The following is a 56,083-nucleotide window of genomic DNA, read 5'->3' as shown; positions in this document are numbered from 1 at the left end:
GAATCTGGGCCGACACCCAGAGCGTCAGGACGACCGGGGCAAGGAAGGTCATGCGGGAGGCGTGGGCGGGGGGGCGCCGTGCCGGCAACGGCGCCCGTCCCGTCCTACCGGCCCGGGCGCGGGAAGTCGAGGGTGATGAGGCCGCCTTCCTGGCGTGTCTCATAACGAACCCCCTGCTTCAGCTGGATGACGACGCGCACGGTCTGGCCCGACCCGGCGAAGGCCTCCACCCGCGACACGGCCGACGGGAAGAAGTGCGTGTCCAGGGGCAGCGTGTTGTTGGACTCCACCACGCGCGTGTTCTCCAGCTCCAGCACCACCTGGTTGCCGGAGCCGCCCACCGTGTAGCGCACGGGCTCGTTGGTGCGCACGAAGACGCGCGAGCTGTCCGGCTGCTGCTGGAAGCCAATCAGCGTCATCGTCTTGCGGCGCGACGACACCGAGCCCCCGCCGCTCTCGCGCGGCTCGGAGGCGGCGCTGCCCTGGCTGGGACGGGCGCGCGACTCACGGGCCGCCACGGCCTGCTCGCGGCGCTCCCGGGCCTCCTCCGCCCGCTGGCGCTTCTTCTCGGCGGTGGCCAGGTGGGCCGCCTGCTGCTCCTCGCGGCGGGCCTGCGCGGCGGCGCGGCGCTCCTCTTCCTTCTGGCGGCGCTCGTCGGCTGCGGCCTGCGCGGCGGCCTTCTTCTGCTCCGCGGCCGTCTTCGCGGCGGCCTGGCGCTCCTCGGCGGCGGCCTGGGCGGCGGCCCGCTTCTCGTCGGCGGCGGCCTGCGCGGCGGCCTTCTTCTGCTCCGCGGCCGTCTTCGCCTCCTCCTCGCGCTGGCGCTTCTGGTCGGCGGCGGCCTGGGCGCTGGCGCGGCGCTCGTCCTCGGCGCGCTTCGCGGCGGCCTGGGCCTCCTCCTCCTGGCGCTTGCGCTCCGCGACGGCGGCCTCCTCGGACTTGCGGCGCTCCTCGTCCTGGCGCTGCGCGGCGACCCGGGCCTCTTCCTGACGCTTGAGCTGCGCGTCCGAGTCCGCCTTGGCGCGGGCGGCGGCCTCGGCGGCGGCCTTCTCCTGGGCCTCGCGCTCCGCCCGGGCGGCGTCGGCGGCGGCCTTCGCGGCCTTCTCCTGCGCCTCACGGTCCGACGCGGCGGCGCGGGCCGCGTCCTGGGCGCTGGCTCCGGCGGGCGTGTTGGCCGCGACGGCCGTGCCCTGCGCCGGCGTCCCCTGAGCTTCCGCGGGCGTGTTGGCCGCGACGGCCGTGCCGCCCCCGCCGCCCAGGACCTTCACCACCAGCGTGTTGCCGGAGGACTGGATGTCCGTCTCCACCTCGCGCTCGTAGCCGATGAGGATGCGCGCGATGGACGCGGACTCCGTGCCGTACGTGGCGGTGCGGATGCCGGTGACGGTGCCGTTGCCCACCGGCTGCTCCTCCGCCACGCCCTGGAAGACGGCGCCGGACACGTCGATGACGAGCCGGGGCGGATCCGTCATGGTGAAGCTGTTGAAGTCCGGCTTCTTGCTGCCGGTGATCTCCACCGTCCCGCCGCTCACGGAGATGGCCGTGATGGTGTTGAGGTCCGCCGGCTGCTGCGCCAGCGCCACCAGCGGCACGAGCCACAATCCGAGCAGCGACACCGCGAAGCCCTTCATCGACCACTCCCGTGACATGCGTCAGAAGACAGACGCGCGCGAAATTATCACGCGCCCGGGAGGCACCAACTTTTCAGGCTGACCGGAACGTCCGCGCTTCAACGCAAGCGCGGCATGGACGGCGAGCGCGTGCGGTGCGTGCGCGTGTACTCGATGAGGTTCTTGATGTCGTAGCAGATCTGCCGGATGTCGTGCCCCATCGTCAGCTCGACGTGGCTGTTGCCCTTCACCGGCCGCCACAGCAGGTACTCGCTCTTCGCGGCACGGTACACGCTGCGAGTGGACTCCACGGACGCCAGCGGATCCATGTCCCCGAAGATGATGGCCATGGGGATCTCAATCTTGCCGAAGCCACGCTTGAAGTCGTAGTCCGTGCGGTAGCAGACCATCTCGCCCCGGCGGATCCACCGGGCGAACTGTTCAATCACCTTGCGCGGCTCGCGCTCGCCGCCCTCGCGCAGCAGCCAGCGGATGTCGTCGCGGCTGACGCGCTCCGTGTTGATGAGCCGGTTCAGCTTGCGCGTGAAGCGCTGATACAGCGCGGACTCGTCCGCCTGCGCCAGCTGCCGCTCCACCCACTTGAGCACCACGTCCACCGGCACCGCGTTGAACACCAGCGGCTTCGCGTCCTCCGGCGCCAGGCGCTTCTGGAGCGAGGGGCTGAAGGCGCCCGCCCCCTTCGCCAGGAGCGAGCGGCCCAGCGACGCCGCGCGGCGGTTGAGGTTCATCCCGCCCAGCGTCAGGTCCACCGCGCTGGCGACCAGCGGCGAGCCGTGCGCCAGCGCGCGCAGGAGCATGAAGCCGCGCCCCAGGTCCGCGGGCGACCCGATGGTGATGAGCCCCTCGAAGTCGTCGTGGATGCCGGCGTAGCCGTAGCCCAGCATGCCGCCCATGGAGTGGCCGCAGTAGAAGATGCGCTCGCGCCGGGTGATGCGCTTGACGCCGGAGACGGCCGCCGGCAGGTCGTAGAGGAAGTAGCTGTCCAGGTCCCAGCCGTAGTCCAGGTCCTGCGGCAGCGGGCGCTTGAAGCGCTCCGCGCGCTCCCTCTGGAAGGCGATGGAGCTCTTGCCGTGCCCGCGCAGCTCCAGGATGTGGATGTCCACGCCGAAGAAGAGCAGGTTCTTCACGAACTGGCCGCTCGTCCACGTGTGCCGGTTCTGGGAGAAGCCGTGCACCAGCAGCAGCGGCTCACCGAACAGCGGCTGCGCGAACGCCTGTTTCACCGGCCGGTAGCGCGTGATGACGAGCGACCAGCCGTCCGCCGTCTCCACCACGTAGTTCGTCTTGGAGTACAGCGCCCGGAAATCGACCTCGTCGACGGTGGGCATCGGAGGTCCCGGAAGCGCTGATCTCCAGTCCGGCAGGCGCATGTCGCAAAGTTACTGCTGCTGCTGCGTTGCGCCAAGGCTTCGGTCGACCATTCGCTTCACGGCGCCTACCAGGAACAGTGAACCTGTCGCCAGAACGACGCCGTCCGGACGACCCACTGCATCGTCCTTCGCTCCGGCAAGGGCCTCCGCCAGGGAGGCGTGCGAGACCACCCGTGAACACAAATCCCGTGCTTCAGCGATGTATCGCTCCGGAGCAAGCGAGCGCGGCGTGTCCAGCGGCGTGAGGTGCACGGAGGCCGCCAGCGGAAACAGGGCCTGCATCATCGGCCCCCGGTCCTTGTCCGCCACCACACCGAACACCAGGTGCAGCGGCCTGCCCGCGTAGAGGGCGCGCAGGGCCTCCAGCAACACCGCCACACCCGCCGGGTTGTGGGCGCCGTCCACCACCACCGTTGGCCCCTGGGACACTTCCTCCAGCCGCCCGGGCCAGCGCGCGGTGGCCAGGCCTTCGCGCGCGGCCTCCGGCGTCACCACCACGCCCCGGGCCCGGAGGGCCTCCAGGCAGGCCAGGGCCACGGCCGCGTTCTGGCGCTGATACGGACCGCGCAGCGCGAGCGTGAGTCCGTCGAGCGACCAGCTCGCGCCCCGGTACGACAGCGTGTCATTGGACCCGGGGACGATGCCGAAGTCGCGGCCCTCCACCTGGACGGGCACGCCCAGTTCCTCCGCGCGGCGCAGCAGCGACTCCAGCGCCTCCGGCTCCTGCTTCGACAGCACCACCGGGACGCCGGCCTTGAAGATGCCGGCCTTCTCCCGGGCGATCTCCCGGAGCGTGTGGCCCAGGTACTCCATGTGGTCGAAGGACACGGGCGTGACGCACGTGACGACCGGGCTCGCGGCGCTGGTGGCGTCCAGCCGGCCGCCCAGCCCCGTCTCCAGCACGGCCACGTCCACGCGCTCGCGGGAGAAGTGCCAGAGCGCGACCACGGTGCCGAACTCGAAGTACGTCATCGGATCCGACAGCGCGGAGGGGTAGCGCTCCAGCACCTCCAGGATGCGCTGCCCGAAGACGTCGTCCGGGATGTCCGAGCCGTTCAGGCGGATCCGCTCGTTGACGCGCACCAGGTGCGGGGACGTGTAGAGCCCCACGCGGTGGCCGGCGGCCTCCAGCGCGCGCGCCACGAAGGCGCAGGTGCTGCCCTTGCCGTTGGTCCCGGCGACGTGCAGCGCCGGGTAGTCGCGCTCCGGATGGCCGAGCGCGACGAGCGCGTCCTTCACGCGCTCCAGCCCCAGCTTGATGCCGGAGGGGTTGAGCGCCTGGAAGAAGCGCAGGGCTTCTTCCGGAGTGCGAGGGGCGTCCATGGGTGGAGGCCCGCCGCCCTACCCCAGCATGCCCAGGAGCTGGCCCAGCTTCCCGCGCAGCTCCTTGCGGTGGACGATGGCGTCGATCATCCCGTGGTCCAGCAGGAACTCCGAGCGCTGGAAGCCCTCCGGCAGCTTCTGGCGGATGGTCTGTTCAATCACGCGCGGGCCGGCGAAGCCGATGAGGGCCTTGGGCTCCGCGAGGATGATGTCGCCCAGCCAGGAGAAGGACGCGGCCACGCCGCCCGTCGTGGGGTTGAGCATCACGGAGATGTACGGCTTGCCGCTGGTGCGGAAGCGGGCAATGGCCGCGGACGTCTTCGCCATCTGCATGAGGGAGAAGATGCCCTCCTGCATGCGCGCGCCGCCGGACGCGGAGAACACCACCGCGGGGCACTTGAGCTCGAAGGCGCGCTCGAACACGCGCGTCACCTTCTCACCCACCACGGAGCCCATGGAGCCGCCCATGAACTCGAACACGAAGCTGCCGATGGAGACGGGGTGTCCCTCGATGCGGCCCACGCCGGAGATGAACGCGTCGTTCTCCTCCAGGTTCTTGCGCGTGGACTTCAGGCGGTCCTTGTACTTCTTGGAGTCGGTGAAGCCGAGCGGGTCCTGGGGCTCCAGCTCCTTGTCGAACTCCTCGAAGGAGTCCGGATCCAGCGTGGCGGCCAGGCGCGCGCGAGCCGTCCAGGCGTGGTGGTGCTCGCAGTGCATGCACACCATCCAGTTCTTCTCGAGCTCCTGGCGGTAGATGATCTCGTCGCACTGCTCGCACTTGGCCCAGAGGCCCTGCATGCGGGAGGGCTGGGGCTCGGCGACGGGCTCAGGGTCAACGGCGATGCGGGGCTTCTTGGAGAACCAGGCCATGGGGCCCGGGGGTTAATCCGGCCGCCGCGAGCCGTCAATACCTCCGTACGGCGCGCCGCGGCACACCCGGCGCTAGAACTGGAACGTCTCTCCCAGCTCCAGGACGTTCACCGGCAGCGGGGCCAGCTCCTTCTTGAGCTGGGTCACGAACGCGGGCTTCAGGTGGTAGAGCATCACCTGGGCGCCGTTGCGGTCGAACTTGCGCAGCTCCGAGCCCACGGTGGCGGGCGTGAGGTGGCCGGAGATGTCCGCCAGGGCCTGCAGGCTGTTGGGGAAGCTGGCTTCCAGGAGCAGCGCCTTGAGGTTCTTCGTGGCGTTGAGCGCCTTCCACAGCTTGTCCGTGGGGCCGGTGTCGCCGCTCATCGCGAGCGACGACTTGCCGTCGCTGATGATGAAGGCGCACGACTCCACGGGGTGGCTCACCGGGACGCTCTTCACGGTGTAGGGGCCCACCTGGAAGGTGCTGCCGGCGCGGAAGGTCTTGATGGCCAGGACGGGCTTGTGGCGCGTGGGGATGCGCGTGAAGTCCGGCCACAGCGAGTTGTTGAACATGTTCTCGCGCAGCGCCTTGGCGCACTCGCGGGAGGCATGGATGGTGACGGGCCTGTCGCGCCGGCCGATGACGAGGTCGGCGAGCAGCGGCAGGTCCTTCACGTGGTCGAAGTGGCTGTGGCCGACGAGCACGTCGTCCACCTTGCACAGCTGCTCCAGCGAGAGCGTCCCGGTGAGTGCGCCCGCGTCGAGCGCGAGCACGTCATCCACGAGGAAGCAGGTGCTCCTGCACGTGGGAAGCTCGCCGCCGTGGCACCCGAGGACTTGCAGCTTCACGCTAGAGGTCTCCGAACTTCCACTTCATCTCAAGGTAGTTGAGGAAGTCATGCAGCCGGGCCGTGTCATACACGGTGACCCTGTCACCGCTGCGCTCGATGAGGCCCGCGCGCTCCAGGCGCTCCAGCATGCTGCGCACGGCGGGCTCGCCCACGCCGATCTGCCGGGGCATGTCCCGCACGGCGAAGTCCACCTCCACGCCCTCCTCCAGGGGCCGGCCGCGCGTCTGGCAGGCCTGGAGGATCTGGTGCACGACGCGGCTCGCCGGGTCGCCGTGGAGCAGGTTTTCAATCTGGGCGTCCGCCTCGGAGAGGCGCTCGGCCAGCTTCTTGATCATCCGCACGGCGATCTCCGCGTTGCCGCGGATCATCGCCTCGAAGGTCTTCGGGTCGATGACGAGCAGCTTCGCGTCGTCATGCACCACGGCGGAGGCGTTCCGGGGCTTGTTGGAGATGATGGCCATCTCGCCGAAGAACTCGCCCGGGCCCAGCACGGCGAGCACCTTCTCCACGTCGCGCACGCGCTTGGAGATGGCGATCTTCCCGGACTGGATGACGAACATCTCCTTGCCGATCTCTCCCTCGCGGAAGAGCTCGGTGCCCTTGGGGAACTCCTTGCCAAAACGTTGAAAGAGGGTTTCCTCGGCGCCCATCTGGCCCGCGAGTCAATCAGCCCCCACCCCACCGGTCAAATATCCCAGACCGATATCGTGCGGGCACCCGAGGGCGGCGTGCCGCCGCAAACCCGACAGGTCCTCTCCGTGGCCCGAGACAGGGGCCCCCGGGAGGGGTACAAGGCCGGCCCGTGGGAACGACCTACAAGCAGTCCGGAGTAGACATCGAGGCCGGCGACGCGTTCGTCGAGAAGATCAAGCCCCATGCCGCGCGCACCACGCGCCCCGAGGTGTTGGCCGGGGTGGGCGGGTTCGGCGGCCTGTTCGCACTGCCGCCCGGCAAGTACCAGGCGCCGGTGCTGGTGGCGGGCACCGACGGCGTGGGCACCAAGCTGAAGGTGGCCTTCCTGGCGGGGCGCCACGACACGGTGGGCATCGACCTGGTGGCCATGTCGGTGAACGACATCCTCACCTGTGGCGCGGAGCCGCTCTTCTTCCTGGACTACTTCGCCACGGGGAAGCTGGAGGTGGACGCCGCGGCGGAGGTGGTCAAGGGCATTGCCCTGGGCTGCGAGCAGGCGGGGTGCGCGCTGCTGGGCGGGGAGACGGCGGAGATGCCGGGCTTCTACGCGCGGGGCGAGTACGACGTCGCGGGCTTCTGCGTGGGGGTGGTGGAGCGCTCCGCCATCATCGACGGCAAGACGGTGAAGCCGGGTGACGCGCTCATCGGCCTCACGTCGTCCGGCCTGCACAGCAACGGCTACTCGCTGGCGCGCAAGGTACTGCTGGACGACGCGAAGCTGCCGCTGGACATGACGCCGCCGGGGCTGGACCGGCCGCTGGGTGACGCGCTGCTGGAGCCCACGCGCATCTACGTCAAGGACGCGCTCGCGCTGTGCCAGGCCGTGAAGGTGAAGGGCATGGCGCACATCACCGGCAGCGGCATCCCGGGCAACCTGCCCCGCTGCCTGCCGGACGGGACGCGCGCGGTGCTGACCGAGTCCTCGTGGAAGAAGCCGGCCATCTTCGACCTCATCGCGAAGACGGGCGGCGTGGCGCGCGACGAGATGTTCAGCACGTTCAACATGGGCCTGGGCCTCATCGTCGTGGTGGCGAAGGAGGACGTGGCGAAGGCGCTGGAGGTGCTGCGCGCCCGGGGTGTGGAGGCGTCCGAGGTGGGCCGGGTGGAAGCGGGCCAGGGCGAGGCCACGGCGGTCATCGATCCATGAGCGTGAAGCGGGCGCGGCTGGGGGTGCTCGTCAGCGGCGGCGGGAGCAACCTGCAGGCGCTGCTCGACGCGGCCGGGCAGGCGGACTACCCGGCCGAGGTGGCGTGCGTGCTGTCCAACGTGCCCACGGCGTTCGCGCTGGAGCGCGCCCGGAAGGCGGGCGTGCGCGCGGAGGTGGTGGACCACAAGGGCTTCGGGTCGAAGGCGGACTTCGAGGCGGCGGTGCTCGGCGTGCTGGCGGACGCGGGCGTGGAGTGGGTGTGCCTGGCGGGCTTCATGCGGCTGGTGAGCGCGGACTTCCTCAAGCGCTTCCCGGGACGCGTGCTGAACATCCACCCTTCCCTGCTGCCGTCGTTCCCGGGCCTGCATGCGCAGCGGCAGGCGCTGGAGCGCGGCGTGAAGGTGGCCGGCTGCACGGTGCACTACGTGGACGCGGGCACGGACACGGGCCCCATCATCGCGCAGGCCGCGGTGCCCGTGCTGCCGGACGATGACGAGGCGAGCCTGAGCGCGCGCATCCTCGCGGAGGAGCACCGGCTGTATCCGCTGGCCGTGCGGCTGGCGGTGACGGGCGCGGTGACGCTGGACGGGACGCGCACGAAGGTGGCTGCGCGGGTGACGGGCGACGGCATGGCGCTTCGCAGCCCGGGTGCGCCGAAGTGACGGAAGCGCGGGACCCGGATCAGGCTCGTGACGCCCGGAGAGAGGCCCTGCGCGAGGCCCCCACGGTGATGGTCAGCGCGTGCCTGCTGGGTGAGGCGTGCCGCTACGACGGACGCTCGCAGCGGTCGGAGCGCGTGCTCGCGGCGCTGGAGGGCAAGGCGGTCATCCCCATCTGCCCGGAGGCCGCCGCGGGCCTGGGCATTCCGCGGCCTCCCGTGGACCTTGCCGGTGGAACGGGCGTGGACGTCTGGGCCGGTCGTGCGCGGGCCCTCACGCGGGAGACGCGCGAGGACCGCACCGCCGCGTTCCAGGATGGCGCCCGTCAGGCTCTCGAAGCCGCGCGCCGGTTCGACGTCACGGTGGCGCTCTTGAAGGAAAAGAGCCCTTCGTGCGGCAGCCAGCGCGTCTACGAGTCCGGCGTGCTGCGCCCCGGCGAAGGCATCACCACCGCGCTGCTTCGCGCGGACGGGCGTACCGTCGTGAGCGACGAGGACCTGTAGCCACCTCGAGACGCGAAGCACGGATCAGCGCGAAGCGGGCAGCTCCAGCTCGTTCCCTGGCCGGGGCGCGAAGCAGGCCTCCACCTCCGCGTCCGTCACCTCCGCGAGCGTGGCCGGGTTCCAGCGCGGCTTCTGATCCTTGTCCACCAGCACCGCGCGGATCCCCTCCTGGAAGTCCGGCCGCGCGGTCAGCGCCTGGCTCAACCGGTACTCCATGCGCGCCGTCGCGTCATAGTCCTGGCCGCGCCCGATGCGCAGCTGCCGCAGCGTCACGCGGAGGCTCGTGGGCGACATGCGCAGCAGCGTCGCGCGGGTCTCCTCCGCCCACGGCGTGCCCTCGCGCTCCAGCGCCGCGAGGATGTCCTCCACGCGGTTCCCCTGGAAGGACCGCTGGATGACGTCCGCCTTCGTCGCGAGCCCCGAAGGCCCCGGCTCCTGATGGAAGCCCTGGAGCACGCGCGCCGCCACCTCACGCCCCGGCCCGCTCCAGTCCGCGGCCACCAGCGCGGCCAGCACGTCCTCCAGCCGCGAGGACTCCACCCGGTGCGTCGCGTACCCCAGCCACAGCGCATCCGCCGCGTCACACCTCACGCCAGTGAGTCCCAGGTACGTCCCCGTCTCGCCCGGGAAGCGCGGCAGGAACCAGCCACCTCCCACGTCCGGGAAGATGCCGATGGCCGTCTCCGGCATCGCGAGCATCAGCCTCTCCGTCACCACCCGGAAGGCCCCGTGCACGGACAGGCCCAGCCCACCGCCCATGCAGATGCCGTCCACCAGCGCGATGAACGGTTTCGGGAAGTGGTGGATGCGGTGGTTGAGCGCGTACTCCGCCAGGAAGAAATCGCGCGACAGCGACGCGCCGGTGTCCGGCCGTGCGACCGAACCAGCCACCGCGCGCACGTCCCCTCCCGCGCAGAACGCCTTGCCGCCCGCGCCGCGGATCACCACCGCCTTCACGGACGGATCCGCCGCCCACGCGTCCAACTGGGGGTGCAGCGCCCGGCACATCTCCAGCGAGAGCGCGTTGAGCGCCTTCGGTCGGTTGAGGGTGACCAGACCCACCGCGCCCCGCGTCTCCAGCAGCACGTCCTCGCTCATGCCGTGGGGGATATCAGCCCGGAAGGGGCTCGCACGCGAGATTCGGGGGTGACATGGCGGCCAGAATCGGTATTGGGAAGAACATGACTTCCGCTGCCGCCCCCCTGCTCGCCGCCGTCTTCGACATGGATGGCACGCTCGTCGACAACATGGACTTCCACAACCGCGCCTGGGTGTCGCTCGCCCGGAAGCTGGGGCTGGAGGGACTGACGGCGGAACGCTTCCAGAACGAGTTCGCGGGCAAGAAGAACGAGGAGATCCTCCCGCAGCTGCTGGGCCGCAACCTCTCCGTCGCGGAGCTGGACGCGCTCGCGGACGAGAAGGAGTCCCACTACCGCGCCATCTACCGGCCCTACCTGGCGCTGCACCGGGGCGCGGAGGGCTTCCTGCACCGCCTGCGCGACGCGCGTCTGCCCCTGGCCGTGGCCACCGCCGCGCCGCAGGGCAACCGCGAGCTGGTGCTGGACGGGCTCTCCTTGCGGCCCCTCTTCACCAGCATCGTCGGCGCTGAACAGGTGACGCGGGGCAAGCCCGCGCCGGACATCTTCCTCGCGGCCGCGAAGGCGCTGAACGTGCCCCCCGAGTCGTGCCTGGCCTTCGAGGACGCCATCAACGGCGTGCTGTCCGCGCGCGCCGCCGGCATGGTCACCGTGGGCATCACCACCACCACGACCGCGGAGGCGCTGAAGAAGGCGGGGGCCCACTACACCGCCCCGGACTTCGACACGCTGCCCCCGGAGCTGCTCGCGCGCCTGTTCAGCTCCAGGGCCTAGAGGGGCCGGGCCGCCCCACCCCGGGGCCGCCTCCCTGGAAGCCGGGGCGCCAAAAGGGCGCCAGACGCGATGACGTTGTGTAGTGTTCGGCGGCCATGTCGACGTCCGCCGCCAAACTCAAGCTCCCCTCGGGCCCGTCCCGGCACGTGTATGACGTCATCGTGCTGGGCAGCCAGGTCGGAGGCGCGCTCGCCGCCGCGCTCCTGGCGAAGCGCAACCACCGCGTGTTGCTGGTGGAGCACGACGGCATGGGGCCCGGCTACGAGCACGACGGCTTCATCCTGCCCTACGCACCCTTCGTCGCGCCGCCCCTCAAGGCGATGCCCGCGGTGGAGGAGGCCCTCAACGAGCTGGGCCTGTCCACCGCCATCGGCCGCGCGCTGCGCCCCCACGCCCCGGAGCTCCAGCTGGTGCTGCCCCGCAACCGGGTGGACCTGCCCGGCGACGCCGCCCGCCGCCGCGCGGAGCTGACGCGCGAGTTCGGCGAGGCCGGCGAGGGCATCCAGGGCGCGCTCACCGGCAGCGCCGCGCAGCACGAGGCCACCGACGCCTTCTTCAAGGAAGGCCCCCAGCTGCCGCCCGACGGCTTCTTCGAGGGCTGGAAGCTCAAGGGGCAGATCAAGGAGCACCCGGCCCTGGAGGCCTCGCCCAGGCTCGCGGGAGATGATCCGGCGCTGTCGCTGGTGCGCGGCCTGCTGCCCTTCCTGGTCCACCTGGAGAAGCCCTCCGCGCCCCTGGCGCACACGCGGGCCCTGTCCCAGGTGCTCACCGCACCGTCCACCTATCCCGGCGGCATGGACGCCCTGCGCGACGTGCTCACCCGGCGGCTGACGGAGCTGGGCGGCGACGTGCTGGGCCGCGACAACCCGGCGGGCTTCATCGTGGAGGAGCTGGCCTTCGACGGCAGCAAGTTCTCCGGCGTGAAGCTGGTGCGCTCGGACACGCTCTACCGCGCGTCGTGCTTGGTGACGGCCACGGACTCCGGGGCGCTGCGCCGGCTGGTGACGGACAAGAAGCACAACCGCGGCCTGCTGGAGCACCTGGATCAGTCCAACATCAAGTCGCTGCTCTTCAGCGTGAACTGGGTGGTGCCGGAGGCGGCGCTCCCGCGCGGCATGGGCGAGCTGGTGCTGGTGGACACGCAGGACCCGGAGCTGGGCCCGCTGCTCGTGCAGCAGCACCCCGCGCGCACCGGAGGCAAGGACGTGGAGGGCGTGCGCGTGGTGTGCGCGGGCGCCTTCGTCCCGGCCACCGCGCGCGAGGAGGGCGAGGAGGCCCTCCGGGCGCTGGCCGCGCGCATCGACGAGCACCTGGACCGGCTGATGCCCTTCACGAAGCAGCACCGCGCGCTGCGCTCGGTCCCCTACCTGGACGCCGGGGGGGTGCGCGGCAGCCGGCTCATGCCCCACCCGCTCTACAGCTTCGAAACGGAAGCCTTCCTGGGCGTCACGGGGTTGAAGCAGCGCACGCCCGCGAAGAACGTGATCCTGGCGGGTCGCGAGGTGTTGCCCGGCCTGGGCCTCGAAGGCGAGCTGCTCGCGGGCATGCGGGCCGCGAAGCTGGTGCAGGAGATGTTGAAGAAGAAGGATCCGCTCAAGGGATAGGCCCTCGGGTCGGATCCGGCTGGATTTCCGGCCTGTTTCTGGTAGGGTCCGCCGCTCTTTTATGGGCTGCTGTCGAACGCCCCAGTTTTCAAGGAGTTAGCAGTCATGGCGTGGAAGTGCGACCTCTGTGGGAAGCGTCCGCTGGTGGGTAACAACGTCAGCCACGCGAACAACAAGACCAAGAAGCGGACCCTGCCGAACCTGCAGAAGGTCCGGGCGAACGTCAGCGGCAGCATCGAGCGCGTGCTGGCCTGCACCCGCTGCATCAAGGCCGGCAAGGTGACCAAGGCCGCCTGAAGTCCGGGAGCCTTCCGGTGGGCATGACGCGCGCTCGAAAGTCCGCGCTTCCGCCCACCGAACGGCTCCATCCCCGCGCGGATGACCTGGACCTCCTCTCTGTCGAGGCGGTCGTCCGACGGTTGCATCAAGAAGACCTGATCGCGCTGCGCGCGGTCCGTGAGGCCTTGCCGTCCATCACGGCGGCGGCCCGGGCCGTGGCGGAAGCGCTACGCGCTGGCGGCCGGCTGCTCTACGTGGGCGCGGGCACCAGCGGTCGGCTCGGCGTGCTCGACGCGAGCGAGTGTCCCCCCACCTTCGGTGTCCCGGCGACGCGGGTCCAGGCGGCCATCGCGGGCGGCCGCAGGGCCCTGACGCACGCCGTGGAGGGCGCCGAGGACGACGTCGGCGCGGGGGCCCGGGCGGTGCGGGCCTTCCGGGCGACGGCGCGCGACGTCGTGTGTGGCATCTCCGCGTCCGCCTCCACGCCGTATGTCCGGGGCGCGCTGGACGCGGCCCGCGAGCGTGGAGCGCGCACGGTGCTGGTGTGCTGCAACCCGCCCGGGCCGGCCATGCGCGCGGACACGGTGGTGCTGGCGCGCACGGGCCCGGAGGTCGTGGCGGGCTCCACGCGGCTGAAGGCGGGCACGGCGACGAAGCTCGTGCTCAACGCCATCACCACCGCGGCGTTCGTGTCGCTGGGCCACGTGTACCGGGGACGCATGGTGGACGTGCGCCCGACGAACGTGAAGCTGCGGGCCCGCGCGGTGCGCATGGTGGCGGAGCTCACGGACCTGCCCCCGGCGCGCGCGGAGGCGCTGCTGGAGGCCGCGGGGGACAACGTGAAGCTGGCGCTGGCCATGCACTTCACCGGGCTTCCCGCGGCCCAGGCCCGGCGCCGGTTGAAGGACACGGGCCTGCGAGGGCTCGAACGTCCGAAAGCCAGACGGACGTCTTCCTGACGACGACGTTTCCGGACACACACGGCTTGCCCTCCAGGCCGGGGCCCGGCGGGCGTGGGTGCCGGGCTTTAGACTTGGAGCATGCGCCCCGCCACGCCACCCTCCCCCTCCCTGCCGCCCCGGCTGTGCGTGGGCGTGCTGTCCGGCACCAGCGTGGACGCGGCGGACGCGGCGCTGTGCCGCGTGGAGGGCACGGGCGCGGACGTGACGCTCCAGTTGCTCGCGCACGTCTCCCATCCCTTCTCTCCGGACCTCGTCTCGCGGGTCCTGGGCCCGCAGGACGCCCGGAGCCTCTGCGCGCTCAACTTCGAGCTCGGGGAGCGCTTCGCGGAGGCAGTCCTCGCCGTCATCGCGCGAGCGGGCGTGAAGCCCGGGGACATCCACGCCGTCGGCTCGCACGGCCAGACGATGGCGCACCTGCCCCCAGACCTGTCGCCCATCGCGTCCACGCTCCAGATTGGCGAAGCGGACGTCATCGCCGAGCGCACCGGCCTGCCCGTCGTCAGCGACTTCCGCACGCGCGACATGGCCGTGGGCGGACAGGGTGCCCCGCTGGTGCCCTACCTGGACTGGGCCGTCTTCCGGAACCGCGAGCGGCCGGACGCCACGCGCGCGTTCCTCAACCTGGGCGGCATCGCCAACGTGAGCGTCGTGGGCGAGCACCTGGACGACACGCTCGCGTTCGACACCGGGCCCGCGAACATGGTGCTGGATGGCCTGGCGCGCCGGGTGACGCAGGGCCAGCTCGGGTGTGACCGGGACGGCAGCCTGTCCTCCCGGGGCCAGGTGATTCCGGCGCTCCTGGAGGAGCTGCTCGCGCATCCGTTCCTCGCCCGTCCCCCTCCGCGCAGCGCGGGCCGCGAGGGCTTTGGCGAGCCGCTGGTGGACCGCCTCTGGAAGGCGGCCCCGGAGCGGCCCCATGACCTGATGGCCACCGCGCGCGCCTTCACCGTGGAGGCCACCGCGCGCGCCTTCGAGACCTGGGTGCACCCCCGTTTTCCCCGGCTGGAGGCGGTGTACGTCTCCGGCGGCGGGACGCGGAACCCGGTGCTCATGGCGGACCTGCGGGCGCGGCTGGCCCCGGTGCCACTGGAGCGGCTGGACGTGCTGGGCTTCCCCGAGGAAGCGAAGGAGGCGGCCCTCTTCGCCCTGCTCGCGGCCGAGCACCGGGCCGGGACGCCCGCGAATGTTCGCCCCGCAACTGGCGCCGGGCGCCGAGTCGTTCTAGGTAAGCTGACACCGTGAGCAGCGTGAACCTGATGGCCCGCGAAGTGGCCGCGAAGATCGTCTTCTACGGCCCCGGCCTGTCGGGGAAGACGACGACCCTGCGAAAGGTCTACGAGACCGTTCGCCCGGCCCACCGCGGCGAGATGATGTCCATCGCCACCGAAGGCGACCGGACGCTCTTCTTCGACTTCCTGCCCGTGAAGGTGGAGCGCGTGGGCGACTGCTCCGTGCGCCTGGCCCTCTACACCGTGCCCGGACAGGTCTTCTACAACGCCACCCGCAAGCTGGTGCTCCAGGGCGCGGACGGCGTGGTGTTCGTGGCGGACTCGCAGGCGGAGGCGATGGACGCCAACCGCGAGTCCCTGGCCAACCTGGAGGAGAACCTCCTGGAGAACGGCATCCGGCTGGAGAACTTCCCGCTGGTGATGCAGTGGAACAAGCGGGACCTGGACAACGTCCTCTCCGTGGAGGAGCTGCGCCGGGAGCTCAACCCGCGCGGCGTCCCCGACTTCGAGTCCGCCGCCACCAACGGCCGCGGCGTGATGGACACGCTCAAGACCATCACCCGGCTGGTCATCAAGGACCTGCGCGCCAAGCGCATCGTCCCGCCGCCCCGCCCCGCGCCGCCCGCGCCCGGCACCGCCCCCGCGGGCCTGGAGGCGCAGCTCGCGCAGCACCTGCACCACCGCCAGCCGCCGGTCGCGCCGCAGTCCGTCGCGCCCAAGGCGGGCCCCACCGCCGCCATCGCCGCCACGCCCGTGCCCCGCACGCTGACGGCGCCCGCCCCGCCCCGCGTGGAGCCCGCCGCCGTGCCCGTCGTCGCCGCGAACACGGGCAGCAAGGTGCTGGGGCCCACGAGCGCGCTTGCGCCCGGGGACCTCTTCGACCACGCCCGCGCCGCGGAGGCCGCCTTCATCGCCGGGGACTACACCACCTGCGTCACCGCCTGCACCGACGCCGTCCGGCGCGCCATGGCGTTCGCGGGGGAAGGCTCCCTGGCCCAGCAGGCTTTCCTGCTCCACGTGGACGGCTCGGACCTGCTGCGGCTGCAGGGCCTGTCCACGCTGCCGCAGCTGCGCGTGGATGACGCGGCCTTCGCGCTCTACGTGCTCATGCAGGTCTTCGTGCGGCTCAACGCCGTGGGCCTGCCGACCGCCGGCTGACGGAACGGCCCGGGCACGGCGTGAAGCCGTGCCCACCGGCTCCAGGTCAGCGCGGGAGCGAGAGTTCCAGCAGCCCCATGCGGTGCAGCTTCGCCAGCGTCTTGAGCGTCTCCAGCTCGCGCGCGGGGCTGGCCAGCACCAGCGTGGACACGTCCCACGTCCCGCTGATCAGCCCGGCGATCTGCCGCTCCTCCGGCTTGAGCATCACCATCGTCTGCGGGGACTGGATGAGCCTCGGCACCACCAGCGGCGGCAGGTCCGCGTAGAGCGCGGCCACGTGCTCGCGCTGCACCAGGCGCGCGAACTCGCGCACGCGCCGGTCCGCGGGGTCGCTGGCCAGCAGCGAACCGCACACGATGCCGGCCGCGTCGTACTGGCCCTCGCGCATCAGCACCGCGCCCTTCTCCAGCATCTCCGCCACCGGATCCGCTTCCACCTGCGGCGCGCCGTCCACCTCCACCAGCTTCGCGCGCAAGAGCTCGTGCACCCGGCGCGTCACCGACGAGCGCGACACGCCCATGGACAGCCGCAGCCGCCCCAGGTTCTGCGGCGTCGTCGTCAGCGCCAGGATGATCCGGTGCATCAGCGGCTGGCTGGGGCTGGGCGGCGCCAGCGCCTTCACGCTCAGCGCGTCGATGGGCAGCGCCTTGTCCACGTCCCCCTGCTCGTCCACCCAGCGCAGGGATTCAAAGAGCAGCTCGCGGATGCTCATGTCGGACGGCACCCAGTCCTCACCGGTGCGGTCCGCGTCCTCCGTCCAGTGGAACGTGCCCTGCCCCGCGATGGTCAGGTCCGTCATCGCCGCGAACAGCTCCTCGCGGCCCAAATCCCGCACCCATCTCGCCTGCACGCCGTGCGCGTCGAAGGCCGCGTCCACGTCCGGCGTGCGCGCCAGCTCGTCGAACGCCGCCAGCACGCGCGTGCCCGTGGCCAGCTTCGGCAGCGATAGCAGGCGGGCCACGCGGCCGCGCAGGCCTTCGCTCGCGGTGGCGCCCACCTGGCCGGACAGGAGGAACAACTTGCGCTCGCCCGCCTCCCACGACAGCTGCAACGTCCCCGTCTTGCGGGAGCTGTCCAGCCATTGAAGGAACTCGGGGAGCGGGTAGCTGAAGAGGTCGCCGTGGATGGCCATGCGTGTCGGATTCGAGGATACAGTCCCGGGCCGTGCGCGTCGCGGTCCTGTTCATCGATGGGGTGGGCATCGGACGGAAGGACCCGGCCGTGAACCCGCTCGCGGACCGCGACCACCTCCTGGCGTGGTTCCAGGACGCCCCCACCCCCGTCCTGCCCCACGGCGGCGTGGGCCTCGCGGTGGACCCCACCTTCGGCGTGCCCGGCCGGCCCCAGTCCGCCTCCAACCAGACCGCCATCCTCACCGGGGACCCCGCGCCCGTCCTCGTGGGGGGCCATGTCCTGGGCTACCCCAACACCGCCCTGAAGGACCTGCTCGCGGAGCGCTCCATCGTGCGGCGCCTCAAGGCCGCGGGCCGCACGGCCACGTTCGCCAACGCGTACCCCGCGCCATACCTGGACGCGCTCGGCGTCCCCCGGCGCCCGTCCACGTCCCCGCCGGAGTTCACCCTGTCCGAGCGCGCCGCGCGCAAGGTGCGCCCCTCCGCCGCGAAGCTCGCCTTCGCCGCGGGCCAGGAGCCGCTGCGCACGCTGGACGACGCGCGGGCGGATGACGGCCTCACCCACGACATCACCGGCGCCAACGCGCGCGCGCACGGACTGGACGTGCCCCACCGCACGCCGGGCGAAGCCGCGGCCCTCTTCTGGCGTATCGCGGGCGGGGCGGACTTCACCTTCTTCGAGCACTACCTCGCCGACGAGGCCGGCCACGCGCAGGACTTCACGGCCGCCCGCCTGGCGCTCGACACCTTCGACGCCTTCCTGCGCGCCGTCGCCGCCACGCGCCCACACGACGCGCGCGTGTTGGTGTGCAGTGACCACGGCAACGTGGAGGACCTGTCGGTTCGAGGACACACCGTGCACGCCGTGCCCATGCTCTACTTCGGCCCCACCGCACCGGAGGTAGCGTCCTTCTCCACCGTCGCGGACGTGGGCCGCGCCGTGGTCCGCTGGCTCGGCGCCGACTGAAGGGACGTGGGATGCGGGTGGGCGGTACCGGACGATGGAGCCTGCTGCTCGCCCTGCTCGCGACGACGGTCCTCCTTTCCGCCTGCGCCTCCGCGCCCCACAAGGCCGTCAACCCCGCCGCCACGCTGGACCTGCCCGGCGGTGAGTTCCGCTTCGCGCACGCCGCGAAGGACACGCAGGCCGCGGACATGGTCCGCATCGCGGTGAAGCACGCGGGCCCCCGCCTGGCGCGCTGGGGCACCTTCCACGAGCCCGTCACCCTGGTCATCCACCCCAACCACGCCGCCCTGGAGCGCGCCGCCAACCGGTCCGGCTACGACTTCCTGCGCGCCTGGGCCCGCTACGAGCAGGTGGAGGTCCAGAGCCCCCGCACGTGGACGAACGCCGGCGCCACGCAGAAGCAGGTGGACGAGCTGCTGCTCCACGAGCTCACCCACAGCCTCATGTGGCAGGCGTCCGCCACCGTGTCCGACTGGACGAAGAAGGGCATCCCCCTGTGGTTCAGTGAGGGCATGGCCTCGTACACCGCCGCCCAGGGCTACCGCGTCCCCAGCCTGGAGGACCTGGCCCGCTTCCTCCACCAGTACCCCCGGGAGGATCCGCTCGCGCGCGCCGAGTCCCTCTACGAGACCCAGAACGCCACCGTGTACGGCGCCGCCCACCACGCCTTCACCTTCCTCATGGAGCGCTACGGCGAGGCGCGCGTCCGGGGCGTCCTCACCGCCATGCGCCAGGGCCTGGACTTCCCCGGCGGCTTCCAGGCGTCCATCGGCCTGCCCGTGGACGCCTTCCTGCGCGACTTCCGCCGCTACGTGTTCCTGCGCGGCTTCAAGGGGGGCCGGTTGACCCCATCCCCGGCCCGTCCTCGCCCCGAAGGGCGCGGAATTCCTCGGAATCCATCGGTTCCGACGTCGTCCACCCCACATTCGCCCACGTCCGCGCCACCGGAGACAACTCCGGGGGCCCCAAGCCCGACAAGTTGAGCAAGCCCGCTATGCGTGGGCCGCCGGAGGTCTCCCCCGTGACCGATTCGAAAATCAACCGCCCGAAACTCACCTCGTCCCCCACCACGGGCTCCTCCTCCGTAGACGCCGCGAAGCTGGCCGAGCAGCAGAAGGCCGCCGCCGCGAAGGCCGCCGCCGCGAAGCGCAACCAGTCCGGCTTCGAGTCCACCCCGGCCACGGGCGCTCGGGCTCCGGTGGCCGGCACCGGCAACCTGGCCCGGTCCGCCAACGCGAGCGCGCTCCTGGGCGCCGCGCCCACCTCCGCCGTGAAGAACAGCGCGACGGTGGCCAACCCGACGACGCGGACCATCACGTTCACGTACGACGCGGGCCCGCACGCGAACCTCACGAACCCGAAGCTCAAGGGCAGTTGGGACGCGACAGGCCGCTTCGACGCGCAGTGGTCCTCCGGCGGCATCCCCATGAAGCCGCTGGGCAACGGCAAGTACGAGGCCACGGTGAAGGTGGCGGACGACGGCCTGGCCCGCAACTGGGAGTGGGGCGTCAGCGTGGACGGCCCGTCCGGCAAGGACCAGTGGGCGGTGATGGGCGAGGGCAACCTCAAGCTGGACCTGTCCAAGCCCACCGCGTCGTACTCGCCCACGACGTACCACTCCATGGGCGCGCAGAAGTCCGGCCAGGACGTGAACTTCAAGTTCTGGGCGCCGGATGCGCGCGCCGTGCAGGTGAAGGTGACGGACAAGCAGGGCCGCGAGCAGCGCATCCCCATGGCGCGCGACGAGGGCGGCAACTGGACCGCGCAGGCCAAGGGCGCGTGGAACCAGATGGAGGGCAAGGCCTACGTCTACGAGGTGGTGGACTCCACGGGCGCCGTGAGCGACCGGCCGGACCCCTACGCGCGCCGGATGATGGGCGAGCAGCGCGGCCTGGACCGGCTCTACCTGGACCCCACGCGCGGCAAGGAGGTGGACCGCTACTTCACCGGCGCCACCGGCCTGATGCGCTTCGACATCGACGACGCCGAGGACGCGGACAGCGCGTACCTGGTCCTCAAGGACGGCGACGGCAACCCGCTCAACAAGGCACAGCTCCAGGAGCGCCTGGGTAGGTTCGACGACACGCTCATCGACAAGCTGCGCGGCGGCAAGTCCAACGACTTCTGGTCGCGAAACGTCACCGACGACGGCCGCATCAAGATGACGAACCACGGCGGCGCGTGGACCACGCTCGTCAACGACCCGGACAAGCTCGCGGGCCTGCGCTACGAGTTCCAGGTGTTCGACAAGGACGCGCAGGGCAAGCTGCACCTGCGCGACGACGTGAACAACGACGGCAAGCTCTCCGACACGGAGCGGCTGGCGTCCTCGGAGAACGACCCCTGGAGCGACGTCATCACCCAGGGCAGCGGCGTGTCCTTCCGCGGCTCCATCCTCACCGACCCCACGGCGTTCCAGTTCAAGAACGACCACGTCCCGCGTGAGAAGGACCCGTCGAAGTGGGTGGTGTACCAGCTGCACGCGGGCAGCTTCCTGGGTCAGGCGGGCAACGCGAACCGCTCCACCATGGAGGACCTGATCAAGAAACTGGATTACTTCAAGGAGCTGGGCGTCACCACGCTGGAGCTCCTGCCCACCAACGAGGTGGAGGGCGCGCGCAACTGGGGCTACCTGGGCGTGAACAGCCTGGCCGCGGAGAGCTCGCTCGGCTTCGAGGACGAGACGGGCAAGTGGGTGGAGGGCGACGAGGCCCTCAAGCGCTTCATCGACGCGGCCCACGGCAAGGGCCTCAACGTGGTGTCGGACGTCGTCTACAACCACGTCTTCGGCGACCACAACGGCCTGTGGAACGTGGGCGGCCCCAGCAACCCCTACTTCAACTGGTCCAAGGAGCCCGGCAAGTTCGAGCAGCGCGACACGCCGTGGGGCGCCGTGCCCGCGTACAACACGCCGCAGGTGAAGCAGCTCTTCGTGGACCACGCCGTGCAGCAGATCGCCGAGCTGAAGTTCGACGGCCTGCGCTTCGACTTCACGGAGCCCATCAAGGGCACGGGCGGCAAGGACGGCTGGGACATGCTCCGGGAGATCAACCGCCAGGTGCACTTCATCAACCCGGACGTGTGGACCGTGGCGGAGCAGTTCGACTACGAGCCGGACATCTCGCGCCCGGCGAAGTCCGACGGCACGGGCGGCGGCTTCGACGCCCAGTGGTACACGGAGTTCCAGCACCGGCTGGTGCGTGACAACAGCAAGCCGGGCCTCATCCAGGCCGCCTCGCGCGGGATGAAGACGGACGTGGACGCGTTCGTGAACCTGATGACGAACCCGCGCGGCCTGGACGGCTGGAAGCACGCGCTGTCCATCATCTCCAACCACGACGAGGTGGGGAACGCCGAGCGCACCCTGGACACCGCGGAGGGCGCCGACCCCACCGACTTCCCGGGCGACTGGTCGCGCGGCGCCGCCCGCTTCGCCGCCGGCATCGGCATGGCCGGCCCCGGCATCCCCATGTTCTTCCAGGGTGACGAGTTCGGCGCGCAGAACTCCTTCAAGTGGGGCAACCCCTCCACCTGGGACAGCGACTGGAGCTGGCAGGACGTGGGCAAGGACGTGGACTTCGGCAAGGTGACGTTCAACGACACCACCAAGGCCACCTACGAGCGCCTCTTCAACCTCTCCCCGGACGCGCGCGCGAAGGACAGCGCGTACAAGGCTTTCTCCGCGGACGACAAGAAGCTGTTCGCGGAAGTGGCCGCCCTGCCTCCTTCCGAGCGCAAGGACGCGATGCTGGACGTCACCCGCCGGCAGTCCTTCGCCTTCTACAAGGACGCCATCGGCCTGCGGAACAGCAGCAACGCCTTCAGCGCGGCCGCGGAGGTCAAGCGCGTCTACACCCACAACGACGACAGCGTGATGGCCTTCACGCGCAAGTCGGGCAACGAGGAGTTCCTCGTGGTGGGCAGCCTCAACAAGAAGAACCTGGAGGGCTACGCGCTGCCGCTGCCTCCCGGGCAGTGGAAGGAAGTGCTGAACAGCGACGCCGCGGTGTACGGCGGCGGCAACTTCGGCAACTACGGCGCCACGCTCAACGGCGGGAACACCCCGGTGAACATCCCCGCCGCCGGCTACGTGGTGCTGAAGAAGGTCGGCTAGCGCTTCGCGTCCGCACCGGCCGCCTGCTTCGACGAGGCGGCCGGGCTGGGCAACAGCGGCGGCCGGTCCTTGCCCTCCATGGTGCGCTGCAGCTCCAGCTCCTGGAGCAGCACCGCGGGCGCCACGGTGGACACGGGCACGTTGCCGCTCTCCGCGCCGCAGAAGCCGTTGAACACGCCCAGCCGCTGCCCCGTGGCGAGGATGCGGTTCACCGACGACAGCGGCGTGCCCACGATTTCGACGCCGCGCACCAGCGTCTCCTCTCCGGTCTTCACGTCCACGCGGTACACCATGCGCGGCACGCCCTTGAAGGCCTGGTAGCCGTAGCTGGACGTGTTGGTGTTGCCGCCGGTGATGTCTCGGATGATGAGGCCGTACGGCTTGCCCTGCCGCTTCGCCTCCGCGATCAGCAGCTTCTTCAGCTCCGCGTCGCTCACCTGCTTCGAGCTGTCCACGAGGAGGTTCGCCATGCGCGCCACTGGCTGGAGCGTGCCCTGCCCGCGCCCGTGGCCGTTGGACTTGGGGAAGCCCTCCACCGGGTGGCGGCTCATCAGGTAGCCCTTGAGCACGCCCTTCTCCACCAGGCTCACCGTCTGCGCCTTCACGCCCTCCTCGTCGTAGAGGTAGTAGCCGTTGAGCGGTTCGCCGTTCACCTCGCGGCGGGACGGATCATCCCGCAGCGACAGGAAGGCCGGGAGGATCTGCTTGCCCTCCTGTCCCTTGAAGGTCTTGCCGTCGGTGTCGCCGTCCTGCCGGTCCGCCTCCAACCGGTGGCCCAGCGTCTCGTGGAAGAGCACGCCCGCGGCCTCCGGCGCCAGGATGGCCGGTCCCGCGTACGGCGTGATGGCCGGCGCCTGCCGCAGCGCGAGCAGCTCGTCGATGACCTTCTGCGCGGCCGCGTGCACTCGCGCCTCGTCGGGCATCCCGGCTTCCGTCGGCAGGTAGAAGCTGCGCGAGTTGTCCAGCAGCTGCCCGTCCGGCGCGCGCGTCACCGCGGAGACGTGGAGCGCGTACAGCGTCTCCTCGGTGATGAGGCGCGTGCCCTCCGAGGACACGAACAGCCGCGTGGACTTGTCCGCGGTGATGCGCACCTCCGAGTCGAACAGCTCCGGGTGCGCGTTGAAGCGCGCGGACACCTCGCGCGCCAGCTTGCGCCACTTCTCGCGGTCGAACGGGAACGCCACCGGCGGCTGCACGTAGCTGGCCGGCGTCTCCTTGGAGAAGGACGCGGGACGCTTGGGGTCCTCCACCGTGTAGACGTCCTCGCCCTTCTTCTTCAGGTACTGGAAGAGCGCGGCCTTGTACTTCTCGTCCGTGACGAGCCACAGCGCCGTGCGCAGCGCGAGCGGCGAGTCGTCCAGCGGCCCGTCCTTGCGCGAGGTGAAGCTGGAGCCCTTGCTGGTGCTGAAGCCGAAGTCCAACGAGTCCGCCACGGAGCTGTCGTACTCGTAGCTGCCCACGCGCACGTCCACGCCCAGCTTGCGCTCGCGGTAGTCGTCGTCCTGGAAGAGCGCTCCGTAGCGCGCGATGATCAGCCGCGACTCGTAGTCCTTCACGCCATAGCTCAGGAAGTACGGCGCCTCATGGCCGTTCACCTTGAGCTGTTGTTGGTTGCGCTGGAGCTCCGCGCCCATCGCGTCCAGGAGCTGGGCGCGAGGGTCGGACGCGGGCGCCGCGCCCATCAGGAGGGACGCGGCCACGAACAGCGGGAACAGGGGACGGGATGGGCCAGGCACGGCCGCGCACTGTAGCGAAAAACAGGCGAGGGCCCTCCCCTCACGCGCCTTGGCGTGAAGCGAGGACCCTCCTGCCCGCATGCTCCTGGAGCGGGGTTACGCCTTGATGATCTTCTCGCGGCCCTGGGTGACGGCCTTGGTCGCGTTGCGCGTGTCGACGACGATGTTCGAGCGCTGGACCAGCTCGTTGTAGTCGATGTGCGAGTGGTCGGTGAGGATCATCACCGCGTCGTACTGGTTCAGCGTCTCAGGGTCGAGCGGGACGGACTTCATCTCCATGTTGAAGCCGTGGCCCTTGTGCAGCTCCTTCACGAACGGGTCGTGGTAGCTGATGTCCGCGCCCTTCTCCTTCAGGAGCGTCATCACGCGCAGCGACGGGGACTCGCGGTGGTCGTCGATGTCCTTCTTGTACGCCGCGCCGATGCAGAGGACCTTGGCGCCGTTGAGCACCTTCTTGTTCTGGTTGAGCGCCTCCATCGTGCGCTGCACCACGTAGTAGGGCATCTGCCAGTTCACCTCACCGGCCAGCTCGATGAACTTGGTGTGGAACTCGAACTCGCGGGCCTTCCACGTCAGGTAGAACGGGTCGATGGGGATGCAGTGCCCGCCCAGGCCGGGGCCCGGGTAGAACGGCTGGAAGCCGAAGGGCTTGGTGCTGGCGGCCTGGATGACCTCCCAGACGTCCACGTTCATGCGGTCGCAGAGCATCTTCATCTCGTTGACCATGGCGATGTTCACGCAGCGGTAGATGTTCTCCAGCAGCTTGGCGAGCTCCGCCACGCGGGTGGAGGACACCGGCACCACTTCCTTCAGGGCGCTGCCGTAGAGGGCCGTGGCGACCTCGAGGCACGCGGGCGAGTAGCCGCCGACGACCTTCGGAATCGTCTTGGTGTTGAAGCCCTTGTTGCCCGGGTCCTCGCGCTCGGGGCTGAAGGCCAGGAAGAAGTCCACGCCCGCCTTGAGGCCGTTCTTCTCCAGCAGGGGCTTGAGGACCTCTTCGGTCGTGCCCGGGTAGGTGGTGGACTCCAGGATGAAGAGCTGGCCGGGGCGCACGTACGGGGCCAGGGCCTCGCCCGTCGCGACGATGAAGCTCATGTCCGGCTCACGCGACGCGGTCAGCGGCGTGGGCACGCAGATGACCACGCAGTCGAGCTCACGGGCCTTCGCGAAGTCGTTGGTCGCCTTGAGCTTGCCAGCGTTGGTGAGCTCCGCCAGCGGCGCGCTGGGGATGTGCTTGATGTAGCTCTCACCCTTGGCGATCTTGTCGATCTTGCGCTGGTCGACGTCCAGCCCCGTGACCGGGAAGCCCGCTTCCGCGAAGGCCATGCCCAGCGGAAGACCGACGTACCCGAGACCCACCACGCCCACCTTCGCTTCCCGATTCTGAATCCGACCCAGCAACGGGTTGCCAACCATCACGCGCATTGTCGTTACTCCCCAGCAGTTGACGTGCGGCCTCGCCGGCTCACACGTCCCGACCCACACCAATCACCTGAAGACGAACACCCACCCCAACCAAGCCGGAGGCGTCAGCTGCCTCCGGAACTCCACCGACACCGCCGGCACCACGCGCCCGTAACCCGGCGAGTAGTTCGACGGCACGAGCTGGGTCTCCAACCCCCGCCCGAAGAGCACCCAACCCTCGGGTGCATCCGCCGGTCCAATCTCAAGAGCCCGCGCATCGAAGGCCTCCGGCCCCTCCTGCACGCGCCCTGCCCGCGCCAGCACTTCCGCCGCGGGCTTGCACCACCGCGCCTGCCCATCGGGCAGATGCAAACGTCCGACCACCTCATGACGGCCCGTTCCGACGAGCCGGTCCCCCACCGCCAGCGCACGCACGTGCCGGTCGAGGAAGAAGGTCCTCTCAATCCCTACCGGGGCCGGCAGGTGGCGGTAGCCGTCGTGGCGCACCACCAGCCGGTCATGCTTCGCGCCGGGCTGGAAGGCCACGACGCGAGCCCGGGCATCCTCCGGCAGCGCGAAGAGCCGCGCCGGATCCATCGGGGCCTGCTCGGCCCCATCCACCTGAAGCGTGTTGTGCGCCGCGGTGCTCCGCATCGCGTTGCGCAGCGCCGGATCCCGCGTGTACGAACCCGTGCCGGGGTCGACGATGACGGGACGGCCGTTGAGGTGAAGCTCGAAGGAAAGCTTGTCGTTGTGGCTATGTCCTCCGACGCCCCGCTGCCCCTGTTTTCCGGCCGAGACGGTGAGCACGACACCCTCACCGCGCAAGATGTGGAAGCCACCTTCCGCAAAGCTTACAGACGTGGGCGCGGCAGCCGCGGGCAGCGCGTTGAAACGCACGAGGCCCGCGTCGCCCAGGAGCCACGCCGCCTCGTCCGGAAACACGCCGCCGCCCAGCCCCGCGTCGTTGAACAGCGCAGCCCCCAGCCCCGCGAGGTAGCCATGATCGCCGTCCTCCCGGTCCTGGAACGGGAACACACGGCCGCTGTCGTTGTCGCCAATCTGCGGCGCCAGGCCATTCTCGGAAGACCAGGCGCGGGCCGCGACGAACATCAATCGCAGACGCGCTTCGTACGCGGGCCCCAGTGACACGCCCGCGCCGCGAGCGATGACATAGGCCAGCGTGAACAGCTCCACCGACAGGCGGTGGTAGGGAATGGAGCCCTCGAACGACGTGCCCTCGGGGTGGACCTGCGCCTCCATCTCCGTGCGCAGGCCGTTGGCCGCGAGCGCCACCTGGCGCGGCGCACCGGGCAGCTCCGGGAACAGCAGGCCCGTCACCGCGAGCCCCACGTAGTTGGAGACCAGGTGGTTGTTGGGCACCGCGCTGGTGTCCTCCAGATGGGCCTCCACCCACGCGCAGTGCTCCGCGAGCGCGCCCAGCACGGGCACCAGGAACTCCGGACGGCGCACCTCGGGCCGGTCCGCGAACATCGCCAGCGCCTGCGCCAGGTTCGCCGCGCGCAGGGCAATCTCCATGGAGCACGTCCAGTGGACGCCCATGCCCACGGGGTTGGCCTGCAGGAAGTCCAGCGTCTGCGCGACGAAGGCCGTGGCGAAGCGCGAGCGCTCCGCTTCGGTGTCCGCCACCCACGCGCCCTGGGCCAGGGTCACGAGGCTGTCCAGCCGGCCCATCACCCACGGGTACTTCGGATCCATGCCGGTCACGTGCAGCGGCATGCGCTCTACGGGATCCACCGGATAGTGCCGGCCGCTCACCGGCTCCAGGGACCAGTCCACCGGCTTGCCCTCACCGAAGGACACCGGCGTGCCGAAGACGTCCCACTCCTGACGGAGCGCCCGCGCGGCGCGCTCCAGCGTGCGCGCCTTCGCGCCCGGAAGCTTCTCGATGGCGGCGCGAGCGGACTCGCGCTGCGACAGCTCGCACCAGGCCCGCGAGGTGCGGTGATCCAAGGCCAGCGTGATCAGGTCTTCGGCGCGCGTGGCACCGAAGGACTCCAGCAGCTGCGCTTCGTCCACCTGCTCGCGGCGGCTGTAGAGCGCCTTGCGAGCGACGCCCTGGACCCGGCGGACCGCGCTCTTCGCGAGCGCCCCAGGCGCCATCCGAGCCATCGTCGCGTAGTAATCGAGAGTACCCATCCGCCCCTTCCCGCCCTGCCTGACGTGGGAAGCTGATAGCAAGCGGCTGGCCAAAACCTTTTCCCAGTGAGAGCAGGGGTTTGGCGCGAGGCACCTGCCCGTACGGCGGTAAAAATGTCCGCTCGTGCCGATCACCGTGGGTAAAGGATTGCTGCCTGACGTGGAAAGGAAGTGCTCCACGTTGGAGCCGTTGCGCCTCCATGGAGGCATGGCCATTCCTTGGCGCGTGCGGGCTGGGGCTTGGATGGGGCGGCGCATCGAGGACGACCTCGATGCCAGGATGGAAACGACGCTGACGGCGGTGGCCGAGCAGGCGCTGCGCGGAGGAACGCGCGCGGGCCTGGAGGCTCTGTTGAAGGCGTCCTTGCGGCTGACCGGTGCGACCGGCGCGGCCCTCTATGAAGGACGCGTGTGCGTGATGAAGGTGGGGACCGTCCCCGCCCGTCGCGCGGCTGAATCGAAGCGGCCCTCCGTGTTGGAGCTGTGGCCCGCGCCCATGACGACGTCGCAGCGCAGCGTGGTGAAGCGCTTCAGCGCGTTCGCCCCGGCGCTGCTCGCCGCTCACGCGCGCGAGGTGGCCCAGGGCGCGCGGCAGGCCCGGTTGCTGGAAGCGAAGCAGCGCCTGGAGCGCACCGTGGCGGCGCAGGACAAGCGGCGCTCGCGAGCTGCGCACGACCTGCGGACGCCGCTCATGGTCATCAAGGGCTACGTGGACATGATGATCAAGGGCACCGGCGGACCGCTGGGCCCGCAGGCGCAGCGCTACCTGGAGCGGATCGCCAAGGTCGCCGCGGACCAGAAGGACCTCATCGACCGGCGCCTGGCGCCACCCGTGCCGGGCGTGGACGACCTGCGCCCCGTGCTGGAGCGGGCCTTCGCGCCCGTGAAGGGACGGGGACGGGCCGCCCCCACGCTGACGCTGCCCGGGGAGCGCACCGTGCCGGTGCGGGGTGCCCGCGAGGACTGGGAGTTGCTGGCGCGCACCCTGGCCCGGGGCACCACGGGCGCCGTGGCCGTGGACGTCCACCTGGGCCCGGCCTTGGAGGCCTCCCAGTGGCTCCTGCGCGTCCAGGCGTGCCCTGGCGCGGCCCTGACGGCCCGAAGCGAGGCCGTGCTCCGGCAGCTCGCGGGACGCCTGGGAGGCACGCTGCGCGTGGCCATGGAGCCCCGCCTGGACATCACCCTGGTGCTGCCGGGGGATGACGCCTTTCCCGTACCCGCCCACCGTTAGGGGTATGAGAAAGCAGGAGACGTCGGACTGACGCGCGAAAGGTAGGCGCAGGTCGCAACTCGCCTACCCAACGATGCGATAAAAGGGAAAGCGGTTTTCCTTCCCTCCCCTGAAGGTCTCCCCCATGAAGCTCAACCGAAGCTCGAGCGTGCGCTCCACGAAGTCCGAGTCGGCGCTGCCTGGCACGCCGCCGCGCCGCAACTCCGTGGATTCGAAGCCCAACACGACGTCGTCCGCGACGCCGACGAAGCCGACCCGGTCGAACTCGGCGCCGCCGACGGCCCAGCGGCCTCCCAGCGACGTGTCCACCGGCAGCCCGTCGCGCACCCGCCCGCGCAATCCGGAAGGCGCGGCGAGCGTGAACAACGCGCAGGCGAGCGGCGCGAAGAAGCCCACGACGAACAGCGAGATCCGCAACTGGTACAAGCAGCAGATCGCCGGCATCCCCGCGAACGACGCGAAGCTCAAGGCGCAGGGCGCATCGCTGGAGGACCGCGCGAAGGCGGCCCACGAAATCCGTCACAAGGCCCGCGTGGACGCGCGCCAGTTCATGGGCACGTTTGAATCCGCGATGCTCAAGGCGCGCGACTTCTTCAAGTACGGCCGGCTGGACGGCCCCTCGTTCGACCAGCTCGTCGGTGAGGCCAAGAAGAGTGGCTTGAGCGAGGCGCAGGCGTACGACAAGATCATCAACAGCTCGCAGCGCACCAACCAGGCCGTGGACAACATCTACGCCAAGCCGCAGGCAAAGCTATGACCGCTGATCAACTGATGAAGCAGAAGCTGGAATGGGTGAAGACGTCGGACCCGCTCCACCCGCTGCGCACCAAGGCGGAGGGCAAGGAGCTGCGCCTGCGCATCGGCGACTTCCCGGAAGAGTCCATGTACACGCTGCTCGTGGACGACCAGGAGGTCACCGAGTTCGACGACTGGCCCAAGGCGTGGGTCCGCCCGCGCTAAGCGCGCGCCGCGGCCGGAACGAAAAGACGCCCTGTCCCTCGCACCAGGCGAAGGACGGGGCGTCGTCGTTTCAAGCCGCCCTGCCCTGCCTCATGCGGAGCCGGGCAGCAGCTGGCGCACGAGCTCCAGGAGCTTGCCGCGCTCCACCTCGCGCTTGACCAGGTAGCCGTCCGCGCCCGCCTCCAGGCCGGCCGCGCGGTCCTCGTTGCTGTCCAGCGACGTGACCAGGATGATGGGCGTGCGCCGGAACATGGGGTGGCCCTTGATTCTGCGCGCCAGGCCCACGCCGTCCAGCCGGGGCATCTGCCAGTCGCTGACCACCAGGTGGCAGTGCACGCGCTCCAGCACCTGCCACGCCTCCTCGCCGTCCGACGCCGTCACCACCGGGTAGCCGGCGATCTCCAGCAGGGACTTCATCGCGAAGCGCGTGGTGAGCGAGTCGTCGCACACCAGGATGCGCGGCATCTTGGATTCGCCCACGGCGGCGCGCGTGTCCGGCTTGGCCGCGCGCAAGAGCTCCGGCGCGTTGAGCACCGGCACCACGCGGCCGTCGTCCAGCACCGCCGCGCCCGCCAGGTGCGTCACCTCCCGCAGGTGCTTGCCCAGGGAGCGGACCACCAGCTCCTGCTGCCCCACCACCTCGTCGATGGCGTACAGCACGCGCTCTTCACCGAGCGACAGCAGCACCGCGGTCTGCCGCCGGCCGGACTCCAGCGCGAGCGGCATGCGCGGCAGGCCGATGGCCTCCGAGAGCGACAGGAACGTGAGCTGCTCGCCGTCCAGCCGCGCCACCACGCGCCCCGCCACCGTGCCCACGTCGTCCGCGTCCAGACGCAGCACGCGCTTCACGGTGTCGGAGGGAATCGCGGTGACGGTGGTGCCGGTGCGCACCAGCAGGCCCAGCGCCGCGGCCAGCGTCAGCGGCAGGTCCACGATGAAGCGCGTGCCCTTGCCCGGCGTGTACTCCACGTCCGCGCTGCCCTGCAGCCGCTGCGCGGTGGCCAGCACCACGTCCAGCCCGACGCCACGCCCCGACGTGGACGTGACCTCGTCCCGCGTGGAGAAGCCCGGCTGGAAGATGAGCCGCGCGGCCTGCGCGTCCGTCAGCTTGTCCGCCGCCTCCTGGTTCATCAGGCCCCGGCGCACCGCCGTCGCGCGCACGCGCACGGGGTCCAGGCCCCCGCCGTCGTCCTCCACGATGACGCCGATGCGCGTGCCCCGCGCCTCCACCCGCACCGACAGCCGGCCCGTCTCCGGCTTGCCCGCCGCCTTGCGCACCGCGGGCATCTCCAGCCCGTGGTCGATGGCGTTGCGCACCAGGTGCACCAGCGGATCCTTCAGCGCGTCCACGATGCGCCGGTCCAGCCGCACGTCGGTGCCGCCCAGCTCCAGCGCCACCTCCTTGCCCAGCCGGGACGCCGTCTCGCGCACCGTGCGCCGCAGGGGCTCCAGCACCTGCGAGGCCGGCACCATGCGCAGGTCGCGCAGGTCGTCGCGGATGACCTGCGCCACCAGCGACTGCTGCTCGCCGTCGCGGTGCGCCTCCTTCGCGTGCTCCAAGAGGCGCTTCTGCATCGTGCGCATCAGACCCACGCCCGTGCGCAGCGGCTCCAGCGCGGGTCCGCCGCCGGACATGGCCAACTGCGACGCGGCGCGCTCCAGGTGCAGCAGCACTTCGTGCGCCTGGTCCGTCAGCGAGCGGAAGCCCTCCGTGCGCCGGCCCTGCTGGGAACGCCCCGACACCAGGTGCTCCACCTGGAGCGCCAGCGAGTCCAGCGTCTTCACCGACACGCGCACCGCGCGGTCCACCGAACCGTTGCGCCCCTCCGGCGCCGAGGCCGTGGCGCGCGCCGCGGGCTTCGCGGCGGGGGCAGGAGCCGGCTTCGCGGGCTCGGGTTCCCGCACCGCCCCGGCGTCCTCCACCACGCCCAGCGCCATGCGCAGGTCCACCAGCGCGCCCGCCACCTCCGACGCCGCCTGTCCCGCCGCGTCCCCGCCCTCCTCCATGCGCGTGAAGCCCAGCGCCGCGGCCTCCGCCAGCGCCGCCACCTGGTCCGCCTGGACGGCCTCCGCGCTGTGGCGCAGGGCGTGCGCCTGGTCCACCGCCGCGCGCACCGCGCCCGCCCGGTCCTCCACCTTGGGGGACACCAGCTTGCTCAGCGCCGACTCCAGCGCGACCAGCGCCTTCAGCCCGTCCTCGCCCAGCGGGCCCGCGCCCGCGGCGTCGTCGGCGGAAGGAGCCGCCGGCGCCTCGTGGCCCAGGGCCCGGAGCAGCGAGGCCACGCCGTCCACCACGGGTTGCTCCCCCGCGTCGCCCCGGTTGAGGGCGTTCTCGATGGCGGACAGGCCCCGCAGCATCGCCTCCACGGAGCCCCGGGAGATGGGCTGATCCACGTCCACGTGGGACAGCCCGTCCTCGATGGCGTGGACGATGCGTTCAATGTCGTCCAGCCCCAGGCTGGCCGCGGAGCCCTTGAGGCTGTGCACCACGCGCTTGAGGGACGGCAGCAGGTCCGGCTCGCGCGCGGAGGCCGGCTGCTCCAGCCCCAGCACCTTCGACCCGATGGCCTGAATCTGCTCGCGCGTCTCCGCGGCGAACACCGGCCAGATGCTGCGCAGCAACTGCGGATCCATGAAACCCAGTCCCCTCTAGCCGCGCCGAGCGGCCGCCGGGTTGCCCAGCTGTGTGAGGTCCAGCACCGTGAGCCGGTCCGGCGTCAGGAACAGGAACGGGCCCGGCGGCGGCTGGGACAGCTCCGCGCGCGGCAACTCCAGCCGTCCGTCCACGACCTCCGCCGCCAACCCGAACGCTTCGTCCTCCACTTCCACCACCACGACCTTGCTCAGGTCGGACATGCCGCCGCCCTCCAGCCCCAGGAGCTGCCGCAGGTCCAGCACCGGCACGATGCGCGAGCGCGACAGCAGCGCCCCCAGCACGTGGCGCGGCGCCCCGGGCAGCGAGCACATCCCGCGCGACTCCAGCACGTGGTCCACGAAGTCGATCTTCACCGCGTAGCGCTCGCCGCCCACCTGGAAGGCGAGCACCGTGACGACCTCCTGGCGCACTTCATGGCGAGAGTTCGCCAGCGCCACCGCGCGCTGGTGCAGCACCTCGCGCCGCTTGTGGGCGCTCACCACCGTGGCGCCTTCAAGCAGCATCTGGGCCGCGTCGAGCGAGGCCTTCAGCTCGTCGAAGTCGATGGGCAGCAGCTTGCGGTCTTCGGTAGCCATGGGCGGATCAGTACTTCGTGGCCGGCAGCTTGAGGATGTCCCGCACCTTGGAGCGCAGGTCGTCCACGGACACCGGCTTGTTGAGGAAGGCGCTCGCGCCGACGAGCTTGCCCTTCTGCCGGCTGGCGTCGTCCTTCAGCGACGTGAGCAGCATGAACGGCGTGTCGTGCAGCTTCGAGTCCGCCCGGATGGCCGCGCACAGCGCGAAGCCGTCCATCTCCGGCATCTGCACGTCGGAGATGATGAGGTCCGGCTTCTGCTCGCGCGCCCGCTTGAGTCCCACCGCGCCGTTGGGCGCGTCCATGAAGTCCAGCCCCCACCCCATCAGGTAGACCTGCAGGAGGTTGGTGATGGTCTTCGTGTCCTCCACGATGAGCACCTTCGCCGCCTTGCGTGCCCCACCCGTCACGTTGCTGTTCATAGCTGGTACCTGCCTACAAGTTCAGAGAAGCGCTTCGACAAGATGGAGAGGTTGCCGGCCACCTGTTCAATCCGCCGGGTTCCCTCCACCGAATCACTCATGGCGGACGTCAATTCGCCCATCGCCGTGGCGATCTGCTCCACGCCGATGGTCTGCTGCCGCGTGTTGCCCGCGATCTGCCGGGCCGCCCCGGACGACTCGCGGATGACCTCCGACAGCCCCAGGATGGTGGAGCCCGCGCCGCGCGCAAGCTCCATCGCAGCCTGGGCGCGCCGGCTGCCCTCGTCCGTCGTGGTGACGGCCACGCGAGTGCCCTTCTGCACCTCACCCAGCAGCACGCGCACCTGGTCGGCCGCCATGCGGGACTGCTCCGCCAGCGTGCGCATCTCCGTGGCCACCACCGCGAAGCCCCGCCCGTGCTCGCCCGCCTTCGCCGCCTCGATGGAGGCGTTGAGGGCCAGCAGGTTGGACTGCTCGGCCACGTCCTTCACCTGTCCGATGATGTCGCTGATCTGCAGCGTGCGCTCGTTCAGGTCGGTGATGGCCAGGGCAATGGCCTTCACCTGCTCACCCAGCTTCTCCATGCCCTCCACGCTCTCCGTGACGACCTTCTGGCCCTGGGCGCTGAGCGATTCCGACTTCTGCGTCTGCGCGATGACCGCGTCCGCGTAGGAGGTCGCCTGCTTGGAGGTCTGGGCGATCTCCGCCACCGTGGTGCTGGTCTCGTTGATGGCGGACGCCTGCTGGTGCGCCATCGCGGACTGCTGCGTGGACGTGGCCAGCACGCCCGCGGCCTCGTGCTCCAGGTCCGTGGCCGCGCCGCGCAGGTCGTGCAGCAGGTGCACCAGCGCGTCCGCCATGGTGGCGAAGCTGCGCGCCAGCTCGCCAATCTCGTCCGTGCCGGTGGTGTCGATCTGCTGGCGCAGGTCGCCCGCCGCGATGCCCACCGCCGCGCGGGCCAGCCGCTCCAGCGGGACGATGAAGAGGCTGGCCATGCCGGCCGCCGCCAAGAGGCCCAGCACCAGCACCAGCAGGCCCAGGCCCGCGGTGCGCCAGGTGCTGGAGGACAGCGACTCCGCCAGCGCCTCGCGGTCCAGCGCGAGTTGCACGGTGCCCACGCGCTTGAGCGAGCCGCCCGGCACCCCGAAGACGATGGGCGCCGTCGTCTCCACCACGGGCAGCGTGCCCACGGTCAGCAGGCGGTCCACCACCCCGTCGCCGTCGGCGGGCTCCACGGCGGCGGCGGTCGCGAAGTGCTCGTGCGCGGAGCGCGCCAGCACCTTGCCGCTCGGGTCGCGGATCACGATGTACGCGAGGTCGGCCACGCTCTTGAGGGCCGCGTCGGTGCCCTCCTGGAGCATGGCCGCGTCCCCCGCCGCCGCGGACGGGGCCACCGCGAACGCCATGCCGATGCCCACCGCGCGCGCGCGCTTGGTGAGCTCGTCCAGCAGGCTGTCGCTCATCTGCATCCAGAACGCGAAGGTCAGGATGCCGACCAGCACGATGCCGAAGATGCCCGTGCCCCCGAGGATCTTCGTCCGCAGGCTGAGCCTGGTCGAATCCGCCCCTTCAGGCGACGCCATCTTCAAACCTTTCGCTTCCACGTTGTCCCCACCTCACGTGTACCGGCGCGCCCCAAGGGGTCAGCGCGCGCCCTGCCAGCCCATCTGCGAAGGACGGGGAGCCAGCGCCTGCCGCAAGCCTCCCGCCGTCATCGTCGTCTCCACGCCTCGCAGCGGGTGCTCGTCATCCAATCCATCCAGCGCGCGCAGCGCGTTCTGCCTCGCCCGCTCCGCGTCCTCACGCCGGTCCAGGCGGCTGTAGAGCGCCACCAGCGTCGCATGTCCCAGCGCCAGCTGCGGCTCCAGGTACAGCGCCTTGCGCACCGCCTCCACCGCCGCGTACAGGTCGTTGCGCGACTCGGCCACCATCGCCAGCAGCAGGTACGCCTCCGGGGACAGCGCCCGGGCCGCCTCGCGCGCCAGCGCCTCCGCTTCCTCGAAGTGGCCCGCGTGCGCCGCCTCCAGGGCCCGCGTCAGCAGGCCCGCGTCCTGGGCCGCGCGCGCGGCGGGCGTCTCCGGGGCCGGAGCCCGGGGCGTCTCCGGAGCCGGGGCCGGAGCCGGCCGGGACGTCCGAGGCACGTAGGCCGGCATGGGCCCGGGCGTGGGACGCAGGGGCTCCAGGCGCAGGCTGCCCGGCACCGGTGTGGGGCTGGGGCGGCGGGGCTCCAGGCGCAGGCTGCCCGGCACCGGCGTCTCACGGCGGAGCGTGGCGGCCAGGGCCCCCGGCGCGTCCTGGCGTGAAGACGCGGCCGCGGTCTCACCGGCGAGCCACGGATCCAGCGGCAGGCGCAGGACGGGCGTGCCGTCCACGTCCAGCGTCTCCAGCCCCATCCCGTTGGTGAGCGGCACCTCCGCGGGCGACACGAAGAGCAGCCCGCCCGGCGCGAGCGCGCCCACCAGCCGGCTCAGCACCGCGCGCACCAGCTCCGGCGTGAAGTAGATGAGGACGTTGCGGCAGAAGATGGCGTGGAAGCCCATGGACGGCACCGCGTCCGTGGCCAGGTTGTGGCGGCGGAAGTCCACCGAGCGCACGACCTCCTGCGCGACGGTGTGCTGCGCGTCCTGTCCCGACGCGCCGGGGTGCGTCACCAGGAAGCGCTTCTCCAGCTCCGGCTCGATGCGCCGCAGCGACCAGGGGCTGTACACGCCGGCCTTCGCGCGCTGCAGGGCGCGGCCGGACACGTCCGTCGCCAGCACGCGGAAGCGCCCGCCGTTGCCCAGGCCCGCGGCCATCAGCGCCATGGCGATGCTGTAGGGCTCCTCGCCGCTCGCGCAGCCCGCGCTCCAGACGTGGAACGGGCCGCCCTGGTGCGCCTTCGCCCGCGACGCCAGCGCGCGCAGGTGTTCCGGGTGGCGGAAGAAGTACGTCTCGCCGATGACGGCGTGCTCGATGAAGGCCTCCACCGCCGTCGGCTCGCGCATCAGCAGCTGACGCAGGAAGGCCACTCCGGACAGGTTGCGCGACAGCGCGGCGCGGGCCAGCGCGGGCTCCAGCGAGCGACGCAGGCTGCTCGCGAGCGTCAGGCCGCAGGCGCCCTGGAGCACCTCCTCGACCTTCGCGAGCGTTGCGTCGTCGAGAAGCCCGTCGCTCACAGGCCCTCCGTGCCGTTCAGCAGCGCGCTCGTGCGGAGCAGCGGACGCAGCCCCTCCGGCGTGCGGCACAGCCCGGCCATCAGCCCGGTGCCATCCCAGGGCATCTTCTCCTCGCCGCCCGGCGTGCCATCCACCAGCACCGGCGTCTCCACCAGGTCCTTCACGCGGTCCACCAGCAGCGCCACCATGCGGCCCGCGTCCACCACCACCAGCAGCGAGTCCAGATCCGGCGTGCGCTTCACGCCCAAGAGGCGCGCCACGTCCACCACCACCGCCGGGCTGCCCCGGTAGACGAAGGAACCGGACACGTGCACCGGCGCGCCGGGCAGCGGATCCAACGCCACCAGCCGCACCACCTCCTGCACCTGCTTCGCGGGCACGAGCGCGGTCGTGTTGCCTGCCTCCACGGTCAGGTAGAGACCGGGCAGGCGGACCTCGCCCTGCAGCGAGACGAGCTCCTGGCGCAACTGGTTCTGCTCCGCCTCCAGCGCGCTCAGGCGCTGTTGCACGGAGACCCGGCGCACCTGGGGGGGAACGGGGACTCTGGGGGTTTCAGCCATCGAAGAACTCCGCCCGCCGCATGGCAGGCAGGGAGAAAAACCGTAATCCGGGAGCGAGGTCCAAAGCAATGCGGGCTTACCCGAAGGTCGCGACTCACATCCCCCCCTGCGACCGGGGTCGCTGTTGCCCCGACGTGGTGGATTCCGGACCCCCTTGGGGTGCGCCACACCGGCGAGTTGTGCTTGGATGAGGGTGCGCTGCTTTTGCCGGAGAAACCATGCTTCACGCAGCTTCTAGGGGACACGAATGATCAAGAGCGATTCCCCGAGCCCAGAGGCCCCGGGAACGGATCCGCTCATCGGCCGGACGTTGAACGGCCGCTTCAGCATTCTGGAACCCCTGGGCGTCGGTGGAATGGGCAAGGTGTACCGTGCCCTGCAGTCAGGGCTGGAGCGCGTCGTCGCGCTCAAGGTGCTCAACCCCAACTTCCCGAGCAGCCGCGACCCGGGCTTCCAGAAGCGCTTCCTGCGGGAGGCGTCGCTGACGTCGAAGCTGCGGCACCCGAACACCGTCACCGTCATCGACTACGGGCAGACGGACGACGGCATCTACTACATCGCCATGGAGTACCTGGAGGGGCGCACGCTCCAGCAGGTGCTGGGTCAGGCGGGCCCGCTGCCCTGGGCACGCGCGGTGTCCGTGGCGCAGCAGGTGTGCCGCTCTCTGCGTGAAGCGCACGCGCTGGGCATCGTCCACCGCGACCTGAAGCCCGCGAACATCATGATCCTCAATGAGGCGGATCAGGACCTGGTGAAGGTCCTGGACTTCGGCCTCGTGAAGTCCGTGGCGCCGCAGACGGAGGGGCCGGTCAGCCCCGAGATCACCCAGAACGGCACGTTCCTGGGCTCGCCGCAGTACATGGCGCCGGAGCAGGCGCGCAACGTGGCGGACGCCCGCAGCGACGTGTACTCGCTGGGCATCATGCTGTTCCAGATGCTGATGGGCCGGCCGCCCTTCATCGCGCGCGACCACATCGAGCTCATCTTCGCCCACTACAAGGAACCGCCCCCCACCTTCCAGGCCGTGCGGCCGGACCTCTCGGTGCCGCCGGAGATCGAGATGGTGGTGCGCCGCTGCATGGAGAAGGACCCCGCGCGGCGATTCCAGACGATGGACGAGCTGCTGGAGGGCCTGCGCGAGGCGCACATGGCCGCGGGCGGCAACAGCGGCGTGTTCCGCCGGCTGGGCGGCGCCTCGACGACGGGGCCCTACCCCTCTCCGCCGACGACGGGGCCCTACGCCTCCGCGCTGTTCGCCAACGTGGGCAACGCGGAGCCCGCGGACGGCGGGCTCGCGGTGGACATCAGCGTGGACGTGCCCCCGGACGTGCAGCGCGCCCGCCAGCGCACCCTCATGATGGGCGCGCTTGGCGGCGTGATGGTGGCGGGGCTCGTGGGCATCACGCTGTTCTTCCTGCGCGGCGGCCCGGAGGAGAAGGCCGCGCAACCGGCGGCCCAGGCCGCGGCGCCTGCTCCGGCGCCGGTGGCGGAGGCCCCCACGGCGCCGCCCGCGCCGGGCAAGGTGCGCTTCCGGCTGATGAGCCAGCCGTCCGGCGCGCGCGTCTATTACAAGGGCAAGGAGAAGGGCGTGACGCCCTTCGTGATGGAGCTGCCGCTGGGCAACGAGGGCAGCATCACCGCGGAGCTGACGTTCGCGCTGGAGGGCTACCAGACGGAGACCCTCATCACGGGCGGCTCCGGCGAGGTGGTGCTGTCCCAGAAGCTGACCAAGCGCCGGGGCGGTGGTGAGCGCCCGAGCCGCGTGGACCTGGCCAGCGCCTCCACCCCCGAGGACTTCGAGAACGTGGCCCCGGCGACGCCGGGCGGCATGGCGGCGCCGGTGATGATGCAGGCGAACACGGCCACCGCCGCCGCGGTCGTCCCCGCCACGACGACGGACAAGGCGCTGGGCGCGCTGGGCTCCTCCGCCGCCGCCCCGGTGAGCGCGGCGGGCAGCCTCGCGGTGCCGTCGCTGACGACCGGCGCGCTCGCGCCCGTCAACCCGAACGCCGTCATCCCCTTCAACGACGCCATGGACCGGCCGATGTTGTTGGAGGAGGGCCGCGACATCGCGTACACGCGCGAGGCGCTCGCCATCAAGGCGGAGGGGCTCGTGGCGGTGCGTTGCACCATCACCAACAAGGGCCGCGTGGAGAACTGCCGCGTCCTGAAGATGGTGCAGCACATGGAGAAGGCCGTGCTCGACTCGCTCCAGTCCCGCGTCTACAAGCCCATCCAGTACCAGGGCCGTCCGGTGAACGTGGACTACACCTTCACCATGCGGCTCGTGTCTCCGCGCCGCTGAGGGCAGCGCGTCACGTGCCTTCCGCCCGTGCCCTTCAGGGGCCGGTGGAGGGCACGAGCGGCGGAGACGGTGGGACGGACGGGGTGGCGCCTCCCGGAGGCACGCCCCAGTCCACCACCGGCCAGCCGCGCCGCCGGGCTTCCCGGCGCAGGCGGTGATCCGGGTTCACCACCACCGGGCGCCCCACCACCTCCAGCACCGGCAGGTCCGAGTACGAGTCCGTGTAGAAGGCGCACGCGGACAGCGGCACGCCCGCCTCCTTCGCGGTGGCCTCCGCGTGGAACCGCTTGCCCTCGCCGAAGCAGACCTCCCCCAGCATGCGCCCGGTGTGCAGCCCCGAGGCGTCCACCTCGAAGCGGTTGCACAGCACGCCGTCCAGGCGCAGCTCGCGCGCCACCAGGTCGGACAGGTAGCCCGAGGACGACGTCAGCAGCACCCGCCGGTCCCCCGCCTCGCGGTGGGCCTCCAGCGCGGCCAGGGCCCCGGGGCGGTACTGGCCACGCACGGCCTCCTCGTAGAAGTCCGCCGAGCGCGCCTCCAGGTCCTTCGCGTCGGAGCCGGTGAGCAGCGCCGTGGCGCGCAGGAGCACGTCCTGCATGGCCACGAAGCCCAGGTGGTAGCGCGCCAGCAGCAGGCTGGCGCGCAGGGCCTCCCAGCGGGAGATGTGGCCCAGGGCCAGCTCGCGGCGCACCCAGAGCGACGCGGAGTTGGCGGCGAGCAGCGTCCTGTCCAGGTCGAAGAAGGCGACGGCCACGGCCACAGTCTAACCGCGCGCTCCGTCCCCGGCAGCGGCAGGGAGGCCGGCCGGCGGGGCCGCTGAACGCCTGCCCCCGCGGATCAACCCCGCCCCCCAGAGCAGCACGGCGGCCAGCACCGGCCCTCCGGCGGAAGCGCCGCAGCCGGTGCCCTTCCCGTCCGCCACCAGCTTCACGCCCGGATCCTCCGGGATGCGGCACTGGGTGGGCGGCAGGCCGCGCGGATAGGTGGAGCAGAAGCCGGCCGCGGAGCCCGCGTCGATGACCCGCTTGGACGTCTCACCCTGCGAGGCGGTGGCCTCCATGGTGGAGCCCGTGGAGAAGACGTGGTCCAGCCCGATGACGTGGCCAATCTCGTGCGTCATCGTGTTCTGCACGTCCGTGGCGACGCAGTCGGTGGACTGCGTGTCCGAGCACGGCGGGCCGTTCACGGTGGTGAACAGGAAGCTGGGACCGAAGTCCGTCTCCGCCGCGTTGAGCTCGATGTCCGAGTCCACGACGAACCCGTCCTTGAAGCTGAACGAGGACGTGGTGAGCCCGATGGTCGCGCCCCCGTGCGCCCAGCACTGGTAGACGTTGCCGCACGTCTCCTCCGCCCAGCACGCATCCTCCGGCGGGGCGACGTCCTGGCAGTTGCGCTCGCGGAAGGTGACGACGTTGTAGTTGTCGAAGGGGTGCTCCTCGTCGTAGCCGACCGCGATGGAGCGCTTCCAGTCCTCGCCGCGGATGAAGCGGAAGTCGCTGCACGTCGAGGACAGCGCCCGCCACGCGTCGAAGGCCGCTTCGATGGCGGCGATCTCCGTGTCCCCGGGCGTGCGCGTGCTGCCGGCCGCGTCCAGGTGGTAGACGTAGTCACGCCCCGGCCACACCAGACACAGCGGCCGGCCGGGCACGAGCGTGCGCTTGTAGTCCTGCTGCGCGCCCGCCGCTCCCGCGCAGAGCCACACTCCCAGGAGCAGCAGGCGACAGCTCACCGCGCACCCCGCCGGCGGCGCGCGAGCAGCGAGGCGGCGGCCAGCAGCGGCAACACGGCCAGCCCGCCCGTCGCCGCGGTGCAGCCATCCCCGTCGCCGTCTCCATCGCCGTCGCCATCCCCGTCCCCATTGCCGGTCCCGCCCGGCACCGGGAAGCAGGGCTGGCTGGCGCTGCCCTTGGGGTACGCGACGCACACGAAGTTGCGCGAACCGGAGTCGATGTTGCGCTTGGACGTCTCACCCGGCGGCGCGCTGGGGTTCATCGTGGAGCCCGTCGCCAGCGTGTGGTCCAGGCCGACGAAGTGGCCCACCTCGTGGGTGGCCGTGTTCTGCACGTCCGTGTCCACGCAGTCCGGCGTCGCCACGATGCCGCACGGCCCGCCGTTGCCGGTGGTGAAGTTGAAGCGCGCGGCGTTGAAGGAGATGTCCGAGTCGTAGACGACGCCCGTGCGCTCGTCGTACGTGGTGAGGGTGATGGCGATGGTGCCGTCGCTGTCATCCCAGCAGTCGTACGTGTTCGCGCACGTGTCCTCGGTGAAGCAGGCGTTGCTCGAGTCCACGACGTCGCGACAGGCGCGGCCCCGGAAGAGGATGAGGTTGATGTTGTTGCCGGAGCGGCTGTAGCCCACCGTCCGCGAGTCCACGCGCGGGCCCTCCACCAGCGACAGGTTGCCGCAGCCGCTGAAGATGTCCTGCCAGCTCTGGAACGAGCGGGTGATGGCGTCGAACTCCGTGTGATTCGTCGCCTTCGGGTTGCCCACGGTGCTCTGCTGCCAGTTGACCTTGGACTGCGTCCAGTACAGGCACTGCGTGGTGTCATCCCCGGGGGACACCCGGCTGCGCACGTACGGCGCGGAGCTCTGTCCCATCACCGCCGCCAGCACCACCCACGACGCGAGCGTGCCCATCACTTCGCCCCCTTCTTCGCGGGCGCCGCCTGCTGCGCCTGGACCGCCGCGCGCACGGACGCCTTCAGCTCCTCCAGCGTCACCGGCTTCGCGTTGGACGCCGTCTCCTGGCGCGTCTTCGGATCAATCAGCACCGCGTCGCCGGTGGACGCCGGCACCGCCATGGCGCCCGGACCGGTGCGCCGCACCTGGTACTTGCCCTGCGCCATGCCAGAGAGCTGGAACGCGGACGCGCCGCGCTTCTCCAGGAAGACGACGACCTCTTCGCCCTCGGAGAAGGACGCCAGGCCGCTCACCACCTGGCCGATGTCCCCCACCCGGCCTCCCGGCTGGGTGACGAGCACCGTGCCGCCGGGCTGGCCCTTGAGGGCCTCCGTCACTTGAATCTCCACGTCCGTGACGATGCGCTGCTTGTCCCCGCTCCAGCGGCTCTGCACGCGCCGGACGACGCCCTGCACCACCGTGTCCGACGTCTGCGCCATCTGGGGCAGGTCCGCCCGCAGCATCGTGGTGGCCCCCACCGGCAGCCCTCCGAGCAGGGTGGCCAGCACCACCGTGCGAACCGCGTGTCGAATCGACATGGAAAGTCTCCTTGCCCGCGCAGCCTAACCCCAAGCGGGCGGCTTGCGTTGACCCTCGTGCACCCGTCCTGCTATCGCGCGCCTGCTCATGGCTCCGTCAAAACCCCGCGTCCGCTTTGCTCCGTCACCTACTGGATACCTCCACATTGGAGGCGCCCGGACGGCGCTCTTCAACTACCTCTACGCGAAGCGCTACGGCGGCACCTTCGTGCTGCGCATGGAAGATACGGACCAGGAGCGCTCCACGCCGGAGTCCGTCCAGGCCATCACCGACGGGCTGAAGTGGCTGGGCCTGGACTGGGACGAGGGCCCCGGCAAGGAGGACCCGAAGTACGGCCCCTATTTCCAGACGCAGCGGTTGGACACGTACCGCAAGCACGCGGACCAGCTCATCGCGGAGGGCAAGGCCTTCCGGTGCTACTGCACCCGCGAGGAGATCACCCAGCGCCGCGAGGCCGTGGAGAAGGAGAAGGGTCAGGGCTCCTACAAGTACGAGGGCACCTGCCACGACCTGAAGGCGCCGCCCCCGGGCAAGACGCTGCAGGACGCCGTCATCCGCTTCCGCATGCCCGCCGGTGAAGGCACCGTGTCGTTCGACGACAAGGTGCTGGGCACCATCACCAAGGCGTACTCGGACCTGGATGACTGGGTGATGATGCGCGCGGACGGCATCCCCCTCTACAACTACGGCTGCGTCATCGACGACCACCTGATGGAGATCGACCTGGTGGCGCGCGGCCAGGAGCACGTCAACTCCACGTTCCCGCAGCTGATGCTCTACCAGGCGCTGGGGTGGACGCCGCCGGCCTTCGCGCACCTGCCGCTCATCCTGGGGCCGGACCGGGAGAAGCTCTCCAAGCGCAAGCACCCGGAAGCGGACGTGATGCTGCACAAGCGCACGGGCATCATGCCGGAGGCGCTGCTCAACTTCGTCATCCGCCTGGGCTGGAGCCACGGCAACGACGAGGTCATCTCCCGCGAGCAGATGGTGGAGTGGTTCGACTTCGACGGCGTGGGCAGCACGTCCGGCGTGTGGAACCCGGAGAAGCTCCAGTGGCTCAACCAGCAGTGGTTCAAGCTGCTGCCCCCGGCCGTGGTCGCGGAGCGGCTGGTCCCCTTCCTGGAGGCCCGCGGCTTCCAGGCGAAGGGCGATTCCCGCCTGGAGCCGCTGGTGCTCGCGCTGCGCGAGCGCTCGCGCACCCTGGACGAGATGGCCAACACCGCGACCATCTACTTCAAGAGCGGCGTCACCCTGGATGAGAAGGCCGCCGCCAAGCACCTGAGCGGGGACTCGCTCAACCTGCTGCGCCAGGCCCGGGAGAAGCTGGCCGCCCTGCCCGCGTGGACGGTGGAGCCGCTGGACGGCGTGGTGAAGACGGTGAGCGAGGCCGCCCAGGTGGGCATGGGCAAGGTGGCCCAGCCCATCCGCGTGGCCATCACCGGCAACACCACCAGCCCCGGCATCGGGGAGACGCTGCTGCTCGTGGGGCGCGAGGAAGCCCTCAAGCGCATCGACGCGGCGCTCGCTCGCGGCACGTGAGATTGGCGGTGGACGCGGGCACCGCCGGGCCCTATCTTGGCCGGCGATGACGCGACCGCTTGACAGCCTGAGACCGCATTTCTATAAGGCGCGCCCGCTCGGGGCGGTGCTGCTGGCCCTCTGGGCAACGGCCTCTGGCGCCGAGCTGGTGAACGGCGCCCAGATTCCGGATGGTGCCCAGAAGGTGGGCGAGAACCGGTACCGGGCTTCGCGCGACTTCGAGGCGACGCTCGACTACTACAAGAACGTCTACCCGACCTCGAGCTACCCGAGGCGGTCGATCGTCAACCAGCCGGGCGTCAAGGCCGTGCACATCTCCAACCCCTCCGGGAAGAACTTCGAGGGGCTGAACATTTACGAAGCGAACGAAGAGGTTCGCATCTACGTCGTCCCGCTGCAGGGGGCGGCGAAGCCGGCGAAGAAGAACGAAGGCAAGCCGGTCAGGAAAACGAAGTAGTTGAAGTCAGCAGCAGAAGTCGGTAGTAGAAGCGCCCGCAACACGCAGCCGCAGCACGCAGCGCCTTGGGGAATCGTCTAACGGCAGGACAGCAGACTCTGACTCTGCTTATCTAGGTTCGAATCCTAGTTCCCCAGCTGAAAATCTCCGGTTGACTGGTCAGAACGGAGAATGTAGGAAGCAGCAGCAGAAACAACGCGGTTGTAGGGAAGCAGCAAGCCGGCCCTGTCGTCTAGTGGTTAGGACGGAGCCCTCTCACGGCTCAAACTCGGGTTCGAATCCCGGCAGGGTCACACTGAGACGCCCACCTTCGGAAACGAAGGTGGGCGTTTCGCTTTGCGGGCTTCGTGCTGGCGCTCCGCCCTGCCCTGCCGGCCCCGTCTCCGGGGCGGCAGCGGCGCTCCCACTTAGTTCGTCGTCGCGATGCTCTGGCGGAAGGTGTCCAGCGCGGCGGTGAGCCGCTGCTGGGCGCGCTGGATGCCCCGGCGCATCAGCAGCATGCGCACCTTCTCCGGCAGGATGCGGGCGGCGTTGGACTGGCCGTAGCCCACCAGGTCCATGCGCAGGGTGATGGCCTCCAGCAGGTCGCTCAGGTCCGCGTCCGCGCCGGCCAGCAGCACCACGTCCGGCGAGCGCCCCTGGAGCCGCTCCGCCAGCGTGTGCCACTGCGGGTCGCCGGTCTCCACCACCACCACGTCCGCGCTCTCCAGCTGGGGTGAGTACGGCGGCAGCTCCACCACCTCGAAGGCCGCGTCCCGCAGCACCTTCACGGCCTCCGCGCTGCCCACCACCGCGACGCTGCCGGTGTGGCCCATGCGCACGGCCTGCTCGTAGTTGCGCAGCTCCGTCTCCAGCGCTTCGTGCGCGGGCTCCGGGGCGTCGCGGCCCGCGTCCAGCAGCGCCGCGGCCTGACGGGCCATCTCCCGGGCCCCGTCGCGCGTGCGCACCCGCTCCGAGCGGCGCTCCAGCGCGGCGCGCACCTTGGCGCGCAGCACGCGCAGGTCGTCGAAGGGCTTCACGATGTAGTCACTGGCGCCGGCGGCGAACGCGGCGATGACGGACTCGGAGCTGGCGTAGGCGGTGATCATCACCGCCTCCAGCGCGGGCTGCATCCGCCGCGCCTCCGCGATGAGCTCCACCCCGCCCATGCCGGGCAGGTTCTTGTCCGTCACCAGCACGTCGAAGCGCTGGTCCTTCAACAGGACGAGCGCCTCTTCCGCGCTGCCCACGGGGGAGACGATGAGGTCCGCTTCGCGCGCCAACAGGCGCACGCAGATGTCGAGCACCACCGGCTCGTCATCCACCAGCAGCACCTTCGAGGCGAGCGTCCCCCGCCCTTCCCCTTCACCTTCGCCGGTCTCGAACGGGAGATCCATGAATTGGGAGGATCGCACAGCTCACGTCCAACTTCGAGGGTGGGAAACAGGCGCGCCCACTATGCTCGCCAAGTGAGCTTCGAAGACGCGCTCCGGGAGAACCGGGTGCCGCCACGGCTGGGCGACGTGCGGCTTTTCTACGACGGGGGCCGGCTGGTGGGTGAGTCCCTGCCGCCGCCCTGGACGCTGCGGCTGTTGCCCACCCTCCTCGTGGCCCTGGCGGGCGTGTGCACGGTGGTGGGGCTGCTGCTGCTCGTCCTGGACAAAGGCAGGACACCGGGCGCCGCGACCCTGCTGCTGATGCTGGCGGGAGGCCTGGTGGGCGGCGCGCTGATGGTGGAGGCGCGGCTGCGCAGGCGGCGCTTCGTGCTGCACTTCAAGACGGAGTCCCTGCGGCTGGAGACGCTCGCGTGGGCCCCCGGCGCGGCGCGCACGGAGACGCTCCCCTTCGACGACGTGCGCGCGGTGCACATCATCGAGCCGCCGAAGGGCGGATACGCACTGGTGGTGGAGTACGGCCCGGAGACCGCGCCCCAGCGCGCACTCCTGGTGCGGGACGTGCGGCCGCAGGAGAGCGACACCCTCTACCGGGTGTGGCGGCTGCTGCACAACGCGTTCGGGCTCAAGGGAGCGGGGCTCGCTTGAAGGTGAGCTCGATTTCGGTGCCCTCTCCCGGCGTGGACTGCAGGCGGAGCTGACCGCCGAACTGGGTCACCAGCTCGCGGCAGATGGACAGGCCCAGTCCCGTGCCGATGCCCACGGGCTTCGTGGTGAAGAGCGGCTGGAACACCTTCTCCTGGAGCGCCACGGGGATGCCGCAGCCGTTGTCGGACACGGTCAGCACCACGTCCTCGTCGCGCGCCGCCCACCGCACGTCGATGCGGCCCGGACGGCCGGTGTTCTCCATGGCCTGCGCCGCGTTGACGATGAGGTTGAGCAGCACCTGGCACAGCTTCACCGGCCCGAACACGATGCGGATGGGCTCGCCGCTGCTGGTGAGCCGGGCCCGGTCGCGGACCTCCGCGCGCGCCAGCTTCACCGCGAAGGACACGACCTCCGCCACGTCCGCGGTGGCCTCCATGTCCTCGCCGCGAGCCTGCGCGCGCAGGCCCAGCGCCACGCCGCGCAGGTGGCTGGCGCCCTCGGACAGGTCCTTGATGAGCGACGGCAGGTCCTCGATGGTGGAGGACACCTCCGCGTCCGGATCCGTCGCCAGGTGGCGCGACACGTACTGCACCACGCGCTCCATGTCGCGCTGGAGGGACGACACGTTCTGCGTGAGGTAGCCCACCGGCCCCATGAGCTCGTGCGCGATGCCCGCGGTCACCTGCCCCAGCGTGGCCAGACGCTCGGACTTCATCATCCGGCCTTCCACTTCCCGGATGCGCAGCTCCAGGCGCGCGATCTTGAGCGCGTCCTCCAGCGCCGCCAGCAGCTCCGCGCGGTCCCACGGCTTGACGAAGTAGCGCGTCACCTGGCCGCGGTTCACTGCGTCGATGACGGCCTGCATGTCCGCGTACGCCGTCACCAGCATGCGCTTGGCGTCCGGCGCGATGGTGCGGGCCTTCTCCAGCAGCTCCACGCCCGTCATCCCCGGCATGCGCTGGTCCGACAGCACCACGCCAATCTCCCCGCGCCGCTGCTCCAGCAGCGCCAGGGCCTCGTTGGGGGACGAGCACCGGAAGATGCGAAACTTCTGCCCGAAGTTGGCGTCGAACACCCTCAGGTTGAGGGCGTCGTCGTCCACGTACAGCACGGCGGGCAGGTCCGAGGCGTTCATGGAGCTCCTCCAGACCGTGGCTTCCTCATCCGGAAGACAGGCTGGTCGCGCCGAAGATAACGCGCACGTCCGACTGCGCGCCTGGGGGTACCTTGTACCCAGGCCGTAGGCGAACGTCGCAAACAGCACTTCACCTCAGATGGAAGCGTCCCCCAACGCGAGCGCCACCCCGTCCACGGAGGAGAAGCGGCCGCGGGGCAGCGTGCCCAGGAGCGACACCACGTGCGGCGGCGCCTCGTTCTCACGCGCCACCCAGACCAACTGCTCCGCGCTGAGCGGGAACACCGCGCCGCGCAGCGCCTGCTGCAGTGAGTGCGCCAGGGACACCACCGGAGTCAGCGGGGTGGATGAACGCTCCACCTCCTGCAGTCCAAGCCCCAGGCGCTCGCGAGTCATGTCGTCGTTCATTGAGTGAGAAGTTAAGCAGCGAACCGCGCCGCCTGCCGACCTTTTTTCGACGTCCGAAGGGAGTCAGGCAGGCAGGCGCTCTGCTCCCCCATCCCACCGGGTGGCCGCTCGGGCGCGGGCATCCCACCGTACCGCCACGGAAGTTCCATCCACGCCCCCGTTTCCGGGGAGGAGTGACGCACCATGGCGAACAAGAAGAACCAGGATTTGGAGCCCGTGAAGCACGTGCAGGCCACCCGCCCGGATCCGTGGCCCGGCATCCAGGGCCGCAGCCAGGAGCACGAGGAGGAGCTGGAGACGGGCACGAAGCGCGCGGAGCAGGCGGACGTCACCGAGGCGCAACGCAAGCTGGAGAAGGACGTCGAGTCGGACGAGCCGACGCGGGAGTAGCCCGGGCCGTGCCTTCGCCCCCGTGCAGGTCGCACGGGGGCGAAGTCGGCGGACCGCTCGACCGCTAGAACAGCAGCCGCGAGGGATGCTCCAGGAGCCCCTTCAGCTCGCGGAGGTACTCCGCGCCGGTGGCCCCGTCGATGACGCGGTGGTCACCCGACAGCGTCACCGTCATCATCTTGCGCACCGCCAGCTGGCCGTCACGCACCACGGCCTTCTCCGCCACTGCGCCCACCGCGATGATGGCGGACTGGGGCGGGTTGATGACGGCGATGAACTGGTCGATGCCGTACATGCCCAGGTTGCTCACCGTGAGCGAGCCGCCGTTGTACTCGGCGGGCTTCAGCGAGCGCTTGCGGGCGCGCTCCGCCATGTCGCGGGACTCGGCGGAGATGGCCTGCAGGCCCTTGAGGTCCGCGTCGCGGATGATGGGGGTGATCAACCCGTCCTCGATGGCGACGGCGATGCCCACGTCCACGGTGCCGTAGTGCAGCACCTGGTCGCCCTGGAGCGACACGTTCATCTTCGGTGAACGGCGCAGCGCGATGGCCGCCGCCTTCACGATGATGTCGTTGACGGACACCTTGAGGTCCAGCGCCTTGGCCTCCTCGCGGATCTTCACCGCGGCGTCCATCTCCACCTCCACCGTGAGGTAGAAGTGCGGCACGCCGGGCTTCACTTCCGACATGCGCTGGCCAATGACCTTGCGCATGGAGGACACGGGCACCGCCTGGGGCTCCGGACGCGTACCGAACGCGCGAACCTCCGGCTGGGCGGCCTTCTTCGCCGCCGGCGCCTGCGCGGCCGGGGCCTTCGCCAAGCCCTGGCCCAGCGCCTGCTCCACGTCGCGCTTCACCACGCGGCCCAACGGACCCGTGCCGCGCACCTGGCTGATGTCCAGCCCGCGCTCCTGGGCCATGCGCTTCGCCAGGGGGCTGGCGCGCAGACGGCCACCCGCGCCACCGCCGGAGGCCTGGGGAGCCTGGGACTCGCGGCGCAGCGGGACGACCTGTCCCCCGGCGGGCGCGGACGGAGCCGCGGCGGCGGGAGTCTGGGCGGGAGCCTTCGGAGCGGCCGGAGCCTGGGGCGCGGCCGCCGGAGCGGAAGCCCCGGCCTTGGCACCCTTGGGCGCGAGGAACGCGATGGGCGCGCCGACCTTGGCCATGTCACCCGCCTGCACCGTGATGCGCGCGAGCGTGCCGTCGTCGTACGCCTCCACCTCGAGGTTGGACTTGTCCGTCTCCACCTCGGCGATGGCATCCCCGGAGGAGACCTTGTCGCCCTCCTTCTTCAGCCACCGGACGATCTTCCCCTCCGTCATGGTCGGGGAGAGCGAGGGCATCAGGATGGCGATGCCCTCACCCGCGCCGCTGGCGGCGGGGGCCGGAGCCTGCTCGGGAGGCTTCGGGGCGGCGGCGGGCGCCGCGGCCTTAGGGGCCTCCGTCTTCTGGGGGGCCGGGGCCTGGGGAGCAGCGCCCCCCGTGGCCTTCTCACCCTTGGCGCCGAGGTAGCCGATGGGCGAACCCACCGTGGCGACCTCGCCCTCGGGCACGGCGATCTGGATGAGGTAGCCGTCGTCGAAGGCCTCCACCTCGAGGTTGGACTTGTCCGTCTCCACCTCGGCGATGGCGTCTCCGGAGGAGATCTTGTCTCCCACCTTCTTCAGCCACTTGACGATCTTCCCCTCCTTCATCGTCGGGGAAAGGCTGGGCATCTGAATGGGCGTCGCCATACGCGTTCAGGCTCCCTCGCGGTACAGCACCTTCTTGATGGCGGCGATGATCTTGGGCGCGTCCGGCTGGGTCGCGTTCTCCAGGTTCGCCGCATAGGACATGTTCACATCCAACCCGGTGACGCGCACGACGGGCGCGTCCAGGTCGTCGAACGCCTGGGACTGGATGAGGTCCACCACGGACGCGCCGACACCGGCCAGCGCCCAGCCCTCCTCGCAGATGACGGCGCGGTTCGTCTTGCGCACGCTCGCGAGGATGGCCTCCTCGTCCAGGGGGCGCAGGGTGCGCAGGTCCAGCACCTCCACGCTGATGCCTTCCTTCGCCAGGGCCTCCGCGGCCTCCATGCAGAAGTAGTACATCCGGCTCCAGGTGATGAGCGTGACGTCCGTGCCCTCACGCTTCACGTCCGCCTTGCCCAGCGGAACGATGTGCTCACCTTCCGGCACCTCGCCCTTGATGGCGTAGAGGCGCTCGCCCTCGAACATGACCACCGGGTTCTCGTCCCGGATGGCGCTCTTGAGCATGCCCTTGGCGTCCGCCGGGGTCGCTGGCGCAATCACCTTCAGGCCGGGGAAGTGCGCGTAGTTGGCCTCCAGCGCCTGGCTGTGCTGGCTGGAGAGCCGGCCGCCCGCGCCGCCCGGGCCGCGGAACACGATGGGGCAGCGCAGCTGGCCGCCGCTCATGTGGCGCAGCTTGGCCGCGTTGTTGACGATCTGGTCCATCGCCAGGATGGCGAAGTTCCAGGTCATCATCTCCACCACGGGACGCAGGCCCACCGCCGCCGCTCCCACGGAGAGGCCGGTGAAGCCCAGCTCGCTGATGGGCGCGTCGATGATGCGCGCGCTCCCGAACTTGTCCAGCAGGCCCTGGGACACCTTGAACGCGCCGTTGTAGCGGCCCACTTCCTCGCCAATGAGGAACACATTGGCGTCGCGCTCCATCTCCTCGGCGAGCGCCTGGTTCAACGCTTCGCGATACATCAACTCGGGCATCGTCGGCTCCGAACTCGAATCTCGAAAGGGTAGTGGCTTGGGGAGGCGTGAGCGCTAGCGGCTCAGGCCCGCCTTCTTGTCCGCCTGCTCGGCCTCGGCGCGGGGCTCCAGGTCCCACGTCACCTTCAGCTCCTGGCCCGACGGGTACTTCGGCCAGTTGGTGACCTTCACGCCCAGCACGCGCTCGCGGGGGCGCACGTCCTGCTCGCCCTCCTCCACGATGGTGTCGCGCCACAGCTCGTCCACGCTGGGCTCGGGCGACTCGTCGGCGAACTTCACCGCCGCGTCCACCGCGCGCTTCTCCTCCTCCTCGATGGCCTCGAAATCGGCGTCGGAGAGGTTGAAGCCCTGCTTCATCGCGAACTCGCGCAGCTTCGGGATGGGGTCGTTCTTGCGCTCGTCCTCCACCTCCTGCTTGGTGCGGTAGTTCGCCGGGTCCGCCATGGAGTGGCCGCGGAAGCGGTACGTGTTCGCCTCCATCAGCACGGGGCCCTTGCCCGCGCGGCAGTACTCGGCGGCGTCCTTCACGGCCTCGTACATCTTGAGGACGTCCATGCCGTCCACCGCCTCACCGCGCATGCCGTACGCGGAGGCGCGCTTGTGGATCTCCGGCACCGCGGACGTGCGCGCGATGGCCGTGCCCATGCCGTAGCGGTTGTTCTCGCAGATGTAGATGACCGGCAGCTTCCACTTCTGCGCCATGTTGAAGGTCTCGTGGAACGAGCCCTGGTTGGCGGCCGCGTCGCCGAAGAAGCACACCGTGACGCGGTCTTCGTTGCGGTAGCGGCTGGCGAAGGCCATGCCCGCCGCGAGCGGAATCTGCCCGCCGACGATGCCGTAGCCGCCGTAGAAGTGGTGCTCGATGTCGAAGATGTGCATCGAGCCGCCCTTGCCCTTGCTGTAGCCGGAGCCCCGGCCGAACAGCTCCGCCATGACCATGCCGGCGTCGCTGCCACGCGCCAGCGGCTGGCCGTGGTCGCGGTAGGCGGACAGCATGTAGTCATCCGGACGGATGGCCTCGTTGCAGCCCACCGCCACGGCCTCCTGGCCGATGTAGAGGTGGCAGAAGCCGGCGATCTTCCCCAGCGTGTACTGCTGGCCGGCCCGCTCCTCGAAGCGGCGCAGGAGGTACATCTTCCGGTACATCGTCAACAACAGGTCCTTCGAGTACGCGCTGGCCACCGCGGCATGCCTCCGTCTGGGCCGCCCCTGGGGACCCGAGGGGGAAAGGGCGGCGAACGCCGTGCGCCTCTTAGCGCGCGGCAAAGGGACTTCCAAAGCCTTTCAGAAACGTCCTCTACTCCGCCTTTCTTTCAGGCGCGGTGCGTCACGTCCTCCAGTGCGAAATGCGGCACGGACACGATGCCATCCATCAGCTCCACGGCACGTCCCGAGTGGTCCGTGGCCAGGTGGATGACCGTCGCCTCCGGGAAGCGGTGACGGTAGTCATTGGCGTGCGTGGGTTCATTGTCGAACGCCGCCACCACCATGCCCATGCGGCCCAGGCGCGCGTGGGCCTCGCGCTTGAATGCGTCGTCGTTCTCCGCGAGCGTGGGCTTCATGACCAGGTGCACGCGCCCGTCCGTGCCGGGGGGCGTCACCATCCCGCAGCGCGCGAGGCACGCGACGGTGCCCTCGCGCATCGCCTCATGGCGGCCGGTGAGGTAGACGACCTGCGCGCCCGTGGCGGCCACCGCCTGGGTGAAGGCCGCCGCCCCCTCGATTGCCTCGTCGGAGACGCAGTAGGCGCTGGTGAAGAAGCGCTCCTGCCAGAAGGCTCGCGCGTCCGCGTAGCGCTGCTCCACCTCCGCGTCCTCCATGCCGCACGCCCGCATGGCGGCGCGCATGTCCCAGCCGGTGTCCCAGTGGCGGGGCTCGCACGCGGAGAGCAGCCCCAGCGAGCGGGCGTCGCCGTACTCACGGAGGATGCGCGCCTGACGGGGCCGGTTGTCAAAGAGGGTGGAATCCAGGTCGAACGCCAGCACGGCCTGGGGGCCGAGCGAGCGGGCCTTCTCCAGGATGCCCTTCAGCGTGTCGCGCCAGTCCGGCCGCACGCGTTGCTTGAGGTCTTCAAAAGCCATGGACGCCGGAAGATACATGCCCCCGGCGCGGGGCTGGCCATCAAATCACGCTCTCGCGCGCAACGCGGCCGGCTGGACGGGCTCCGACCCCGCGGGCTCCTGCGTCCCCGCCGGGGCCGTGGCCGGCGCGGTCGCCAGGGCTTCAGGGGCCCGGGCGAAGTTCTGCATGCGCTGGATGCCGTTGCGGTCCAGCACCAGGCGCACCAGCTGCGCGGATTCCTTGCGCACGCCAGCCTCCATCACCGTGAAGCGGAAGACCAGGTCCACCGGGTAGCGCTTCGCGCCCCGGATGTGGCCCACGGAGAAGTCCCCCAGGTCCACGTACTCCAGCGCGAACTCCGGCTCGTCCATGTCGCGCAGGAAGCGCCCCACGTGCAGTCGCAGGATGTCCGTCACGCCGGTGAGGCCGCGCTCGGAGCGGGGCAACAGGCGCGCGTCCAGCACGATGCGCTTCTGGTAGCGGATGACCGCTTCGGACAGCTCACCCTGGGAAACAGTGAGGAAGTCGTCGTGCAGCCGCAGCGACGACACCGCCTGCGGCACCTTCACCGCCGCGCCGTAGTCCACGCGCTCCTCGCAGATGCCGATGGCGCGCGCCGTGACGGGGTCCACCAGGTCCGTGGTGCGGTCGTACAGGTGCGTGGCGGCCACGCGGCTGAACATGCGCCGCAGGCCTTCCTTGATGCGGTCCTTCATCATGTAGCCGACCACGGCCACCAGGAAGAAGTTGAGGCTCACCTGCGTGAAGCGGACCTGCGCCCAGAGCGCCACCGACGTGGCGAACGCCATGGCCACGCCCGCCGCGATGGCGAAGAGCACCTCCTCCCAGCCCTGCCGCCGCTGACGCCGGCGCGAGGACAGGAAGAGCACGTTCATGCAGAACTTCTTCAGGAAGCCCAGCCGCTGCATGTACTCCTCGTTGTCCCCCGTGGGGCTCAACACGGAGCGCAGCCGGTGCTCCTTGCGGTAGGACTCCTCGCGCAGCACCGCCTCCATCAGCCCCTTGCGCAGGGGCAGCCACGGCCCCGTGCGCGGCAGCGCGTCCATGTCCGCCACCGCGCGGCGGAAGAACTGCTCCACCAGCAGGCTCACGTACTCGTCCACCAGCCGCAGCGACGCGCGCGTCTTCTCCTGGAGCTTCGCCTCGCCGGTGGCGCGCAGCCACGCGCGGAAGCGCTCCAGCACCACGGGCACGGACTCGCCCGCCTGGCGCACCACCGACTCCAGGTCCACCCGGCCCGCCTCGCCGGCCTTGGCGTCACAGCGCGTCTCCACCGTGGTGGCGAACCGGCGCAGCGCGCCGCGCAGCACGCACGAGAAGAGCTTCGCCTGGTAGACGACGTCCGACTCCGGCGCCAGCCCCGTGCGCTGCCACGCCTCCAGCTTCACCAGCGGCGAGCCCTCCGACGACAGGAGCTCGCCCAGCCCCATCACCGGCGTCTTGAAGCGCACGTAGTTGTGGATGTCCGCGTAGAAGTCCGCGCGCGGGTACGTCTCCGCGTCGATGTTCAGGCTCGACGGCAGGAAGAGGTAGGCCTCCACCAGATAGCGCGTCTCGTCCGCGCCCGTGGGCTGGTACTCGAGCTTGATCTCGAACTGCTTGCGGTCGTGGACGTCAAACCGGCTGTGGAGCGCTTCGGGGGCCTGGGACACAAACTCCAGTCTACGTCACAGACCTGTCACACGGGAGCCACCCCCACCTGGGTACAGGGGCGCGTCCGGGGGTACACCCGGCGCGCCCCCGTGGAGCCTCAACCGTTGGTGCCCGTACGAGACGACCCGCCCGGCACGGCGCCCGGGACGACGTCGCCCACCGGCAGGGGCGCGGCCCTGGGCTGGGGCTTCGCGTTCCACACCCGCGACGCCAGCACCAGGCCCAGGACGGCCAGGGGCAGCATGGCCAGGGGCCACGGCTTCCAGTTGGCCGGGTCCTTCATGGCGTCACCCGTGGGCAGAATCTTCCCGTAGACGAGCGCGTGGATGGCGGTGCCCGCGTACACGGCGCCGTCGATGATGCCCACCACGATGCCCGCGTTCTTCTTGCCGCCGAAGTCCATGGTGGCCGTGCCGGACAGCATGCCGTGCACGCCGATGACGCACAGGGACATGAACACCACGGACCAGCCGGCCCCGGCCGTCCCCAGCAGGAACACCGCGCCCACGGCGCCCAGCAGCAGGCCCGCGTAGAGCACCGCGGACACGGGGCCGCGGCGCGAGTCGAAGATGCGGTCGCTGATGACGCCCGCGAACATGCCGCCCAGGATGCCCGCGACGCACGACAGCATGCCCCAGTTGGAGGCCACGAAGCCGCCGGACTCCCCCACCGCCTTGGCGTACTTGGGGAACCACTGCATCACCGCGTTGCGCAGGAAGCCGCTGCAGAACTCCACGCCCAGGATGATGAGGATGACGCGGTTGCTGAGCAGCTTGCCGAAGAGCTGCGGCACGCTGAGCGCCGGGCCCGTCTCACCGCTGGACGCATCCGCCGTGTCGAAGTCCGGGTGGCCCGTCTGGGACGGCGTGTCGCGGATGACGAAGGAGTCCAGCACCAGGAAGCCCACGAGCAGCGCCGCGGGCACGAAGAACACCCACCACACCGGCGCCG

51 protein-coding genes and 2 tRNA genes (2 of these 53 running past the window's edge) are annotated in these 56,083 nt (G+C 70.6%); 22 read left to right on the top strand and 31 right to left on the bottom strand.

Translation table 11 applies throughout. The annotated features are described in order from the left end of the window. The 7 genes from JYK02_RS29675 to JYK02_RS29645 all read right to left on the bottom strand — a co-directional run. Nucleotides 1–52, bottom strand: the beginning of a protein-coding gene (locus JYK02_RS29675) for an LPS-assembly protein LptD (RefSeq protein WP_207056047.1). It extends 2,645 nt beyond the left edge of the window; 52 of the gene's 2,697 nt are visible here — the first part of the coding sequence; its start codon is at nt 50–52; its stop codon lies off the left edge, out of view. A 52-nt stretch (nt 53–104) separates the two neighbouring features. Further along, a complete protein-coding gene (locus JYK02_RS40550; RefSeq protein ID WP_207056045.1) occupies nt 105–1,628 on the bottom strand; it encodes an AMIN domain-containing protein in 1,524 nt (507 codons plus the stop codon). Nucleotides 1,629–1,726: 98 nt separating this feature from the next. Then, the gene (locus JYK02_RS29665; protein WP_207056043.1) at nt 1,727–2,998 is read right to left on the bottom strand and encodes an alpha/beta fold hydrolase; all 1,272 of its coding nucleotides are present in this window, start codon (nt 2,996–2,998) and stop codon (nt 1,727–1,729) included. Nucleotides 2,999–3,007: 9 nt separating this feature from the next. After that, nucleotides 3,008–4,321 (bottom strand): bifunctional folylpolyglutamate synthase/dihydrofolate synthase, encoded by a 1,314-nt coding sequence (locus tag JYK02_RS29660; RefSeq protein ID WP_207056041.1) that lies wholly within the window; start codon nt 4,319–4,321, stop codon nt 3,008–3,010. Nucleotides 4,322–4,339: 18 nt separating this feature from the next. Next, nucleotides 4,340–5,191, bottom strand: coding sequence for an acetyl-CoA carboxylase, carboxyltransferase subunit beta (gene accD, locus JYK02_RS29655; protein ID WP_207056039.1), 852 nt, complete (start codon nt 5,189–5,191; stop codon nt 4,340–4,342). A 72-nt stretch (nt 5,192–5,263) separates the two neighbouring features. Beyond that, the gene (locus JYK02_RS29650; protein WP_120527169.1) at nt 5,264–6,019 is read right to left on the bottom strand and encodes an MBL fold metallo-hydrolase; all 756 of its coding nucleotides are present in this window, start codon (nt 6,017–6,019) and stop codon (nt 5,264–5,266) included. Between the two features lies 1 nt (nt 6,020). Continuing rightward, entirely contained in the window at nt 6,021–6,671 is a 651-nt protein-coding gene (locus JYK02_RS29645) for a Crp/Fnr family transcriptional regulator (protein ID WP_207056037.1), read from the bottom strand. Nucleotides 6,672–6,823: 152 nt separating this feature from the next. Between JYK02_RS29645 and purM the strand changes: the two genes are divergently transcribed. The 3 genes from purM to JYK02_RS29630 are packed head-to-tail and all read left to right on the top strand — an operon-like array spanning nt 6,824 to nt 9,023. Further along, nucleotides 6,824–7,861, top strand: a complete 1,038-nt coding sequence (gene purM / locus JYK02_RS29640; RefSeq protein WP_207056035.1) for a phosphoribosylformylglycinamidine cyclo-ligase — start codon at nt 6,824–6,826, stop codon at nt 7,859–7,861. Next, nucleotides 7,858–8,523: a phosphoribosylglycinamide formyltransferase gene (purN, locus tag JYK02_RS29635; protein ID WP_207056034.1), complete on the top strand. Its 666-nt coding sequence runs from the start codon at nt 7,858–7,860 to the stop codon at nt 8,521–8,523. The genes purM and purN overlap by 4 nt, the downstream gene beginning before the upstream one ends. After that, nucleotides 8,520–9,023: a DUF523 domain-containing protein gene (locus tag JYK02_RS29630; protein WP_347402613.1), complete on the top strand. Its 504-nt coding sequence runs from the start codon at nt 8,520–8,522 to the stop codon at nt 9,021–9,023. The genes purN and JYK02_RS29630 overlap by 4 nt, the downstream gene beginning before the upstream one ends. Nucleotides 9,024–9,047: 24 nt before the next feature. Here JYK02_RS29630 and JYK02_RS29625 read toward each other — a convergent pair whose 3' ends face one another. Continuing rightward, nucleotides 9,048–10,121 carry an enoyl-CoA hydratase/isomerase family protein gene (locus JYK02_RS29625; protein ID WP_207056032.1) on the bottom strand — a complete coding sequence of 358 codons (1,074 nt, stop codon included), beginning with the start codon at nt 10,119–10,121 and terminating at the stop codon, nt 9,048–9,050. An 83-nt stretch (nt 10,122–10,204) separates the two neighbouring features. Here JYK02_RS29625 and JYK02_RS29620 point away from each other — a divergent pair, with 83 nt between their 5' ends. The 6 genes from JYK02_RS29620 (at nt 10,205) to JYK02_RS29595 (ending at nt 16,126) form a co-directional block, all read left to right on the top strand. Then, entirely contained in the window at nt 10,205–10,894 is a 690-nt protein-coding gene (locus JYK02_RS29620; RefSeq protein WP_207056030.1) for an HAD family hydrolase, read from the top strand. A 95-nt stretch (nt 10,895–10,989) separates the two neighbouring features. Next, a complete protein-coding gene (locus tag JYK02_RS29615; RefSeq protein WP_207056028.1) occupies nt 10,990–12,498 on the top strand; it encodes an NAD(P)-binding protein in 1,509 nt (502 codons plus the stop codon). Between the two features lie 105 nt (nt 12,499–12,603). Continuing rightward, the gene (gene rpmB, locus JYK02_RS29610) at nt 12,604–12,795 is read left to right on the top strand and encodes a 50S ribosomal protein L28 (RefSeq protein WP_014398134.1); all 192 of its coding nucleotides are present in this window, start codon (nt 12,604–12,606) and stop codon (nt 12,793–12,795) included. 23 nt (nt 12,796–12,818) lie between these two features. Continuing rightward, a complete protein-coding gene (gene murQ / locus JYK02_RS29605; RefSeq protein ID WP_207056026.1) occupies nt 12,819–13,736 on the top strand; it encodes an N-acetylmuramic acid 6-phosphate etherase in 918 nt (305 codons plus the stop codon). An 81-nt stretch (nt 13,737–13,817) separates the two neighbouring features. Then, nucleotides 13,818–14,981: an anhydro-N-acetylmuramic acid kinase gene (locus JYK02_RS29600; protein WP_207056024.1), complete on the top strand. Its 1,164-nt coding sequence runs from the start codon at nt 13,818–13,820 to the stop codon at nt 14,979–14,981. Continuing rightward, the gene (locus tag JYK02_RS29595; RefSeq protein WP_207056023.1) at nt 14,978–16,126 is read left to right on the top strand and encodes an ADP-ribosylation factor-like protein; all 1,149 of its coding nucleotides are present in this window, start codon (nt 14,978–14,980) and stop codon (nt 16,124–16,126) included. Before JYK02_RS29600 ends, JYK02_RS29595 begins: the two co-directional genes overlap by 4 nt. Before the next feature lie 46 nt (nt 16,127–16,172). Here the strand turns inward: JYK02_RS29595 and JYK02_RS29590 are convergent, their stop codons facing one another. Beyond that, a complete protein-coding gene (locus JYK02_RS29590) occupies nt 16,173–17,258 on the bottom strand; it encodes a DUF4388 domain-containing protein (protein WP_207056022.1) in 1,086 nt (361 codons plus the stop codon). 32 nt (nt 17,259–17,290) lie between these two features. Between JYK02_RS29590 and JYK02_RS29585 the strand changes: the two genes are divergently transcribed. The 3 genes from JYK02_RS29585 to JYK02_RS29575 are packed head-to-tail and all read left to right on the top strand — an operon-like array spanning nt 17,291 to nt 22,340. Further along, a complete protein-coding gene (locus JYK02_RS29585; RefSeq protein WP_207056021.1) occupies nt 17,291–18,226 on the top strand; it encodes a metalloenzyme in 936 nt (311 codons plus the stop codon). Between the two features lie 11 nt (nt 18,227–18,237). Beyond that, nucleotides 18,238–19,209, top strand: a complete 972-nt coding sequence (locus JYK02_RS29580; RefSeq protein WP_207056020.1) for a hypothetical protein — start codon at nt 18,238–18,240, stop codon at nt 19,207–19,209. Between the two features lie 38 nt (nt 19,210–19,247). Beyond that, complete coding sequence (locus JYK02_RS29575; protein ID WP_207056019.1) at nt 19,248–22,340, top strand: alpha amylase C-terminal domain-containing protein; 3,093 nt, start codon at nt 19,248–19,250, stop codon at nt 22,338–22,340. Here JYK02_RS29575 and JYK02_RS29570 read toward each other — a convergent pair. From JYK02_RS29570 to JYK02_RS29560, 3 genes are all read right to left on the bottom strand, one after another. Beyond that, nucleotides 22,337–24,022 carry a TldD/PmbA family protein gene (locus JYK02_RS29570; protein WP_242589370.1) on the bottom strand — a complete coding sequence of 562 codons (1,686 nt, stop codon included), beginning with the start codon at nt 24,020–24,022 and terminating at the stop codon, nt 22,337–22,339. The two genes, JYK02_RS29575 and JYK02_RS29570, sit on opposite strands and share 4 nt — an antisense overlap. Nucleotides 24,023–24,172: 150 nt before the next feature. Then, nucleotides 24,173–25,492: a nucleotide sugar dehydrogenase gene (locus JYK02_RS29565; RefSeq protein WP_277991462.1), complete on the bottom strand. Its 1,320-nt coding sequence runs from the start codon at nt 25,490–25,492 to the stop codon at nt 24,173–24,175. A gap of 72 nt (nt 25,493–25,564) precedes the next feature. Then, on the bottom strand, nt 25,565–27,640 hold the full coding sequence (locus JYK02_RS29560) for a heparinase II/III family protein (protein WP_207056016.1): 2,076 nt from the start codon (nt 27,638–27,640) through the stop codon (nt 25,565–25,567). A gap of 280 nt (nt 27,641–27,920) precedes the next feature. Here JYK02_RS29560 and JYK02_RS29555 point away from each other — a divergent pair, with 280 nt between their 5' ends. The 3 genes from JYK02_RS29555 (at nt 27,921) to JYK02_RS29545 (ending at nt 29,831) form a co-directional block, all read left to right on the top strand. Then, nucleotides 27,921–28,871, top strand: a complete 951-nt coding sequence (locus tag JYK02_RS29555; protein WP_242589325.1) for a histidine kinase dimerization/phospho-acceptor domain-containing protein — start codon at nt 27,921–27,923, stop codon at nt 28,869–28,871. Nucleotides 28,872–28,995: 124 nt separating this feature from the next. Then, nucleotides 28,996–29,628: a hypothetical protein gene (locus JYK02_RS29550; protein ID WP_207056014.1), complete on the top strand. Its 633-nt coding sequence runs from the start codon at nt 28,996–28,998 to the stop codon at nt 29,626–29,628. A gap of 14 nt (nt 29,629–29,642) precedes the next feature. Beyond that, complete coding sequence (locus JYK02_RS29545; protein WP_199724589.1) at nt 29,643–29,831, top strand: hypothetical protein; 189 nt, start codon at nt 29,643–29,645, stop codon at nt 29,829–29,831. A 90-nt stretch (nt 29,832–29,921) separates the two neighbouring features. On the opposite strand, the gene JYK02_RS29540 is transcribed toward JYK02_RS29545, so the two are convergent. The 6 genes from JYK02_RS29540 to JYK02_RS29515 are packed head-to-tail and all read right to left on the bottom strand — an operon-like array spanning nt 29,922 to nt 37,198. After that, a complete protein-coding gene (locus tag JYK02_RS29540) occupies nt 29,922–32,465 on the bottom strand; it encodes a hybrid sensor histidine kinase/response regulator (RefSeq protein WP_207056013.1) in 2,544 nt (847 codons plus the stop codon). Nucleotides 32,466–32,480: 15 nt separating this feature from the next. Then, the gene (locus JYK02_RS29535; protein ID WP_120526594.1) at nt 32,481–33,062 is read right to left on the bottom strand and encodes a chemotaxis protein CheW; all 582 of its coding nucleotides are present in this window, start codon (nt 33,060–33,062) and stop codon (nt 32,481–32,483) included. Between the two features lie 7 nt (nt 33,063–33,069). Beyond that, nucleotides 33,070–33,483: a response regulator gene (locus JYK02_RS29530; RefSeq protein WP_120526595.1), complete on the bottom strand. Its 414-nt coding sequence runs from the start codon at nt 33,481–33,483 to the stop codon at nt 33,070–33,072. Further along, nucleotides 33,480–35,066, bottom strand: a complete 1,587-nt coding sequence (locus JYK02_RS29525) for a methyl-accepting chemotaxis protein (RefSeq protein WP_207056012.1) — start codon at nt 35,064–35,066, stop codon at nt 33,480–33,482. Before JYK02_RS29525 ends, JYK02_RS29530 begins: the two co-directional genes overlap by 4 nt. Nucleotides 35,067–35,126: 60 nt before the next feature. Next, nucleotides 35,127–36,638 carry a CheR family methyltransferase gene (locus JYK02_RS40545; RefSeq protein WP_207056011.1) on the bottom strand — a complete coding sequence of 504 codons (1,512 nt, stop codon included), beginning with the start codon at nt 36,636–36,638 and terminating at the stop codon, nt 35,127–35,129. Continuing rightward, nucleotides 36,635–37,198: a chemotaxis protein CheW gene (locus JYK02_RS29515; protein WP_207056010.1), complete on the bottom strand. Its 564-nt coding sequence runs from the start codon at nt 37,196–37,198 to the stop codon at nt 36,635–36,637. The genes JYK02_RS40545 and JYK02_RS29515 overlap by 4 nt, the downstream gene beginning before the upstream one ends. Nucleotides 37,199–37,445: 247 nt before the next feature. Here JYK02_RS29515 and JYK02_RS29510 point away from each other — a divergent pair, with 247 nt between their 5' ends. Further along, entirely contained in the window at nt 37,446–39,503 is a 2,058-nt protein-coding gene (locus JYK02_RS29510) for a TonB family protein (protein ID WP_207056009.1), read from the top strand. 34 nt (nt 39,504–39,537) lie between these two features. Here JYK02_RS29510 and JYK02_RS29505 read toward each other — a convergent pair whose 3' ends face one another. Genes JYK02_RS29505 through JYK02_RS29490 form a run of 4 tightly spaced genes read right to left on the bottom strand, consistent with a single transcriptional unit; the run spans nt 39,538 to nt 42,721 of the window. Then, nucleotides 39,538–40,257, bottom strand: a complete 720-nt coding sequence (locus JYK02_RS29505; protein WP_207056008.1) for an HAD-IB family hydrolase — start codon at nt 40,255–40,257, stop codon at nt 39,538–39,540. Nucleotides 40,258–40,266: 9 nt separating this feature from the next. Beyond that, nucleotides 40,267–41,232: a myxosortase-dependent metalloprotease, MXAN_2677/MXAN_2678 family gene (locus JYK02_RS29500; protein WP_207056006.1), complete on the bottom strand. Its 966-nt coding sequence runs from the start codon at nt 41,230–41,232 to the stop codon at nt 40,267–40,269. Further along, a complete protein-coding gene (locus JYK02_RS29495) occupies nt 41,229–42,140 on the bottom strand; it encodes a myxosortase-dependent metalloprotease, MXAN_2677/MXAN_2678 family (RefSeq protein ID WP_207056005.1) in 912 nt (303 codons plus the stop codon). The genes JYK02_RS29500 and JYK02_RS29495 overlap by 4 nt, the downstream gene beginning before the upstream one ends. Continuing rightward, on the bottom strand, nt 42,140–42,721 hold the full coding sequence (locus JYK02_RS29490) for a hypothetical protein (RefSeq protein WP_207056004.1): 582 nt from the start codon (nt 42,719–42,721) through the stop codon (nt 42,140–42,142). The genes JYK02_RS29495 and JYK02_RS29490 overlap by 1 nt, the downstream gene beginning before the upstream one ends. An 88-nt stretch (nt 42,722–42,809) precedes the next feature. Between JYK02_RS29490 and gltX the strand changes: the two genes are divergently transcribed. From gltX to JYK02_RS29470, 4 genes are all read left to right on the top strand, one after another. Further along, nucleotides 42,810–44,261 carry a glutamate--tRNA ligase gene (gene gltX, locus JYK02_RS29485; RefSeq protein WP_207056003.1) on the top strand — a complete coding sequence of 484 codons (1,452 nt, stop codon included), beginning with the start codon at nt 42,810–42,812 and terminating at the stop codon, nt 44,259–44,261. Between the two features lie 46 nt (nt 44,262–44,307). Continuing rightward, nucleotides 44,308–44,718, top strand: coding sequence for a hypothetical protein (locus JYK02_RS29480; RefSeq protein WP_014398160.1), 411 nt, complete (start codon nt 44,308–44,310; stop codon nt 44,716–44,718). Between the two features lie 66 nt (nt 44,719–44,784). Further along, nucleotides 44,785–44,855, top strand: a tRNA-Gln gene (locus tag JYK02_RS29475). A gap of 84 nt (nt 44,856–44,939) precedes the next feature. Continuing rightward, nucleotides 44,940–45,011, top strand: a tRNA-Glu gene (locus tag JYK02_RS29470). Nucleotides 45,012–45,125: 114 nt separating this feature from the next. On the opposite strand, the gene JYK02_RS29465 is transcribed toward JYK02_RS29470, so the two are convergent. Beyond that, on the bottom strand, nt 45,126–46,094 hold the full coding sequence (locus JYK02_RS29465; protein ID WP_207056002.1) for a response regulator: 969 nt from the start codon (nt 46,092–46,094) through the stop codon (nt 45,126–45,128). 72 nt (nt 46,095–46,166) lie between these two features. Here JYK02_RS29465 and JYK02_RS29460 point away from each other — a divergent pair, with 72 nt between their 5' ends. Beyond that, the gene (locus tag JYK02_RS29460) at nt 46,167–46,739 is read left to right on the top strand and encodes a hypothetical protein (RefSeq protein ID WP_347402612.1); all 573 of its coding nucleotides are present in this window, start codon (nt 46,167–46,169) and stop codon (nt 46,737–46,739) included. Here the strand turns inward: JYK02_RS29460 and JYK02_RS29455 are convergent. Together JYK02_RS29455 and JYK02_RS29450 are read right to left on the bottom strand one after the other, a co-directional pair. Next, entirely contained in the window at nt 46,717–47,874 is a 1,158-nt protein-coding gene (locus tag JYK02_RS29455; protein ID WP_207055999.1) for a sensor histidine kinase, read from the bottom strand. The two genes, JYK02_RS29460 and JYK02_RS29455, sit on opposite strands and share 23 nt — an antisense overlap. A gap of 135 nt (nt 47,875–48,009) precedes the next feature. Beyond that, nucleotides 48,010–48,270 (bottom strand): DUF2795 domain-containing protein, encoded by a 261-nt coding sequence (locus tag JYK02_RS29450; protein ID WP_242589324.1) that lies wholly within the window; start codon nt 48,268–48,270, stop codon nt 48,010–48,012. A gap of 195 nt (nt 48,271–48,465) precedes the next feature. Between JYK02_RS29450 and JYK02_RS29445 the strand changes: the two genes are divergently transcribed. Next, entirely contained in the window at nt 48,466–48,672 is a 207-nt protein-coding gene (locus tag JYK02_RS29445; RefSeq protein WP_207055997.1) for a hypothetical protein, read from the top strand. Nucleotides 48,673–48,736: 64 nt separating this feature from the next. Here the strand turns inward: JYK02_RS29445 and JYK02_RS29440 are convergent, their stop codons facing one another. The 6 genes from JYK02_RS29440 to JYK02_RS29415 form a co-directional block, all read right to left on the bottom strand. Continuing rightward, complete coding sequence (locus JYK02_RS29440) at nt 48,737–50,404, bottom strand: pyruvate dehydrogenase complex dihydrolipoamide acetyltransferase (RefSeq protein ID WP_207055996.1); 1,668 nt, start codon at nt 50,402–50,404, stop codon at nt 48,737–48,739. Nucleotides 50,405–50,410: 6 nt separating this feature from the next. After that, nucleotides 50,411–51,397 (bottom strand): pyruvate dehydrogenase complex E1 component subunit beta, encoded by a 987-nt coding sequence (locus JYK02_RS29435; protein ID WP_014398167.1) that lies wholly within the window; start codon nt 51,395–51,397, stop codon nt 50,411–50,413. Nucleotides 51,398–51,451: 54 nt separating this feature from the next. After that, complete coding sequence (pdhA, locus tag JYK02_RS29430) at nt 51,452–52,579, bottom strand: pyruvate dehydrogenase (acetyl-transferring) E1 component subunit alpha (protein ID WP_207055995.1); 1,128 nt, start codon at nt 52,577–52,579, stop codon at nt 51,452–51,454. Nucleotides 52,580–52,710: 131 nt separating this feature from the next. After that, entirely contained in the window at nt 52,711–53,478 is a 768-nt protein-coding gene (locus JYK02_RS29425) for a hypothetical protein (protein WP_207055994.1), read from the bottom strand. A gap of 45 nt (nt 53,479–53,523) precedes the next feature. Further along, entirely contained in the window at nt 53,524–55,131 is a 1,608-nt protein-coding gene (locus JYK02_RS29420; protein ID WP_207055993.1) for a hypothetical protein, read from the bottom strand. A gap of 98 nt (nt 55,132–55,229) precedes the next feature. Continuing rightward, nucleotides 55,230–56,083 carry the 3' portion of an MFS transporter gene (locus JYK02_RS29415; protein WP_207055992.1) on the bottom strand. It continues 616 nt past the right edge of the window, so 854 of the gene's 1,470 nt are visible here — the last part of the coding sequence; its start codon lies beyond the right edge, outside the window — the gene reads right to left on this strand; its stop codon occupies nt 55,230–55,232.

The organism is Corallococcus macrosporus (assembly GCF_017302985.1).
In the GTDB taxonomy this organism is placed as follows: domain Bacteria; phylum Myxococcota; class Myxococcia; order Myxococcales; family Myxococcaceae; genus Corallococcus; species Corallococcus macrosporus_A.
The sequence above is the reverse complement of the archived record's forward strand: the minus strand, read 5'-3'. Positions and strand labels throughout refer to the sequence as shown.

What these genes read in the sequence shown, in the direction of transcription:
- JYK02_RS29450 (WP_242589324.1), bottom strand. Translation starts at nt 48,270, where the DNA reads ATGACTCGCGAGCGCCTGGGGCTTGGACTGCAGGAGGTGGAGCGTTCA.
- murQ (WP_207056026.1), top strand. Translation starts at nt 12,819, where the DNA reads ATGACGCGCGCTCGAAAGTCCGCGCTTCCGCCCACCGAACGGCTCCAT.
- JYK02_RS29570 (WP_242589370.1), bottom strand. Translation starts at nt 24,022, where the DNA reads ATGGGCGCGGCGCCCGCGTCCGACCCTCGCGCCCAGCTCCTGGACGCG.
- JYK02_RS29625 (WP_207056032.1), bottom strand. Translation starts at nt 10,121, where the DNA reads ATGAGCGAGGACGTGCTGCTGGAGACGCGGGGCGCGGTGGGTCTGGTC.
- JYK02_RS29645 (WP_207056037.1), bottom strand. Translation starts at nt 6,671, where the DNA reads ATGGGCGCCGAGGAAACCCTCTTTCAACGTTTTGGCAAGGAGTTCCCC.
- JYK02_RS29445 (WP_207055997.1), top strand. Translation starts at nt 48,466, where the DNA reads ATGGCGAACAAGAAGAACCAGGATTTGGAGCCCGTGAAGCACGTGCAG.
- JYK02_RS29545 (WP_199724589.1), top strand. Translation starts at nt 29,643, where the DNA reads ATGAAGCAGAAGCTGGAATGGGTGAAGACGTCGGACCCGCTCCACCCG.
- JYK02_RS29615 (WP_207056028.1), top strand. Translation starts at nt 10,990, where the DNA reads ATGTCGACGTCCGCCGCCAAACTCAAGCTCCCCTCGGGCCCGTCCCGG.
- JYK02_RS29465 (WP_207056002.1), bottom strand. Translation starts at nt 46,094, where the DNA reads ATGGATCTCCCGTTCGAGACCGGCGAAGGTGAAGGGGAAGGGCGGGGG.
- JYK02_RS29455 (WP_207055999.1), bottom strand. Translation starts at nt 47,874, where the DNA reads ATGAACGCCTCGGACCTGCCCGCCGTGCTGTACGTGGACGACGACGCC.
- JYK02_RS29495 (WP_207056005.1), bottom strand. Translation starts at nt 42,140, where the DNA reads ATGGGCACGCTCGCGTCGTGGGTGGTGCTGGCGGCGGTGATGGGACAG.
- JYK02_RS29490 (WP_207056004.1), bottom strand. Translation starts at nt 42,721, where the DNA reads ATGTCGATTCGACACGCGGTTCGCACGGTGGTGCTGGCCACCCTGCTC.
- JYK02_RS29665 (WP_207056043.1), bottom strand. Translation starts at nt 2,998, where the DNA reads ATGCGCCTGCCGGACTGGAGATCAGCGCTTCCGGGACCTCCGATGCCC.
- JYK02_RS29660 (WP_207056041.1), bottom strand. Translation starts at nt 4,321, where the DNA reads ATGGACGCCCCTCGCACTCCGGAAGAAGCCCTGCGCTTCTTCCAGGCG.
- JYK02_RS29440 (WP_207055996.1), bottom strand. Translation starts at nt 50,404, where the DNA reads ATGGCGACGCCCATTCAGATGCCCAGCCTTTCCCCGACGATGAAGGAG.
- JYK02_RS29580 (WP_207056020.1), top strand. Translation starts at nt 18,238, where the DNA reads ATGCGGGTGGGCGGTACCGGACGATGGAGCCTGCTGCTCGCCCTGCTC.
- JYK02_RS29510 (WP_207056009.1), top strand. Translation starts at nt 37,446, where the DNA reads ATGATCAAGAGCGATTCCCCGAGCCCAGAGGCCCCGGGAACGGATCCG.
- JYK02_RS29435 (WP_014398167.1), bottom strand. Translation starts at nt 51,397, where the DNA reads ATGCCCGAGTTGATGTATCGCGAAGCGTTGAACCAGGCGCTCGCCGAG.
- JYK02_RS29530 (WP_120526595.1), bottom strand. Translation starts at nt 33,483, where the DNA reads ATGAACAGCAACGTGACGGGTGGGGCACGCAAGGCGGCGAAGGTGCTC.
- JYK02_RS29535 (WP_120526594.1), bottom strand. Translation starts at nt 33,062, where the DNA reads ATGGCTACCGAAGACCGCAAGCTGCTGCCCATCGACTTCGACGAGCTG.
- JYK02_RS29600 (WP_207056024.1), top strand. Translation starts at nt 13,818, where the DNA reads ATGCGCCCCGCCACGCCACCCTCCCCCTCCCTGCCGCCCCGGCTGTGC.
- purN (WP_207056034.1), top strand. Translation starts at nt 7,858, where the DNA reads ATGAGCGTGAAGCGGGCGCGGCTGGGGGTGCTCGTCAGCGGCGGCGGG.
- JYK02_RS29555 (WP_242589325.1), top strand. Translation starts at nt 27,921, where the DNA reads ATGGAAACGACGCTGACGGCGGTGGCCGAGCAGGCGCTGCGCGGAGGA.
- JYK02_RS29480 (WP_014398160.1), top strand. Translation starts at nt 44,308, where the DNA reads ATGACGCGACCGCTTGACAGCCTGAGACCGCATTTCTATAAGGCGCGC.
- JYK02_RS29540 (WP_207056013.1), bottom strand. Translation starts at nt 32,465, where the DNA reads ATGGATCCGCAGTTGCTGCGCAGCATCTGGCCGGTGTTCGCCGCGGAG.
- JYK02_RS29425 (WP_207055994.1), bottom strand. Translation starts at nt 53,478, where the DNA reads ATGGCTTTTGAAGACCTCAAGCAACGCGTGCGGCCGGACTGGCGCGAC.
- JYK02_RS29560 (WP_207056016.1), bottom strand. Translation starts at nt 27,640, where the DNA reads ATGGGTACTCTCGATTACTACGCGACGATGGCTCGGATGGCGCCTGGG.
- JYK02_RS29565 (WP_277991462.1), bottom strand. Translation starts at nt 25,492, where the DNA reads ATGGTTGGCAACCCGTTGCTGGGTCGGATTCAGAATCGGGAAGCGAAG.
- JYK02_RS29590 (WP_207056022.1), bottom strand. Translation starts at nt 17,258, where the DNA reads ATGGCCATCCACGGCGACCTCTTCAGCTACCCGCTCCCCGAGTTCCTT.
- JYK02_RS29550 (WP_207056014.1), top strand. Translation starts at nt 28,996, where the DNA reads ATGAAGCTCAACCGAAGCTCGAGCGTGCGCTCCACGAAGTCCGAGTCG.
- JYK02_RS29515 (WP_207056010.1), bottom strand. Translation starts at nt 37,198, where the DNA reads ATGGCTGAAACCCCCAGAGTCCCCGTTCCCCCCCAGGTGCGCCGGGTC.
- rpmB (WP_014398134.1), top strand. Translation starts at nt 12,604, where the DNA reads ATGGCGTGGAAGTGCGACCTCTGTGGGAAGCGTCCGCTGGTGGGTAAC.
- JYK02_RS29525 (WP_207056012.1), bottom strand. Translation starts at nt 35,066, where the DNA reads ATGGCGTCGCCTGAAGGGGCGGATTCGACCAGGCTCAGCCTGCGGACG.
- JYK02_RS29620 (WP_207056030.1), top strand. Translation starts at nt 10,205, where the DNA reads ATGACTTCCGCTGCCGCCCCCCTGCTCGCCGCCGTCTTCGACATGGAT.
- JYK02_RS40550 (WP_207056045.1), bottom strand. Translation starts at nt 1,628, where the DNA reads ATGAAGGGCTTCGCGGTGTCGCTGCTCGGATTGTGGCTCGTGCCGCTG.
- accD (WP_207056039.1), bottom strand. Translation starts at nt 5,191, where the DNA reads ATGGCCTGGTTCTCCAAGAAGCCCCGCATCGCCGTTGACCCTGAGCCC.
- gltX (WP_207056003.1), top strand. Translation starts at nt 42,810, where the DNA reads ATGGCTCCGTCAAAACCCCGCGTCCGCTTTGCTCCGTCACCTACTGGA.